General features: G+C 59.3%; 54 protein-coding genes and 1 pseudogene. 28 read left to right on the top strand and 27 right to left on the bottom strand.

The window, feature by feature from the left end:
• Positions 1–192: 192 nt before the first annotated feature.
• Positions 193–1,101 carry a LysR family transcriptional regulator gene (locus GHO25_RS15100; RefSeq protein ID WP_048387423.1) on the bottom strand — a complete coding sequence of 303 codons (909 nt, stop codon included), beginning with the start codon at positions 1,099–1,101 and terminating at the stop codon, positions 193–195.
• A 395-nt stretch (positions 1,102–1,496) separates the two neighbouring features.
• Between GHO25_RS15100 and GHO25_RS15095 the strand changes: the two genes are divergently transcribed.
• Entirely contained in the window at positions 1,497–2,282 is a 786-nt protein-coding gene (locus GHO25_RS15095; RefSeq protein WP_153391130.1) for an SDR family NAD(P)-dependent oxidoreductase, read from the top strand.
• Positions 2,283–2,337: 55 nt separating this feature from the next.
• Here the strand turns inward: GHO25_RS15095 and GHO25_RS15090 are convergent, their stop codons facing one another.
• Together GHO25_RS15090 and GHO25_RS15085 are read right to left on the bottom strand one after the other, a co-directional pair.
• Positions 2,338–3,372 (bottom strand): ABC transporter substrate-binding protein, encoded by a 1,035-nt coding sequence (locus GHO25_RS15090; protein WP_153326460.1) that lies wholly within the window; start codon positions 3,370–3,372, stop codon positions 2,338–2,340.
• Between the two features lie 143 nt (positions 3,373–3,515).
• Complete coding sequence (locus tag GHO25_RS15085) at positions 3,516–4,289, bottom strand: class II aldolase/adducin family protein (protein WP_153391129.1); 774 nt, start codon at positions 4,287–4,289, stop codon at positions 3,516–3,518.
• Between the two features lie 153 nt (positions 4,290–4,442).
• On the opposite strand from GHO25_RS15085, the gene GHO25_RS15080 reads away from it, so the two are divergent.
• Both GHO25_RS15080 and GHO25_RS15075 read left to right on the top strand, forming a co-directional pair.
• Positions 4,443–5,855 carry a PLP-dependent aminotransferase family protein gene (locus tag GHO25_RS15080; protein WP_153391128.1) on the top strand — a complete coding sequence of 471 codons (1,413 nt, stop codon included), beginning with the start codon at positions 4,443–4,445 and terminating at the stop codon, positions 5,853–5,855.
• Between the two features lie 212 nt (positions 5,856–6,067).
• The gene (locus GHO25_RS15075; protein ID WP_153391127.1) at positions 6,068–7,411 is read left to right on the top strand and encodes an MFS transporter; all 1,344 of its coding nucleotides are present in this window, start codon (positions 6,068–6,070) and stop codon (positions 7,409–7,411) included.
• Between the two features lie 4 nt (positions 7,412–7,415).
• Here GHO25_RS15075 and GHO25_RS15070 read toward each other — a convergent pair whose 3' ends face one another.
• The gene (locus GHO25_RS15070; RefSeq protein WP_153391126.1) at positions 7,416–8,369 is read right to left on the bottom strand and encodes a LysR substrate-binding domain-containing protein; all 954 of its coding nucleotides are present in this window, start codon (positions 8,367–8,369) and stop codon (positions 7,416–7,418) included.
• A gap of 35 nt (positions 8,370–8,404) precedes the next feature.
• The gene (locus tag GHO25_RS15065; RefSeq protein WP_048369201.1) at positions 8,405–9,808 is read right to left on the bottom strand and encodes an FAD-binding oxidoreductase; all 1,404 of its coding nucleotides are present in this window, start codon (positions 9,806–9,808) and stop codon (positions 8,405–8,407) included.
• Positions 9,809–10,560: 752 nt separating this feature from the next.
• On the opposite strand from GHO25_RS15065, the gene GHO25_RS15060 reads away from it, so the two are divergent.
• The 11 genes and pseudogenes from GHO25_RS15060 (at position 10,561) to kch (GHO25_RS15010) (ending at position 21,071) form a co-directional block, all read left to right on the top strand.
• Complete coding sequence (locus GHO25_RS15060) at positions 10,561–10,863, top strand: urease subunit gamma (RefSeq protein WP_048369202.1); 303 nt, start codon at positions 10,561–10,563, stop codon at positions 10,861–10,863.
• A 171-nt stretch (positions 10,864–11,034) separates the two neighbouring features.
• A pseudogene (locus tag GHO25_RS26935) lies at positions 11,035–11,325 on the top strand (urease subunit beta); the annotation flags it as partial.
• A 191-nt stretch (positions 11,326–11,516) separates the two neighbouring features.
• Positions 11,517–13,235 (top strand): urease subunit alpha, encoded by a 1,719-nt coding sequence (locus GHO25_RS15050; protein WP_153326474.1) that lies wholly within the window; start codon positions 11,517–11,519, stop codon positions 13,233–13,235.
• Positions 13,236–13,337: 102 nt separating this feature from the next.
• Entirely contained in the window at positions 13,338–14,015 is a 678-nt protein-coding gene (gene ureE, locus GHO25_RS15045) for an urease accessory protein UreE (protein ID WP_178110100.1), read from the top strand.
• A gap of 21 nt (positions 14,016–14,036) precedes the next feature.
• Positions 14,037–14,723 (top strand): urease accessory protein UreF, encoded by a 687-nt coding sequence (locus GHO25_RS15040; protein ID WP_048387409.1) that lies wholly within the window; start codon positions 14,037–14,039, stop codon positions 14,721–14,723.
• 28 nt (positions 14,724–14,751) lie between these two features.
• Entirely contained in the window at positions 14,752–15,408 is a 657-nt protein-coding gene (ureG, locus tag GHO25_RS15035; RefSeq protein WP_178110099.1) for an urease accessory protein UreG, read from the top strand.
• Positions 15,405–16,367, top strand: coding sequence for an urease accessory protein UreD (locus GHO25_RS15030; RefSeq protein ID WP_048369206.1), 963 nt, complete (start codon positions 15,405–15,407; stop codon positions 16,365–16,367). Before ureG ends, GHO25_RS15030 begins: the two co-directional genes overlap by 4 nt.
• Positions 16,368–16,427: 60 nt before the next feature.
• Positions 16,428–17,411 carry an urea transporter gene (gene yut / locus GHO25_RS15025; RefSeq protein ID WP_088500380.1) on the top strand — a complete coding sequence of 328 codons (984 nt, stop codon included), beginning with the start codon at positions 16,428–16,430 and terminating at the stop codon, positions 17,409–17,411.
• 23 nt (positions 17,412–17,434) lie between these two features.
• Entirely contained in the window at positions 17,435–18,493 is a 1,059-nt protein-coding gene (locus tag GHO25_RS15020) for a HoxN/HupN/NixA family nickel/cobalt transporter (protein ID WP_153391124.1), read from the top strand.
• A 93-nt stretch (positions 18,494–18,586) separates the two neighbouring features.
• On the top strand, positions 18,587–19,759 hold the full coding sequence (gene kch / locus GHO25_RS15015; protein WP_048369209.1) for a voltage-gated potassium channel protein: 1,173 nt from the start codon (positions 18,587–18,589) through the stop codon (positions 19,757–19,759).
• A 136-nt stretch (positions 19,760–19,895) separates the two neighbouring features.
• Positions 19,896–21,071, top strand: a complete 1,176-nt coding sequence (gene kch / locus GHO25_RS15010) for a voltage-gated potassium channel protein (RefSeq protein WP_048369210.1) — start codon at positions 19,896–19,898, stop codon at positions 21,069–21,071.
• Between the two features lie 66 nt (positions 21,072–21,137).
• On the opposite strand, the gene GHO25_RS15005 is transcribed toward kch (GHO25_RS15010), so the two are convergent.
• The 3 genes from GHO25_RS15005 to GHO25_RS14995 all read right to left on the bottom strand — a co-directional run bounded on the left by GHO25_RS15005 (position 21,138) and on the right by GHO25_RS14995 (position 23,344).
• The gene (locus GHO25_RS15005; protein WP_048369211.1) at positions 21,138–21,767 is read right to left on the bottom strand and encodes a hypothetical protein; all 630 of its coding nucleotides are present in this window, start codon (positions 21,765–21,767) and stop codon (positions 21,138–21,140) included.
• Between the two features lie 96 nt (positions 21,768–21,863).
• The gene (locus GHO25_RS15000; protein ID WP_048369212.1) at positions 21,864–22,244 is read right to left on the bottom strand and encodes a RidA family protein; all 381 of its coding nucleotides are present in this window, start codon (positions 22,242–22,244) and stop codon (positions 21,864–21,866) included.
• A gap of 32 nt (positions 22,245–22,276) precedes the next feature.
• A complete protein-coding gene (locus GHO25_RS14995; RefSeq protein WP_153391123.1) occupies positions 22,277–23,344 on the bottom strand; it encodes a Fic family protein in 1,068 nt (355 codons plus the stop codon).
• Positions 23,345–23,744: 400 nt separating this feature from the next.
• Between GHO25_RS14995 and GHO25_RS14990 the strand changes: the two genes are divergently transcribed.
• Positions 23,745–24,665, top strand: a complete 921-nt coding sequence (locus GHO25_RS14990) for a DHH family phosphoesterase (protein WP_153326486.1) — start codon at positions 23,745–23,747, stop codon at positions 24,663–24,665.
• A gap of 282 nt (positions 24,666–24,947) precedes the next feature.
• Here GHO25_RS14990 and GHO25_RS14985 read toward each other — a convergent pair whose 3' ends face one another.
• The gene (locus tag GHO25_RS14985; RefSeq protein WP_153391122.1) at positions 24,948–25,394 is read right to left on the bottom strand and encodes a transposase; all 447 of its coding nucleotides are present in this window, start codon (positions 25,392–25,394) and stop codon (positions 24,948–24,950) included.
• Between the two features lie 234 nt (positions 25,395–25,628).
• Between GHO25_RS14985 and GHO25_RS14980 the strand changes: the two genes are divergently transcribed.
• Positions 25,629–26,417, top strand: a complete 789-nt coding sequence (locus GHO25_RS14980) for an IclR family transcriptional regulator (protein ID WP_153326491.1) — start codon at positions 25,629–25,631, stop codon at positions 26,415–26,417.
• A gap of 12 nt (positions 26,418–26,429) precedes the next feature.
• On the opposite strand, the gene GHO25_RS14975 is transcribed toward GHO25_RS14980, so the two are convergent.
• Both GHO25_RS14975 and GHO25_RS14970 read right to left on the bottom strand, forming a co-directional pair.
• The gene (locus tag GHO25_RS14975; protein WP_153391121.1) at positions 26,430–27,908 is read right to left on the bottom strand and encodes a class I adenylate-forming enzyme family protein; all 1,479 of its coding nucleotides are present in this window, start codon (positions 27,906–27,908) and stop codon (positions 26,430–26,432) included.
• A 2-nt stretch (positions 27,909–27,910) separates the two neighbouring features.
• Complete coding sequence (locus tag GHO25_RS14970) at positions 27,911–28,936, bottom strand: alcohol dehydrogenase catalytic domain-containing protein (RefSeq protein ID WP_153391120.1); 1,026 nt, start codon at positions 28,934–28,936, stop codon at positions 27,911–27,913.
• 146 nt (positions 28,937–29,082) lie between these two features.
• Here GHO25_RS14970 and GHO25_RS14965 point away from each other — a divergent pair, with 146 nt between their 5' ends.
• The 4 genes from GHO25_RS14965 to GHO25_RS14950 all read left to right on the top strand — a co-directional run bounded on the left by GHO25_RS14965 (position 29,083) and on the right by GHO25_RS14950 (position 34,929).
• Positions 29,083–29,784, top strand: a complete 702-nt coding sequence (locus tag GHO25_RS14965; protein WP_153391119.1) for an enoyl-CoA hydratase/isomerase family protein — start codon at positions 29,083–29,085, stop codon at positions 29,782–29,784.
• A 92-nt stretch (positions 29,785–29,876) separates the two neighbouring features.
• Complete coding sequence (locus tag GHO25_RS14960; RefSeq protein ID WP_153391118.1) at positions 29,877–32,381, top strand: TonB-dependent siderophore receptor; 2,505 nt, start codon at positions 29,877–29,879, stop codon at positions 32,379–32,381.
• 6 nt (positions 32,382–32,387) lie between these two features.
• The gene (locus GHO25_RS14955) at positions 32,388–33,752 is read left to right on the top strand and encodes an MFS transporter (protein ID WP_153391117.1); all 1,365 of its coding nucleotides are present in this window, start codon (positions 32,388–32,390) and stop codon (positions 33,750–33,752) included.
• Complete coding sequence (locus GHO25_RS14950; protein WP_153391116.1) at positions 33,745–34,929, top strand: acyl-CoA dehydrogenase family protein; 1,185 nt, start codon at positions 33,745–33,747, stop codon at positions 34,927–34,929. The genes GHO25_RS14955 and GHO25_RS14950 overlap by 8 nt, the downstream gene beginning before the upstream one ends.
• A 96-nt stretch (positions 34,930–35,025) precedes the next feature.
• Here the strand turns inward: GHO25_RS14950 and GHO25_RS14945 are convergent, their stop codons facing one another.
• Both GHO25_RS14945 and GHO25_RS14940 read right to left on the bottom strand, forming a co-directional pair.
• Entirely contained in the window at positions 35,026–35,685 is a 660-nt protein-coding gene (locus tag GHO25_RS14945; RefSeq protein WP_178110098.1) for a M24 family metallopeptidase, read from the bottom strand.
• Between the two features lie 94 nt (positions 35,686–35,779).
• A complete protein-coding gene (locus GHO25_RS14940; RefSeq protein WP_153391115.1) occupies positions 35,780–36,553 on the bottom strand; it encodes a helix-turn-helix domain-containing protein in 774 nt (257 codons plus the stop codon).
• 124 nt (positions 36,554–36,677) lie between these two features.
• Here GHO25_RS14940 and GHO25_RS14935 point away from each other — a divergent pair, with 124 nt between their 5' ends.
• Complete coding sequence (locus GHO25_RS14935) at positions 36,678–37,916, top strand: MFS transporter (protein WP_153391114.1); 1,239 nt, start codon at positions 36,678–36,680, stop codon at positions 37,914–37,916.
• Between the two features lie 77 nt (positions 37,917–37,993).
• On the opposite strand, the gene GHO25_RS14930 is transcribed toward GHO25_RS14935, so the two are convergent.
• Positions 37,994–38,884, bottom strand: coding sequence for a LysR family transcriptional regulator (locus GHO25_RS14930; RefSeq protein WP_153331772.1), 891 nt, complete (start codon positions 38,882–38,884; stop codon positions 37,994–37,996).
• A 135-nt stretch (positions 38,885–39,019) separates the two neighbouring features.
• On the opposite strand from GHO25_RS14930, the gene GHO25_RS14925 reads away from it, so the two are divergent.
• From GHO25_RS14925 to GHO25_RS14915, 3 genes are read left to right on the top strand one after another with little or no spacing between them, the layout of a single operon-like run.
• A complete protein-coding gene (locus GHO25_RS14925) occupies positions 39,020–39,718 on the top strand; it encodes a CoA transferase subunit A (protein ID WP_153391113.1) in 699 nt (232 codons plus the stop codon).
• A gap of 49 nt (positions 39,719–39,767) precedes the next feature.
• Positions 39,768–40,427, top strand: coding sequence for a CoA transferase subunit B (locus tag GHO25_RS14920; RefSeq protein ID WP_048369231.1), 660 nt, complete (start codon positions 39,768–39,770; stop codon positions 40,425–40,427).
• A 26-nt stretch (positions 40,428–40,453) separates the two neighbouring features.
• The gene (locus GHO25_RS14915) at positions 40,454–41,635 is read left to right on the top strand and encodes an acetyl-CoA C-acetyltransferase (protein WP_153391112.1); all 1,182 of its coding nucleotides are present in this window, start codon (positions 40,454–40,456) and stop codon (positions 41,633–41,635) included.
• Between the two features lie 173 nt (positions 41,636–41,808).
• Here GHO25_RS14915 and GHO25_RS14910 read toward each other — a convergent pair whose 3' ends face one another.
• The 7 genes from GHO25_RS14910 to GHO25_RS14880 form a co-directional block, all read right to left on the bottom strand.
• Positions 41,809–42,558 carry a DNA-binding domain-containing protein gene (locus tag GHO25_RS14910; RefSeq protein WP_153391111.1) on the bottom strand — a complete coding sequence of 250 codons (750 nt, stop codon included), beginning with the start codon at positions 42,556–42,558 and terminating at the stop codon, positions 41,809–41,811.
• On the bottom strand, positions 42,555–43,406 hold the full coding sequence (locus GHO25_RS14905; protein ID WP_153326505.1) for a DUF692 domain-containing protein: 852 nt from the start codon (positions 43,404–43,406) through the stop codon (positions 42,555–42,557). The genes GHO25_RS14910 and GHO25_RS14905 overlap by 4 nt, the downstream gene beginning before the upstream one ends.
• A gap of 295 nt (positions 43,407–43,701) precedes the next feature.
• On the bottom strand, positions 43,702–43,974 hold the full coding sequence (locus tag GHO25_RS14900) for a hypothetical protein (RefSeq protein WP_048369237.1): 273 nt from the start codon (positions 43,972–43,974) through the stop codon (positions 43,702–43,704).
• A 35-nt stretch (positions 43,975–44,009) separates the two neighbouring features.
• Complete coding sequence (locus GHO25_RS14895; protein ID WP_153326507.1) at positions 44,010–44,777, bottom strand: alpha/beta fold hydrolase; 768 nt, start codon at positions 44,775–44,777, stop codon at positions 44,010–44,012.
• Positions 44,778–44,809: 32 nt separating this feature from the next.
• Positions 44,810–45,181, bottom strand: coding sequence for a DoxX family protein (locus GHO25_RS14890; protein ID WP_153326543.1), 372 nt, complete (start codon positions 45,179–45,181; stop codon positions 44,810–44,812).
• Positions 45,182–45,234: 53 nt separating this feature from the next.
• Positions 45,235–45,507 (bottom strand): DUF2282 domain-containing protein, encoded by a 273-nt coding sequence (locus tag GHO25_RS14885; protein ID WP_048369240.1) that lies wholly within the window; start codon positions 45,505–45,507, stop codon positions 45,235–45,237.
• 195 nt (positions 45,508–45,702) lie between these two features.
• A complete protein-coding gene (locus tag GHO25_RS14880) occupies positions 45,703–46,107 on the bottom strand; it encodes a COG3650 family protein (RefSeq protein WP_153391110.1) in 405 nt (134 codons plus the stop codon).
• Between the two features lie 116 nt (positions 46,108–46,223).
• Here GHO25_RS14880 and GHO25_RS14875 point away from each other — a divergent pair, with 116 nt between their 5' ends.
• On the top strand, positions 46,224–46,679 hold the full coding sequence (locus GHO25_RS14875) for a hypothetical protein (RefSeq protein WP_153391109.1): 456 nt from the start codon (positions 46,224–46,226) through the stop codon (positions 46,677–46,679).
• 50 nt (positions 46,680–46,729) lie between these two features.
• On the opposite strand, the gene GHO25_RS14870 is transcribed toward GHO25_RS14875, so the two are convergent.
• Positions 46,730–47,221: a DUF1543 domain-containing protein gene (locus tag GHO25_RS14870; RefSeq protein WP_123752089.1), complete on the bottom strand. Its 492-nt coding sequence runs from the start codon at positions 47,219–47,221 to the stop codon at positions 46,730–46,732.
• Positions 47,222–47,327: 106 nt separating this feature from the next.
• Positions 47,328–47,948, bottom strand: coding sequence for a helix-turn-helix domain-containing protein (locus GHO25_RS14865; protein ID WP_048369244.1), 621 nt, complete (start codon positions 47,946–47,948; stop codon positions 47,328–47,330).
• 169 nt (positions 47,949–48,117) lie between these two features.
• Here GHO25_RS14865 and GHO25_RS14860 point away from each other — a divergent pair, with 169 nt between their 5' ends.
• From GHO25_RS14860 to GHO25_RS14850, 3 genes are all read left to right on the top strand, one after another.
• Complete coding sequence (locus tag GHO25_RS14860; protein ID WP_048369245.1) at positions 48,118–49,254, top strand: FAD-binding oxidoreductase; 1,137 nt, start codon at positions 48,118–48,120, stop codon at positions 49,252–49,254.
• Between the two features lie 24 nt (positions 49,255–49,278).
• The gene (locus GHO25_RS14855) at positions 49,279–49,656 is read left to right on the top strand and encodes a RidA family protein (RefSeq protein ID WP_153391108.1); all 378 of its coding nucleotides are present in this window, start codon (positions 49,279–49,281) and stop codon (positions 49,654–49,656) included.
• Positions 49,657–49,745: 89 nt separating this feature from the next.
• Positions 49,746–50,801 carry a membrane protein gene (locus tag GHO25_RS14850; RefSeq protein WP_048369247.1) on the top strand — a complete coding sequence of 352 codons (1,056 nt, stop codon included), beginning with the start codon at positions 49,746–49,748 and terminating at the stop codon, positions 50,799–50,801.
• 31 nt (positions 50,802–50,832) lie between these two features.
• On the opposite strand, the gene GHO25_RS14845 is transcribed toward GHO25_RS14850, so the two are convergent.
• The 4 genes from GHO25_RS14845 to GHO25_RS14830 all read right to left on the bottom strand — a co-directional run.
• Entirely contained in the window at positions 50,833–51,000 is a 168-nt protein-coding gene (locus GHO25_RS14845; RefSeq protein WP_153326517.1) for a hypothetical protein, read from the bottom strand.
• A 716-nt stretch (positions 51,001–51,716) separates the two neighbouring features.
• Complete coding sequence (locus tag GHO25_RS14840) at positions 51,717–53,180, bottom strand: aldehyde dehydrogenase family protein (protein WP_153391107.1); 1,464 nt, start codon at positions 53,178–53,180, stop codon at positions 51,717–51,719.
• A 12-nt stretch (positions 53,181–53,192) separates the two neighbouring features.
• Positions 53,193–54,521: an aromatic acid/H+ symport family MFS transporter gene (locus GHO25_RS14835; RefSeq protein WP_153391106.1), complete on the bottom strand. Its 1,329-nt coding sequence runs from the start codon at positions 54,519–54,521 to the stop codon at positions 53,193–53,195.
• Between the two features lie 80 nt (positions 54,522–54,601).
• Positions 54,602–55,637 (bottom strand): thiamine pyrophosphate-dependent enzyme (locus tag GHO25_RS14830; RefSeq protein WP_153391105.1); only part of this gene is annotated, 1,036 nt, incomplete at its 5' end.

The following is a 55,637-nucleotide window of genomic DNA, read 5'->3' as shown; positions in this document are numbered from 1 at the left end:
GCGCGACGCTGACCGAGCCTGCGGCCAGCGAGGTCACCGCCAGGCTCCCGGCGCCCAATCACGCCCACGCTTAAAACGCCAATACATGGCTAACTCCGTCTTCTAACTAGATGACAAAAAGTTTAACCAAGCGGCAATGCTATAAAAATTGATAAATAGCTAACTGTGGAGTGCGCCAGACGCAATCCACAATCAGACAGTGGCGTTATCGCAGAAGGTTTTGAGGGTGCGACGCAACCAGCGATGGGCGTGGTCATTGTCCAGACGCGGGTGCCAGGCCTGGCTGATTTCGACAGGCTGCAGGGTGATGGGCAGCTCAAACTGGCGCAGCTTCAAGCCCATGGGTTCAAGGGTTTTAACCAGCATTTTCGGCATGAGCGGCAAAATCAGGTCGGAAGCTGCGAGGGCAAAGATCGCTGAATAAAAAGTCGGAGTGGTAAAGGACACGCGCCTCTCCAGGCCCATCTCGGCCAGCATCGAATCGATCGGCCCCCGAGGAACACCTCGGCGGGACACACTGATGTGGTCAAACTCGGTAAAGCGTTGCACGGTGAGCGGCTGGTCAAAAATGGGGTGACCTTCCCGGGCCAGCCCCACAAAAGGACAGGTAAACAGGCGCTGGACCTTGATGTCCGCAGAAAACTTGTTGGTGGCGCAGATGGTCAGGTCGATACGCCCCTCGTTCAGCGCCTGATCGTCGGTAAATCCCTCGGGCACAACCCGCAAGGTCGCCTTGGGCATTTCCTGGGCCATGCGCTGGCGCAACGCTTCGCCGTACACACCGAAAAACACATCGTTGGAGCGGATGCTGAACGTGCGCTCCAGCGTGCGCAAATCGCTGTCCTGGCTTTGGGTGAACACCCCGTGCGCCAGCTCCACCACGCCGCGTACCTGCTCGCGCAACTCCAGCGCTCTGGGGGTTGGCACCAGCCCGCGCCCGGAACGCACCAGAATCGGGTCATTTAACACTTCGCGGATACGCGTCAGGGTGCGGCTCATGGCCGGAGCGCTGAGGTTCATGCGTCGGGCAGCGCCCGCTACCGAGCCCTCTTCGAGCAAGATATTGAGGGCAACCAGCAGATTCAAGTCAGGTATTTGCATGGCCGCAAGGTTAGCGTTTAAGGCCCGCAGAGGCCAGATGCATCAAACAACATCGCCCATTAGAGAAGGCAAACGGCGCACCATTATTGCGCAGGAGGTAAAACTGTATCCCAGCTCCTTAGCTAGCTAACTAAACCCCGGACAGGTAAATTGCCCGCCGTCAGGTTGATGCCTGACGCTCTCTTTGGTTGAGAATCTTGGCCATTACCGGATCCCCATGAGGGTAATGGCCCTTTTTTCTCGCTGCTTGACACCCTCGCCTTGTCTGCGACAACACAGCTGTAGGAGCGAGCTTGCCTCGCGATCTCTTGACCTTGATCTGGCCAACAGCTGCTGCGTACCCATCATCAGGTCTATGATGCTCACTCGTTTAACCCACTGACAGGAACCCTGGCATGAATCTCAATCTGCGTGGAAAACTTGTGGTCATTACCGGCGGCAGCAAGGGCATCGGCCTGGCCTGCGCTCGCGCATTCGGCCAGGAACAGGCCCGTGTGGTGATCGTGTCGCGAACCCTTGAGAACATCGAAGCTGCGCTCACAACCCTGGAGCAGGACGGGATCAAGGCAAGCGGTTTTGCCGCTCACCTGTCGGTCTACGAAAATGCAGTGCAGGTGATCGCCGATATCGAAGCGCAGCATGGCCCTGTCGACATCCTGATCAACAGCGCCGGAGCGGCCAAACGCTATGACCCGCAAGACCTCGACGGCCAGGCGCTGCGCGCGGGCATGGAGAACAAATACTATCCGGTGATCAATAGCCAGCAAGCCGTACTGGTGGGCATGCGCGCCCGCGGTCAGGGCGTGATCGTCAATATCATCGGCTCGGGTGGCAAGGTGCCGACCAGCACTCACCTGTCCGGCGGGGCTGCCAACGCCGCATTAATGCTGGCCACCGTCGGCGCCGCCGAACACTACGCGGCGCAGGGCATCCGGATCAATGCGATCAACCCCGGCTATACCCTCACCGGCCGGGTCGAACAATCGGTGGCCGTGGAAGCCAAGCGCTTGAATATTTCCCCCGAAGAAGCGTTGGCGCGTGGCGTGGCCAGCGTGCCGCTGGGGCGTTACGGGAAACCTGAGGAAGTGGCCGACGCGGCGCTGTTTCTCGCCAGCGACCGGGCCAGTTACATCGTCGGCGCGATCCTGCCGGTGAACGGCGGGCGCAATCCGGTTATCTGAACCTCTGCGCCAAACGCAATGCGGCCTGCTGACAGGCCGCATTTATTCGCCGCGATTACTTGGTTTTGGCGACCCATGAATTGAAGCGCTGCTCCAGTTCTTCGCCATGGTTGACCCAGAACTCGTTATTGATCGGCATGGCCTGGGACAGGTTATCCGGCGCGGTATTGAGCCGTGCTGCCAGGGCCGGGTCCAACAACGCTGCGGTGTTCAGGTTGACCGAGCCGTAGCCCAACTCTTTGGTATGGATCTTTTGGTTTTCCGGCTTGAGGGTGAAGGCAATAAAGTCTTCGGCCACTTCCTTGTTTTTGCTGCCAGTCGGGATCGCCCATGAGTCGATGGCGTAGATGCTGCCATTCCAGACCACCTTGAGGTTGGCCCCGGATTGTTGAGCGGCGAATACCCGGCCATTAAAGGCGGTAGTCATGACCACGTCACCGCTGGCCAAAAACTGCATCGGTTGCGCACCGGCTTCCCACCACTGGATATCGGACTTGATCTCATCAAGCTTGCGGAATGCGCGATCCACGCCTTCCTTGGTAGACAGCTGTTTATAGATGTCGGCATACGGTACGCCGTCGGCCATCAACGCGACTTCGAGTGAGTACTTGGCGCCTTTGCGCAGGCTGCGCTTGCCTGGGAATTTGCGGGTGTCCCAAAAATCGGCCCAGCCGGTCGGCGCGCTGCTGACTTTGTCACCGTTGTAGGCCATGGCCATCGACCACACCAGCACACCGGCGCCGCACTCGGACAGCGTGCCCGGCACGTAGTCCGCCGGGTTGCCCAGCTTGCTCTGGTCGAGGGGTTCAAACAGGCCTTCTTCGCAACCGCGAATCAGCTCCGGCGCTTCGACCTGCACGACGTCCCAGTTGACACTCTTGGTGTCGACCATGGCTTTGATCCGGCCCATCTCGCCGTTGTACTCGCCTGCGATTACTTTGTTGCCGCTGGCGCTGGCGAAGGGTTTGTAGAACGCGTCGGTCTGCACGTCCTTGCTGGCACCACCAAACGAAATCACGGTAATTTCGTTAGCCATCGCATTGGCCGAAATAGCCGCGATAAGCAAGGCTCCGATTGCTGTCTTTTTCATATCTACCTCTAGGATTAATTGTTATGGCAGAGTTGAATCACGCTTGGCAGCGCTCACTGAGCGAGCGCCCAGCTTCGCACATCTGGCTCTGGGGCCAGTCGAGTGTTGAGTCAGGCCGGTAACGACCTGACCGCTGCTGTCCCTCAGCTTTGGTAATCTCCTTGATCTTTGGAAATCAAACGCAGCACAGACGACCAGGCCAGTTGATGCAGGTTGTGCTCAATCTCGTCATCGGACTGTTGAGCGGTCAACTCACACACGGCCTCGGAGGGGAATCGCAAAACCGCCCCGCCCGCCTGCGCTTGAACCTGGGCCTGACAGGCGTGCTCCAGGAAGTAAATCTGATTGAACGCCTCGGCAATCGAGCGGCCAGTGGCGAGCAAACCGTGGTTACGCAAAATCATCACCATGTGCGGGCCCAGGTCGCGCACCAGGCGTTGGCGCTCATCCGGATTGAGAGCGATGCCCTCGTAGTCGTGGTAACCCAGACGCCGGTAGAACTTCAGCGCGTGCTGGCTGATCGGCAACAAGCCGTCTTCTTGCGCGGACACCGCGATGCCTGCCGAGGTGTGGGTATGCACGATGCAACTGATGTCATGCCGTGCAGCATGAATCGCTGAATGGATGTTGAAACCCGCACGGTTGACGCTGTCAGGGCCGTGATGGGCATCGACGGTATTGCCGTCGTAGTCGATCTTGACCAGATCGGACGCGCGCATTTCATGGAACAAAACCCCGTAGCGGTTGATCAGGAAGTGCCCTTCCTCACCCGGCACCCGCGCAGAAATGTGTGTGTCGATCAGATCGGTCATTCGAAAATGCGCCACCAGCCGGTACAGTGCTGCCAGGTCGCAACGGGTTTTCCACTCGTCATCGGAAATCAGGCTGCGGTCGAATTGAAAAGGCGTGTCGTGCATCGCGGGTCCTTGTTCGATTGAGGTGGCAATGGCATAAGCTTGCCCCCGCACGCCACCGGCGACCATGCACAGAAAACCTGCTACCGGCGCATTACTGTTATGGTCTTTTTACCGGTACACACACCGCAGCCCTTCGAGCCTGGACGGATGTTTATGATGTTTTTGGATCCCGACTCCGAGGAGTCACTGGTCAACCAGATCGTTTCGGGGATCAGCCTGGCGATCAAAGAACACCGGCTGAAATCCGGCAGCAAACTGCCTTCGATCCGCAAATTCGCGCAGACCCACAAGGTCAGCCACTTTACCGCTGTCGAAGCTTACGACCGCCTGGTGGCGCTCGGGCACCTGACGCCGGTGCGCAACGCCGGTTTCTATGTGCGCAGCAGCCCCGGCAACCCGCGCCCCGACCCTGTACCGGAGCCCCACGAGGAAGACACTGAGTTCGACTTTGACGCGCACCTGTTGCTGCAAAAAGTCTTCCAGCCCATGGGCATGGAATTACGCCCGGGCATCGGCCTGCTGCCCGAGCAGTGGACAGACCACGACGGCCTGCAACGCGGCCTGCGCACCTTGGCGCGCAACAAGCCCGGCAGTTTTTCCGGTTACGGGCAGGCCAAAGGTTCGCCGCGGCTGCGCGCTAAACTTGCCGAAAAACTGGCAGACACGCGTATCTCTGCGCACCCTGAACAGATCATGCTGACCAGCGGCGGCAGCCATGCGCTGGACCTGGTCACGCGTTATCTGGTGCAACGCGGTGACAGCGTGCTGGTGGACGAACCGGGCTATCACAACCTGTTCCTCAACTTGCGTTTGCAAGGGGCCAAACTGCTGGGTGTGCCGCGCACCCTCGATGGCTTCGACCTTGAGGTGCTTGAAGCGCTGATTATCCAGCATCGGCCCAAGGTGTTTTTCACCAACACTCGCCTGCACTGCCCGACCGGCACCAGCCTGTCGCTGGCGGTGGCACACCGGGTGCTGCAACTGGCTGAAAAGTACGACTTCCTGATTGTCGAAAATGACATTTACGCCGACCTCGACACCACCGGCCAGCAAGCGCTGGCGGGCATGGATCAGCTGTCGCGGGTGATCTACATCGGCAGCTTTTCGAAAACCATTGCCCCGGCATTGCGGGTCGGGTTTGTAGCGGCGCACCAGGAACTGATCGACGAATTGGTGCCGCTCAAGCTGGTCAGCGGCCTCACCACCTCGGAGCTGACCGAAGAACTTGCCCTGACGGTATTGCTACAGGGCCGCCACCGCAAACACGTCAAACAGTTGCAGAGCAATCTCGCCGACGCCCACGAAACCGTCGCGCGGTTACTGGAAGGCGTGGGCATGGAGCTGTTCGTAAAACCCCACGCCGGGATGTTTCTGTGGGCTCGTCATCCCTTGATCGAAGACTCGACCGCGCTGGCAACCAAAGCCCGCGACGAGAAAATCCTGCTCGCCCCCGGTCAGTTATTCATGCCCAACGCGCAGATCGTTCCGTGGATGCGATTCAATGTGGCGCATTCCCTGGATGAGCGCATTTACCGGCTGTTGGAGCGGGAGATAGAGCGCCTCTAAGATCAAAAGATCGCGAGACAAGCTCGCTCCTACAGGGTATCCGGGTGTTTTTGTCCTACAAAAGACGTCGCAACGATTGTGCGAATCGTCCATCGACTCTAGAGTCTGGGTTGCCCTGCTGGCGTTTACGTAAACGTTATGTTCTGCACGGCCTAAAAAGGATGCCTGGCCACGCCCGTGTTCAGGCGCGCTATAACAAAAAAGGGCTTCTCATGACTCATTCATCTTCGCCTCACCCCGAGCGCATTGATCAGCATCTGGATTCGGCTTATCGCAGAACGGCCTGGCGTGTCATGCCGCTGTTGATGGTGTGTTTTCTGGTCGCGTACCTGGACCGGGTCAATGTGGGCTTTGCCAAGTTGCAGATGCTCGATGACCTTAAATTCAGTGAAGCGGTGTACGGCTTGGGCGCCGGGATTTTCTTCATCGGTTACCTGATGTTTGAAGTCCCGAGCAACATCGCCCTGCACCGTTACGGCGCGCGCCGCTGGATCGCACGGATCATGGTCACCTGGGGATTGCTCTCGGCGGCAATGATGTTTGTGCAAACACCGTGGAGCTTCTACACCCTGCGTTTTCTGATCGGCGTGGCTGAAGCCGGGTTCTTCCCGGGGATTATTTTTTACCTCACCACCTGGTTCCCAGGCCATCGCCGGGGCGTAATGGTGGCGTTGTTTATCTCGGCCTTGCCGATTTCCAACATGCTGGGCTCACTGATTTCCGGTTTCATCATGCAGTACATGCATGGCGTCGCAGGTTTCGCAGGCTGGCAGTGGCTGTTTGTGATCGAAGGCTTGCCGGCGGTGGCGCTGGGCATAGCGGTGTTTTATCTGTTGCATGACCGCATCGCCGATGCCAAGTGGCTGACGGCAGAGGAAAAACAAGGCATGCAGGCCGCCATCGAGCGCGACAACCAAGGCAAGCAAGGGCACTCGATACGCGAAGGGTTGCTCAACCCGAAAATATGGCTGTTGGGCGGCGTGTATTTTTGCCTGGTCATGGGCCAGTACATCATCAGCTTCTGGATGCCGACCATTATCCGCAACAGCGGCATCGAGCAACCGTGGGTGATCGGCATGCTTTCGGCGATTCCGTTCACCGCAGCGGCGGTGGTCATGGTGCTGGTGGGGCGCAGCTCAGACCGCCATCGTGAGTACCGCTGGCACCTGGCAATTTGCGCCACCCTGGGCGCCGCCGGGGTGCTGTTTGGCACAGTGTTCGGCGGCAATCTGCTGCTCGGCATGATCGGCTTGACCATTGGTACCGCGGCCATGGTCAGCAGCCTGCCGGTGTTCTGGAGCATGCCCACCGCAGTGGTCGGCGGGGCTGCCGCAGCGGCAGGTATCGCGCTGATCAACTCCATGGGCAACGTCGCAGGCTTCTTTGCCACCATCGTGGTCGGCTGGATCACCCAAGTCACCGGCAGCACCCAAGCCTCGATGTACATGATGGCGGCGGTGCTGGTGCTGGGAGGCGTATTGGGTCTGTGTGTGCCCAAGGTCAAAGCCGGTATCAGCGGGCTGGCCCCGGCCAACCCGCTGCCACAACAACCCTGACCGCTCAGGCAGGCCCGGCGGTCAGTATATGGCTGCCGGGCCATTGATCCTGCAGGCACATGTCGCTGACCACCTGACGTATCAGGTCAGCCACAGCCTGCCGCGCCGGGGTCGATGGCATGCGCGTCGACACGCACAACCCCACTCGCCGATACAGCCCGGGGCAGTCTATGCGTCGCGCAATCAGACGCCCCTCGTCGACTTCGCGGCGGGCCAGGTTGAGCGGCATGATGGTCGGCCCGATCCCCGCTTCCACGGCGCTTTTAAGAATGTGCACCGAGTTGACCTCAAGGGCCACCGACTCAACGAACGCACCCTGTTTGGCCAGCGCAGCCTCAACCAGCGCCCGCGTGCAATGCCCGTGGGCCAGCCCCGGCCACACCAGCGGGCGCGCCAGTGCCTGCTCAAGCGTGAGGGCGCCGGTGCCCGGAGGCTGTGGATCGGTCGCCGCGCTGAGCCAGTAAAAGTCCTCTTGCAGCAGCGGACTGAAGGCGATTTCGGCAGGCAAGCCGACATCGGTAAACAACGCCAGGTCAATGCGCCCGTACAGCAGCTGCTCAAACAGATTGCCGGTCAGTTCTTCATTGAGGTTCAGGCTGATATGCGGATAACGCGCCGCCACCGCACGCAGCAATGGCAAGGCCAGCGGGCTGGCGACGCTCTGCGGCAAGGCCACCACCACCGAACCGCTGAGGGTTTGCGCCGAGTCAAGGACCGCCACGCGGGCGTCCTGCAAATGCTTGAGAATGCCTTGGGCGTACTCGTAGAAGACTTTGCCCGGATCCGTCGCGCTGACGCCATTGCGGCTGCGGTGCAACAACTGCACCCCGAGTTCTTTTTCGAGTTCCAGGACCTGTTTACTCAGGGCCGATTGGGCCACAAAGACTTCGCGGGCAGCCCCCGAGAGGCTGCCGCAGTCGATAATCGCCACAAAATATTTGAGCTGTCGAATTTCCATGCCGGCGATTCTACAGCCCTTGAGGCGCCCAGGCGTCAGCCAAAAATCTTGCCGGGGTTCATCAAGCCTTTGGGGTCTAGCGCGTGCTTGATTGAACGCATGACATCCACCGCATTCTGGCCATGCTCAACCGCCATGTAGTCCCGCTTGGTCAAGCCAATGCCGTGCTCGCCGGTGCAACTGCCTTCGTAGGCAATCGCCCGCTCGGCCAGGCGGTGCGCCACCGCTTCAGCGCGGGCCACTTCGTCGGCATTGTCGGGGTCGACGAGGATCAAGGCGTGGAAATTGCCGTCGCCCACATGGCCAAAAATCGGCGCTAGCAGGCCATTTTCTTCAAGGTCTGCGGCGGTCGCTTCAATGCACTCGGCCAGGCGCGAGATGGGCACCACCGAGTCGGTGGTCAATGATCGGCAGCCAGGACGCAACGCCACCGAAGCAAAGTAGGCATCGTGCCGCGCTTGCCACAGCCGGGTGCGGTCTTCAGGGTTGACCGCCCATTCAAAGTCCTGGCCGCCGTGTTCATCGGCCACCAGGCGCACGGTTTCAATCTGCTCTTTAACCCCGGACTCCGAGCCATGCAATTCAAAAAACAAGGACGGCGCTTCACGCAGTGAGGTCTTGCTGTAAGCGTTGATCGCCCGCACGGTCAGCGCATCGATCAGCTCGATGCGGGCAATCGGCACGCCCAACTGAATGGTCTGGATCACCGCCTGCACGGCTTGATCCACTGAAGGGAACGTGCAAATGGCCGCCGACACGGCTTCAGGCAAGGGGTGCAATTTAACCGTCAACTCGGCGAAGGTCGCCAACGTACCGCCCGAACCCACCAGCAAGTGCGTCAGGTCATACCCGGCAGAAGACTTGCGGGCCCGGCCGCCGGTCTGGATCACTCGACCGTCTGCCAGCACCGCGGTCATGCCCAGCACGTTCTCGCGCATGGTGCCGTAACGCACAGCGTTGGTGCCCGACGCCCGGGTCGAGGCCATGCCGCCCAACGACGCATCGGCCCCCGGATCAATCGGAAAAAACAGGCCGGTGCCGTGCAAGGCCGCGTTCAATTGTTTGCGCGTGACACCCGGCTGCACCGTCACGTCCATGTCGTCCGGGCGGATCTGGATAATCTGGTTCATGCCCGACACATCGATGCACACCCCGCCCTGCACCGCCTGCAGCCAACCCTCAAGCGAGGTGCCGCTGCCGTAAGGAATCATCGGTACATCGTGGGCATGGCACAGGCTGGAGACGCTGATGATCTCCTCAAGGCTCTCGACAAACGCAACCGCATCCGGCGGAACCGGGCCCAACGACGAAATATCGCTGCCGTGGTGCTCGCGCACACTGGCCGACGTCGACAGCCGCGTGCCCAAAAGTTGCCCCAGTGCGAGCAATAAAGACTCGGGCAAGGGCTTGCGGTTCAGCAGCGTTGGAATTGCGTTCATCAGGCCATCCTCGATTATTTTTTTGGCACCACGTGGGCATCTTAAACGCAGCCGGCGCCCTCCTCGCCATTCCAAATACAGAGGGTGCTATCTGCTTAAAGCATGGCGCATGGTCAATCGCACCAGCCTGAACTCGCTGGCTGCCCGATCCTTCGCCGTCGTGGGGCTCTCTATGCAATTGGGTAAAGCAACGTAATGGCGGGACGGTATACATGCCGCGCTCTATCGAGAACACGTAGCTGCTCATCGACGTTGAGCGCAAAAAAATAAAGATAATTCCTACTTATTAGGTAGGAATTACCCTACTTAAAACTAAGATTCTTTACCGTCTTGTGGTTTTTTATAACAACGCGAATTCACGATGAACGCTCTGAAAAATTCACGAACAAATAACTAACTGATTGTTTTAAATCATAAAAAATCATAAACAAAAACACTCCCTGCCAACACGCTCTGGCAACCCCTGTGCCCAAATAATTGCTCTTGCGCTCACCCCTCAAAAAATATGGTCTAGGCTCAGATCGCCCCCACCGCAATGGATTTGAACGGTCGAGCCGATGAAACACACCTGCATCGGGTATTACGTGCCTGCGGCCCGTCAATCGGGGTGGGCAGCCCCTGTAAAACCCTCATTTATTGTCACCACGCCTGAACGGCTCAGCCCGTTACCGGCCTTTTCGCGTGGGCGCAGGTTCAAGCCGTGCCCCACACGTCGAACACTCATTTTTACCGCACTGTAGACAGGAGGGCTTATGCAGCTCACCCCCAGAGAGATCGACAAACTCATGGTGTACACCCTCTCGGACGTGGCGCTGCGCCGCAAGGCGCGCGGCTTGAAGCTGAACTACCCGGAGGCCGTTTCAATTATCACCGTCACGGCCCTGGAAGGCGCCCGGGACGGCAAGTCGGTTGAAGACGTCATGACAGAAGCCAGCAAAGTGCTGACCAAAGACGACGTGATGGAAGGCGTCAGCGAGCTGATTCCGAACGTTCAGGTTGAGGCGATTTTTACCGACGGTAGCCGTCTGGTGACCGTTCACGACCCGATCAAATAACGGCCTGGCTTGATCGCTCAACGCACACAACCCTGTTTTGAGGAGCCCGTCATGACCCGCAAAAAAACTGCCGAACCCGCCAGCCCGCACCAGGACACGCATCCTGAGCACAGCATCCCCAACGCCAAAGACCCCGGCGGCGTGCCCAAAAGCCAAGAAGACGATGTACCGCTGGGCGGCATTGTCTACGCCAGCACACCGATCACCTTCAACGAAGACCGCCCGGTGACCCAGATCAAAGTGCGCAACACCGGCGACCGCCCGATTCAGATCGGCTCGCATTACCACTTTTTTGAAGTGAACCGCGCACTGGAATTCGACCGGGCTGCCGCCTTTGGCAAACGTCTGAATATCACTTCGACCACGGCGATCCGTTTTGAGCCGGGCGATGAAATTGAAGTGTCGCTGATCCCTTACGGTGGCAAACAGACTGTGTACGGCTTCAACAATCTGGTCGACGGCTGGGCGCCAGACAACACCATCGCCCTGCATGAGCGCGCGGAAAAACTGCAAGCCATACAACTTGCCACCGAGCTGGGTTTCAAGTTTTCCAAGACCGATCCGTAGCCCGCACAGCCCCTCATGCACTCACTTTTTTTGCACCTGCGCAGTGACGCCTTCAGCGCCAGCGCGGCATTAGCAAGGAGCCACCGATGCCCACCATTTCACGCAAAGAATACGCAGGCCTGTTTGGCCCCACCACCGGCGACAAAATCCGCCTGGGCGATACCAACCTGTTCGTCGAAATCGAAAAGGACCTGCGCGGTTACGGCGAAGAATCGGTCTACGGAGGGGGTAAATCCCTGCGCGACGGCATGGGTCACAACAACCACCTGACCCGCGACAACGGCGTGCTGGACCTGGTGATCACCAACGTCACCATCATTGACCCGATTCAGGGCGTGATCAAAGCCGACGTCGGTATTCGTGACGGCAAGATTTGCGGCATCGGCAAAAGCGGCAACCCGGACGTGATGTCCGGCATCAGCACTGACATGGTGGTCGGCGTCAGCACCGATGCCATCTCGGGCGAGCACTTGATCCTCACCGCTGCCGGAATCGACACCCATATTCACCTGATCTCGCCACAACAGGCCTACCACGGCCTGTCCAATGGCATTACCACCTTCTTCGGCGGCGGCATTGGCCCCACAGATGGCACCAACGGCACCACCGTAACCCCGGGCCCGTGGAACATCCGCAAGATGCTGCGGGCCATTGAGGGCCTGCCGATCAACGTCGGTTTGCTGGGCAAAGGCAACTCTTATGCCCACGCCCCGCTAGCCGAGCAAATCATTGCCGGGGTCGCGGGCCTCAAGGTCCATGAAGACTGGGGTGCCACCTCCAACGCCCTGCGCCACTCGCTGCGCATTGCCGATGAAATGGACGTGCAGGTCTCGGTCCACACCGACAGCCTGAACGAAGGCGGCTACGTCGAAGACACCATTGATGCCTTTGAAGGCCGCACCATTCACACCTTCCACACCGAAGGTGCAGGTGGCGGCCACGCCCCGGACATTATCCGCGTGGCGAGCCAGCTCAACGTGCTGCCGAGTTCGACCAACCCGACCCTGCCCTATGGCGTCAACAGCCAGGCAGAGCTGTTCGACATGATCATGGTGTGCCACAACCTCAACCCCAACGTGCCCGCCGACGTGTCGTTTGCAGAAAGCCGGGTGCGCCCGGAAACCATCGCTGCCGAAAACGTGCTGCAGGACATGGGCGTGATCTCGATGTTTTCCAGCGACTCCCAGGCCATGGGCCGGGTCGGGGAAAACTGGCTGCGGGTGATGCAAACCGCCCACGCGATGAAAGCCTCTCGCGGCAAACTGCCGGAAGACAGCCCGGATAACGACAACTTCCGGGTGCTGCGCTACGTCGCGAAAATCACCATCAACCCGGCCATCGCCCAAGGTGTGAGCCATGTTCTGGGCTCGGTCGAAGTCGGCAAAATGGCCGATCTGGTGCTCTGGGACCCACGGTTCTTCGGGGCCAAGCCAAAAATGGTGATCAAGGGCGGGATGATCAACTGGGCCGCCATGGGCGACCCCAACGCCTCCCTGCCCACGCCGCAACCTGTGTATTACCGCCCCATGTTCGGCGCCTTCGGCAAAACCCTGCAGGACACCTGCGTGACCTTTGTGTCGCAAGCCGCGCTGGAGGACGGGGTCAAGGAAAAAGCCGGGCTGGATCGCCAGGTCATGGCCATTCGCAACTGCCGCACCATCTCCAAAAAAGACCTGGTGCGTAATGACCAGACGCCAAAAATTGAAGTGAACCCGGAAACCTTCGAGGTCAAGGTCGACGGCGTACACGCCACGTGCAAACCCATCGACGTGGCCGCCATGAACCAGCGCTACTTCTTCGGCTAAGCCAAACAAATCTGTAGGAGCGAGCTTGTCTCGCGATCTTTTAAACGATCGAAAGATCGCGAGGCAAGCTCGCTCCTACGGGTTCAATAAGGAGTTTTTGACGTGATTTTGATTGAACACATTCTGGGCAATGCCAAGAAAGACCTGGCCTGGAAGCAAAAACTGCAAGGCGCCAACATTGATGTGCTGATCCTCGATCAGCGTGAAGCGCAAAAAAGCCGCTGCCGCCGCACCAGCGTCGGCGGGCTTGACCTCGGGATCTCGCTGGACCGCAACGTAGTGCTGGCTGACGGCGACGTACTGATGTGGGATGAGCCCACCCGGCATGCCGTGGTGGTGCAGCTCAACCTGCGCGACGTGATGGTCATTGACTTGAGAGAACTCAAGCAGCAACCCCTGGACGTGCTGATCAAGACTAGCTTCGAACTCGGGCATGCCCTGGGCAACCAGCACTGGAAAGCGGTGACCAAAAACAACGAGGTGTACATCCCGCTCACGGTGGAAACCAAGATGATGGATTCGGTGATGCGCACCCACGGCTTTGAGCACCTGCCCTACGCCTTTGTCAGCGGTGCCGCCGTGCTGCCCAACCTTACCCCTTCTGAAGCGCGCCTGTTGTTTGGTGGCGCCGAAGAAACCGCCACCCACGTTCATGTGGCCAGCCCCCAGGACAAACTGGAAGCCGCCGCCCTGCAGATCAAAGGCCAATACCTGCATGACCCGCACAGCCATAGCCATGACAACGGCCTGACGTTTCACAGCCATGACGCTAAGCACTAAACCCGGCATAAGGCGCTTTGGATGAACGCATCAGACCTGATTCGCATCATGCAGTTTGGCGACTCGGTATTGCCCGTCGGCGCCTTTTCGTTCTCGAACGGCGTGGAATCGGCCATTCAGACCGGCATCGTGCACGATGTCGACAGCCTCAAGGGGTTTGTCCTCACCGCCCTCAAACAGGCCGCCAGTTGTGACGGCATGGGCGTGGTCGCGGCGCACCGGGCCGCCGTGGCCGATGACCGTGACGCGATCCTGCGCGCCGACTGGGCGGTGAACAACCGCAAGCTCAACGAAGAAAGCCGGTTAATGGCCACCCGCATGGGCAAAAAACTCGCCGAAATGTCGATCCATGTGGTGGAAAAACCACTGGTGCGCTGGTGGCTCGAACAAATCAAAGCCGGCCATGCCGCCGGCACCTACCCCGTCACCCAGGCCGTGGTCATGTCGACCCAAGGCATCGGTGCCCGAGAAGTGGTGGTGATGCACCAGTACGGTGTGGCCATGACCATCCTCAGCGCGGCCATGCGCCTGATGCGGGTCACCCACCTCGACACCCAGCGCATTTTGTTTGAACTGAACCATGACATCGAAACCTTCTGCGACATCGCAGAAATCGGCGACATCGAGCAAATGTCGTCGTATGTCCCCATCGTCGACGTGCTGGCGGCGGTCCACGTCAAAGCCCATGTGCGTTTGTTCATGAACTGAATCCGTTGCACTTTCCAAGGAAGAGCCTGTGAAAAAGATTACCCGTATTGGTATTGGCGGCCCGGTCGGCTCCGGTAAAACTGCTGTCATTGAAGTGATCACCCCGATCCTGATCCAGCGTGGGTACAAACCGCTGATCATCACCAACGACATCGTTACCACCGAAGATGCCAAACAGGTCAAGCGCACGCTCAAGGGCATCCTCGACGAAGACAAGATCCTCGGCGTTGAAACCGGCGCCTGCCCGCACACGGCGGTGCGTGAAGACCCGAGCATGAACATCGCCGCGGTCGAAGAGATGGAAGAGAAGTTCCCGGACAGCGACCTGATCATGATCGAGAGCGGCGGCGACAATCTGACCCTGACCTTCAGCCCCGCCCTGGCCGACTTTTATATCTACGTGATCGACGTCGCCGAAGGCGAGAAAATCCCCCGCAAAAATGGCCCCGGCCTGGTCCAGGCGGACATTCTGATCATCAACAAGATCGACCTGGCGCCTTACGTGGGCGCGAGCCTGGAGGTCATGGAAAGCGACACCCAAGTGGTGCGCAGTGGCCGCCCTTACATCCTCACCAACTGCAAAACCGGGCATGGCATTGAAGCGCTGGTGGACATGATCGAACACATGTTCCTGTTCGCCCACAAACCCTCTGCCCCGGCGACCAAGGCTGGGGTTACGGCATGACCGCGCAGAGCCAGATCGTGAACAACCCTTCACGGCTTCGTGCTCATTCACTCGGCAACGACGCCCCGGAACTCGCGCAGTACCAGGACGAACCCGCGCAGATGCACAGCGGCGCCGTCGGCAAAAGCGGCTACCTGCGCCTGGGTTTTGAACAACGCGGCAAGCGCAGCGTACTGGCAGACATGGAGCGGCGCGTGCCGTCATTGGTGCAACGGGCCTTGTACTGGGACGAAGCACTGCCGCAACTGCCCTGTGTGACCATGATCTCGACCTCGGGTTGCGTGCTCCAGGGCGACCGTCTGGCCACGGATGTGAACGTGGGCGTGGGCGCCTGCGGGCATGTCACCACCCAGTCGGCGACCAAAGTGCACTCCATGAACGCCAACTACGCCACGCAGGTTCAGCACCTGCGAATCGAAGAAAACGGCTACCTGGAGTTTATGCCCGACCCGCTGATCCCTCATCGCGATGCGCGGTTTATCACTGACACGCGCATCAGTATCCACCCGACGGCAACGGCCCTTTACTGCGAGACCCTGATGTCGGGGCGCAAGTATCACCATGTCGATGAGCGTTTCGGCTTTGATGTGTATTCCTCCCGGGTGTCCGCCGAAACCCTCGAGGGCAAGGAGCTGTTTGTCGAGAAATACGTGCTGGAGCCGAAAAAGCAAAGCCTGGACGCCGTCGGCGTCATGCAAACCTTTGACGTGTTCGCCAACGTGGTGTTGCTCACGCCCCAGGAACATCACGACCGCATTGTCGAGCGCATCCCGGCCGTATTTGACAGGCAGGCGGGACTGGCCAGCGGTGTCACACGTTTGCCCAATCAGTGCGGCTTAATCTTCAAAGTACTGGGCAATGACAGCGGCACCGTGAAAGCGCAAATCCGCGCGTTCTGGGCCGTCGCCCGTGAAGAGATCTTGGGCGTGACCTTGCCACCGCCCTTTTTGTGGAAATAAACGCCGCTGACGGGAGCAGGTGAACACGGCTCCCAGCGGGGTTCGATGGAGACAGTCACTATGCACGCGGCGTTATCCAAGTGGTCGCAACTGGCAAACAGCAACGCACTGCTGGGGTTTATTGACGTCACCCTGCGCGGCTGCGCGCAGGTGATGTTCCAGAACAACCCGCTGACCGGCTTGCTGTTTTTTGCCGCGATATTTGTCGGAGCCTTTGCCGAAGGCAATCCGGCGGTCGCATTTGGCAGCGTGCTGGGCACCGTCGCAGCCACGTTTACCGGCATGCACCTCAAGGACCAGACGTCATGGAAAGCCGGTCTGTTCGGCTACAACGGCTGCCTGGTGGGTGTTGGCTTGCCGACGTTTCTGGAGGTCACGCCCATCGTCTGGCTGTGCATCATCCTCGGCGGCGTGGTCTCGGTGATCGTCACCATCTGCATTGCCGACATTCTGAAAACCTGGAAAGTCGCGGCCCTGACGGCGCCCTTCGTTCTGGTGACCTGGACCATGCTGTTGGCCAGCTATGCCTTTGGCGGCCTGAACAGCCACGCACTGCCCCTGCCCAACCTGCCCCACGATCTGGTCGCGCATACACCAGACCTGCTCGACGGCATCGACGTGTTCCATGCCACGTTCTACGGCATCTCCGAAGTGTTTTTGATGAGCACCGTGGTCGGCAGTTTATTATTTTTGGCCGGTCTGGCAGTGTCTTCGTTGTGGGCAGCGCTGTTTGGGCTGGTGGGTTCATTACTGGCGGTGCTGGTGGCAAGCCTGTTGCAGGGCGAGCAGTCGGCCATCAACAACGGCTTGTATGCGTTCAGTGCCGTACTGACCGCCATCGCGCTGGGCTCAACCTTCAACAAGCCGCGCTTGCGGGTACTGATCTACACGCTGATCGGTGTAATTTTCACTGTATTTGTGCAGGGTGCTTTGAATACTGTGTTGGCCCCTGTGGGCATCCCGACCCTGACCATGCCTTTTGTGCTCGCGTCGTGGTTATTTCTGGTGCCGAACAAGGACGTTATGCCCTCTCATCGTCAATAAGTGCAGTGTTTTGAGGAACAACAATGACCCCTGTCGCTCACCCTTCCAGCCTTTCTGACACCAGCGCTACCACTAGGCGGGCCATTTATTTACTGGTAGGCCTGGTGGTCGCCAACCTGCTCGCGTGGGCCTGGGCGTTTATCGAGTTCGGCAGCAACCCGGTACTGATGGGCACCGCGTTGCTGGCCTACGGCTTCGGGTTGCGCCATGCGGTGGATGCTGACCACATCGCGGCCATTGATAACGTCACGCGCAAATTGATGCAGCAAGGCAAGCGACCGATTGCCGTCGGTACGTGGTTCTCCCTCGGACACTCAACCATTGTGGTCCTCGCCTCTTTTGCCATCGCCGCCACCGCCATGGCCTTCAAGAACGACATGGAGTGGTTCCATGAAACCGGCGGTTTGATCGGCACCCTGGTGTCCTCGGTGTTCCTGCTGCTGTTCGGCGTGCTTAACCTGGTGATCCTGCTGTCGGTGTACAAAAAGTTCAAACAGGTCAAGGCGGGCCACACCTTGCCCGCCGAAGAACTGGACCTATTGGTGGCCAACAAGGGCGGGCTGATGGCGCGCATCTTTGGCCGCCTGTTTAACCTGGTCAATAAAAGCTGGCACATGTACCCGGTGGGGTTTCTGTTCGGCCTTGGCTTTGACACCGCCACCGAAGTCGGGCTGCTGGGTATCAGCGCCACCAGCGCCTCACAAGGCATCAACCTGTGGTCAATCATGGTGTTCCCGGTGCTGTTTGCCGCCGGTATGGCGCTGATCGACTCGCTCGATAACTTCGTGATGATCGGCGCCTATGGCTGGGCCTTCTCCAAGCCCGTGCGCAAGCTCTACTACAACATCACCATCACCGCCGCGTCGGTGTTTGTCGCGTTGTTTATCGGCGGCGTCGAAGCGCTGGGCCTGATCGCTGACAAGCTGGACCTGAGCGGCGGAATATGGGCGCCGATTGCGGCGCTTAACGACAACTTTGGAGAAATTGGCTACTGGATCATCGCCCTGTTCGTGCTCTGCTGGCTGATCTCGGGGCTCAACTACTACTTGCGAGGCTATGACCGACTGGGTGCCAGCGTCTAAGGGCACTTGTTAAACTGCGCGAAGCCAGAAAGGTCAGGTGTATTAACCTGACCTACACTCTTGAAACCGCTAAATAGACACGTCGTAGGAATTATGACTTTATTACAGGAAGTTAAATCGCGACTCTCGTTTGCGTATGGGGTAGCCCTGGTGGCTGCCATCAATGGGATGGCCCTGATTCTGCCGGTGCTGCAACGCGGCATCGCCCACTCCGATGCGGCGGGCGGTGTCTTTAACTCGTGGAAGGACGCCTTAAGCTTTTTAGCCTTGCTGGAAATCCCCGGATTTGTCGTCGGGTTTTTGCTGGTGCTGATGTCGATCGGTCTGTTGCTCAAGTCACGCATCAGTTGGTTTTTTTCGCTGCTGTTATTGATCGCCACGGTCTGCGTCGATTTTTTCATCGTGAAAAATCCCAACGGCGTGGCCTACTACTCGTTGTTCACCATCGCCCTGCTGATTTTTTACTGGCGCCGCTTTGATCACCACAGCCTGGCCACCGGCAGCTTCTTTGCGATCGTCAGTATCGCCTCGCTGATTGTCTACAGCACACTGGGCACGCTGTACCTGGGCGATCAGTTCACCCCCGAGGTCAACGACCTGCCTTCGGCGTTCTATTTCTCCATTGTGGTGATGTCGACCGTCGGCTTTGGCGACATCGTGCCGCACAGCACCGATGCCCGGCTCTTCACCGTCACGGTGATTATTCTGGGGATCACCATCTTCGCGGTGTCGGTGGCGTCGATTGCCGGACCTCTGATCAGCAACAACATTCAACGCATTGTCAAAGGCAGGATTACCCACATGGCCCGTAAAAATCATTACATCCTGGTCGGCACTGGCTCACTGGCGCAAAACGTCTATACCGGCCTGATTGATCGTGGCGAGCACGTCACCGTCATCAATGTTCCTGGCACCCAGCACGAACTGCCGGAAACCGCCGACATTATCGAGGGTGATCCGTCTTCAACCGCGACCCTCAAACTGGCCGGTGCCGACGAGGCCAAATACATCGTCACCTTGCGTGAAAACGATGCAGAGAATGTGTTCACCATTCTCGCTGCCAAGGAAGTGGCCGGCGACACCACCAAAATCATCGCGCTGGTCAACGAAACCGACAACATCCCCAAGGTCAAACGCGTGGCTCCGAACATGGTGTTGTCCCTGCCGTTGCTGGGCAGTGAACTGCTGGTGCGCACCCTGCAGGGCGACCAGATCGATAACAACCTGATCACCGAAATCTTCTTCGGCAAGCGCACGTCGCTGTAACCAAACGCCCTTTCGTTTTGCCCCGCAATGGTCTGGAACAAGGCCATTGCGGAGCCCCTCGCCCTGCCAGCGTAAAACATAAAACCTGTCCTACACTCCCCCGAACCTCATAACGGACATGTGGTAGGTGGGAACCATGGCTTTATTACAGGAAGTTAAATCGCGACTCAGTTTTGCCTATGGCGTCGCGCTGCTGGTGGCAATCAATGGCTGTGCAATGGTCCTGCCCGTGTGGCTACGCTGGCTCGCGCAGGCCGAAGCTGCGGGCAACTCGTTTCACTCATGGAAAGAAGCCCTGGGCTTTTTCGCCTTGCTGGAAATCCCCGTGGTCATCACAGGCTTTGTGCTTGTACTGATGTCATTCGGGCTGCTGATCAAGTCACGGATCAGTTGGTTCTTTGCTCTGCTGTTACTGCTGGCGGCGGTCTGCATCGACTTTTTCATCGAGAAAAAGCCCAGCTACGTCACTTACCTTTCGTTAGTCAGCATCGCCGTGCTTTTTTATGACTGGCGACGTTTTGACCACTACAGCCTGGCCACCGGCAGCTTTTTTGCAATCGTCAGCCTGGCCTCGCTGACCGTCTACAGCACGCTGGGCACGTTGTACCTGGGGGAGCAGTTCGCACCGCCGGTCACCGACCTGACCACGGCGTTCTATTTCGCGCTCGAGGTCATGACCACCGTTGCCTTTGGCGACATCCTCCCGCACTCCACCGTGTCCCGGTACTTTTGCCTGACGGTGATTGTGCTGGGCATCACTCTGTTTGCCATTTCCCTGGCGTCCATTGTCGGGCCGCTGATCAGCAACAATATCCAGCGCATCATTAAAGGCCGGATGACCCACATGGCGCGCAAAAAACACTACATCCTGGTGGGCGCCAGTTCATTGGCCCACAACGTCTACAAAGGCCTGACAGCACGTGGCGAGCATGTCACGGTGATCTGCGCTCCGGGCAGCCAGCACGATCTGCCAGACAAGGCCGACATCATCGAGGGGGACCCGTCGGCCACCGCGACCCTCAAATTGGCGGACGCCGGTGCAGCCAAGTACATCGTCACCCTGTCGGACAGCGATGCACAAAACGTATTCACCATTTTGGCGGCCAAGGAAGTGGCCGGGGAAAACACCAAGATCATTGCGCTGGTCAACGACACTCAGAACATCTCCAAGGTCAAACGCGTGAACCCGACCCTGCTGTTGTCACTGCCGCTGCTGGGCAGTGAATTGCTGATACGCACCCTGCAAGGCGACACCATCAACAACGATCTGATCACTGAAATGTTTTTCGGCAAGCGCACGTCACTGGCGTAAAACGTGTGTTCGCTGAAGAGTAAAGCGAGGCTATGACACCCGTCACAGCCTCGCCCTGCAAGCGGATTAAAGCTTCTTCAGGGTTTCCTGAGTAATGGCCTCAAGACCCTCTTCGGTGATGTTCTTCCAGACCGAGTCGGTCACCACCTTAGCGTTTTCGGTGACCAGGGTTTTCACGCTGTACTCAGGCGCGCCTGCGGGTTTGATCTGCAACAGCGACTGATTGCGTACGCCCTTGTCCAGCACCCCGTCGACACCTGACCATGACCAGAACTCAATAATGCGCACCTGCACCTTGTGCACATTACTGCCCGTTGGCGTGCTCACGACCTCATAACCGGCCTGACGGTAAGCACTGGCCACCGCATCACTCACCAACCCGGCCACCGTGCGGCCTTTGGGCAGCAGCACATCGCCAATGGCCCAATTGAAGTTGTTGCGTTTGCGCGCAATCGCCCGTTCGGTAATCGACTTGTCGTCAATATCGTCGTACTTCAGGGAAGGGATATCGAAACTGTCTGGTTTGATCTGAAAAACTCGCTCATCAACGGCACTGACAAACACCTTCTTGCCATTGCTCGGGGCAGACGTTTGCGTATTGCCCGGCGGCAAGACATCCACATCCACTTCTGCCCGATTGGTGGCGCAACCGGCCAGCAATACCAACGCTACAACGCCCAAAAATCTGCGAACCATCTTCATTGCTCCCTTTCTTAGTGTGCCTTCATTGGCACGGCCAAAAACTGGCCAAAAGGGAGTGTAGAAGACCGAACGCAGTTGGGCGTTATTGACTCAGGCCTTGGCCGCCATGGCGGTCACTTCTACACGCATGCCTTCTACCGCCAGAGCTGCCACGCCAACAGCGGCACGCACCGGCCACGGCTTGGCGAAAAAGCGCTTGTAGACTTCGTTGAACGCCGCGCGGTCGGCCATGTCCGTCAGGTAAATCGTCAGGTGCAACACCCGGTCCATCGAACTGCCGGCCTTTTCCAGGGCAACCTTGAGCGCCTGCAACGTGCACTCGCTCTGCTCAGTAATCCCCCCCAGCTCCAGACTGCCGTCAGCACGGGTCGGGATCTGTGTGGAGACCAGAATCCCGGCAAAACCGGCAACATCCGAAGATATGGAATCGGCGTCTGGATCAGGGGTGAAGGTAATGTCTTGGTGGGCCATATGAGTCTCTGGTTCAGGGTGAATAAAAATCTTCAGGTCTTGCTCATGCCCAGGCAATTCAGGCCTTGGGCAGTCAGTCGGTATTTCTGTACCGGGCTGCGCGGCGAAAGCGGATCCGTCATTTCAACGAGCCCGGCGGTCAACGCAGGTGACAAGTAGTTGCTGCGAAAGGTTGCCCGATGAGTCAGCCGCAACAGAGGCATCAGCTCAGCCGTTTTCAACCCCGTGCTGCCTTTTAATGCTTCAAGCAAGCGGATTACATGACTGCTTACTTGATCGGTTACTTGATCGGTTACTTGGTCGGTTACTTGGTCGGTTACTTGGTCGGTTACTTGGTCGGTCTGTTCTGCATTCAACAAGGCCTGCTGCAAGGCTTGCAGCATAAACTCCACAAAGGGCGTGGCCTGCGCTTGTTGATCGGCAGCCAGTAGCGCGGCGTAATAAGCCTCTTGCTGTTCGCAAATCACGCTTTCCACCGGTAGCCAGGCCAACACCGGGCGCCATTGACTGAGGATCAGTGTTTGCCATAAACGGCCCATACGACCGTTGCCATCAGCGAACGGATGAATAAATTCAAACTCGTAATGAAAGACGCAACTGGCAATCAAGGGGTGAAGCTCCGTCACCTCAAGCCAGGCCAGCAGATCATCAATGAGTGTTGCCACCCGACTCGGCGGCGGCGCCATGTGTACCAGCTTGTCACCGCGGTAAATTCCAACGCCACCTCGACGAAATTGGCCTGCGTCGTCAATCAACCCCAGCATCAACAACCGATGAGCCGCCAGCACATCAGCACGCGATGACGGACGCCAATCAGGCATGGCTTCATAGGCCGCAAACGCATTGCGGACCTCCTGAATTTCACGGGGCAAACCCAACACGCGTTTACCTTCCAGTACGGCCGTGACTTGCTCGACACTCAGGGTGTTGTTTTCAATCGCCAACGAAGCCTGGATGGTGCGGATCCGGTTACCCCGTCGCAACTGCGGTGTCAGGGTCGCAGCGTGCAACGCCGACAACCGGCCAATCTGCTCGCTGATCTCGGCCACCAGCCCGAGCATCGGCAGAGTCAGCGACAGGGGTGGCTGGTAGCGGCTCATTGTTGATCCATCATGGGAGTATTCCGGTGGGCAATGCGTGGCCTCATTAAAAACTAAAAGCCCGCCTCACGCCTGGCTAACTTAACCAACCGCCGCGCTGGCTTCTTCTGCGGCGAGGGTGAGTTTAACACTGGGACGCGCTGCAGGCGGCAGTCGACGGGCCGGGCAGAATGCGGCCAGAGCAAGATCTGCACACGCAATAAAACCGTAGGAGCGAGCTTGCCTCGCGATCTTTTGATCTTAATCGCAGCCTTACGGCTGCTGCGCTGCCGATCGCAGCCTTCGTTCCTCGTCAGCGACTACAGGCTGTGGGAGATCACAAAAGCTGAAACACCGCTGACATCTCTTTGAGCTAAGTTGGCGGGCCTCTATCTTGCCGCTCCCGGACTTGCCCTCGCCCATGATTGTTGTTACCAGCGGCTCTGCCTACCTCGATATCGATGCTTACGCGGGATGTATTGCTTTCGCCCAGTTGCTTAACCTGCAAGGCCTTGAAGCCAAGGCGATCAGCAGTGCCCCACTCAATCAGAGCATCAGCCAGACCCTTCGCGAGTGGCCCGTTGCCCTAGATGCGCACCCTGTCACTGAGCACGATCACTTCGTGATGATCGACATCAGTGACCCCAGCCATTTCGACACCTGTGTCGATGCACAGCGTGTGGTTGAAGTGATCGACCATCACCCTGGCTTTGAGTCGTATTGGCAAGAGCGGCTGGGCCCCCGGGCCGCCATCGAAGCTGTCGGCGCCGCCTGCACACAGGTGTATGAACGCTGGGGCGAAGCCGGTCTGTTCCACGCAATGAATTCAAGCACCGCCGCCTTGCTGGCCACTGCGATTCTCGATAACACCCTGAACCTCAAGGGTCAGATCACCACTGCCCGCGATCAGCAGGCCTACGCAGCCCTGGCCGCCAAGGCAGGATTGGCTCAGGACTGGCCAGCCCGTTACTTCAGTGAATGCCAGACCGCGATCGAGCATGACCTGCCTGCGGCGATCAACAAAGATCTCAAGCGCATGGATGCTCAATTGCCGCTGCCACGGGTGATCGGGCAGCTCACAGTATGGAATGCGCAGCACCTGTTGCAGACACAGCGGGCAACGCTGGTATCGCCCCTGCAAGCCCATGACCCGGACTGGCTGCTCAACCTGATCAGCATCGAAGAACACTGCAGCTACCTGTTGGTCGGCAGCCCGGCCAGCGCCGCGCACCTCGCTGAGTTGCTCGACGTTACCTTTGTCGAGCAACTGGCCAAGGTGCCCGGCGCACTGCTGCGCAAGCAAATCCTGCGCGCGGCGTTGAATTCGCAGACAAGCCATTGAGCAAGTGATCGACGATCAGCAGAAAATGATTTACTCCTTAAAACAATAACTACGCGTTTCGACAGCTGAATAAGGGTATAGGGAAAGACCTCGGCCTGGAGCTGCCGAAGGCTGCGATCTTTTGATGTGGCGTCAAACCCCACTGTTCCCCCCAAAAGCGTGATCACCGTACTTCGGTGTTTAATCACAAAGGTCAGAATCGGGATATTTCAATTGCCAAGATCAAAAGATCGCAGCCTTCGGCAGCTCCTACGCGAATGGGGGCGATCTTTTGACCTGACGTTAAATCCAGATGGCATCCCACAATGGGTAATCACCCACCTTTTGCACCAGACCGGCACGAATCGGGTTCATAACGATGTATCGAGCAATCATTTTCAAATCTTCTTCGCGGCGCACAGCGCGATCATGGTAACCCCGCTGCCAGATCGCTCCGTCACCATTAATGGCCTTGCTGCAGCGTGATTTTACCCGGCACATCAGCTCTGCAAGGCTGCCCTGTTGCAGCTGTATCAACCAGTGAAAATGATCCGGCATGACCACCCAGGCAAGGGAAGCAACAAGCCCCGCATTCTCGGCTTCACGAAATTGATTAACCAACAGACGCCCAATGCGCCAATCCTTGAACACAACCCTGCGCTGTTTGACCACCGAGGTCAGCACGTAAATCTGACCAGGCTGCGAAAAACGTCCTTTGCGTAATCGGCAGTTGCTTGCTTGTGTCGGCATTCCTTTGCCTTTGAATTCCAAGAGTGCTTTGAAGCTTAGTACTGTGACTGTCTTCAGAATGGCTTGATGCGTTGCTGCATATATCCAAGATCGCAGCCTTCGGCGGCTCCTACTCATTACCTGTTAGTCCCTACCCTCTATTTTTCATCACCCACGCATTCCCCCCTTTCTCTCCCACCGCGTTCACCGCTACCCTTACCCGCTCGCAATGGCTCGGACACGCACAGGATTTTAATGGACACTTCTTCACTCCCACTCGCAGCACAGGCCAGCCAGGATAAAGCCGGCAACTGCGGACGCGTTCAGGTGATTGACCGTTCGATTGTCTTGCTCAGGACGCTGGCCCGGCTCAAGCAGGGCGCGTCGGCGCTGGAGCTGGCCAAGCTGACGGGGATTGATCGCACCACGATCCATCGTCTGCTCAAGACGCTCAATCACTGGAATCTGATCGAGTCGCACGCCGGTACGTACCGGATCGGCGCCGAGTCATTGATTTATTCGTCGGCTTATCTCAATCGCCTTAACCTGCGTAAGATCGCCCTGCCGTTCACCATTGAGTTGCAGCGTGTGATCGGTGACTTGCAGGCCATTGTCTCGCTGTCGATTCCGGTGGGTGATGAGGTGGTGTTGATTGAGCGGATGTGGACGCCGTCGACGCCGCTGAATGTGATTGTCGATCTGGCGGATCAATTCCCTATCGACGGCAGCCCCAGCGGACGGGCGATTCTGGCCACTTACAGCGCCGAGCAGGCGCACGGTTTGCTCGGTGAAGAGCGTTGGCAACGGATCGATCCAGCCTTGCAAAAAATCCGCAGCGAGCAGGACTTTGCCTTCGGCCACGAAGAGTTCAAACCGGGCTTGCACTCGATTGCCTACCCGATTCGCCCCGCCAACGGCCATGCCGTCGGGGCGCTGGTCATCGCCGGGCTGGCCATGGAAGAACAAACCCACCCCGGCTCTGAGCTTGCCAGCCATCTGCGCCGTACCTGTCAGGGCATTGCTGCGCAAATGGCGCCCAACTAATTCTGCGCAAGCTCAGCCCAGTTGCTCAAGCAAGCGGTTGAGCTGGATCTTGCCGTAGTGCGAACGCGGCAAGGTCTCCACGAAATACACGTGGCGCGGCACTTTGAAACGCGACAACACTTGCTGGCAATGGCTTTGCAGTTGCTCACTGGAAGGCGCAGCACCGGGTTTAAGCACGACTGCGGCGCATACCCGCTCGCCCCACTCCAGATCAGCCTGGCCAAACACATGGGCATCCGCCACCTGCGGATGGTTCAGCAGGCACTCGATGACTTCACCCGGCTGGATGCTTTTACCGCCACTGCGGATGATTTCCTTGCTGCGGCCCATGACCTGCAAATAACCATCAGCGCGGATCCGGCCCAGGTCGCCGCTGCGCAGCCAGCCCTCTTCCAGCACCTGCGCAGTCAATTCGGGCTGCTGCCAGTAACCCGCCATTAACTGCGGACCCGCCAGCATGATTTCGCCCATGCCCTGGTCATCGGGCCGGTCGATTCGCAACCCCGCAGCAAACACCGGACGTCCGACCAGCCCTTCGGCGCTCTCACCGTCGCGGCGCAACTGGCCCATTTGTGCGGCCGACAAATAGCAGGTCCAGGGGGCTTCGGTCATGCCGTACAACACACTCAAGCGCGGCCCGAACAACTCACAGGCGTCGTCCAGAACCGAGGGCGCGATGGCGGCCGCGCCGATGTCGATGCTCTTCAACACGCTCAGGTCCGGATAAGCCAAGCGCGGCTCACGCAGCACCCGCAACAACTGGGTCGGCACCAACGAACTGAAGGCCGCACGGTGCTGCTGCAACTGGGCAACAAAGGTAGAGGCATCAAATCGCTCAGCCAGCACCAACTGCCCACCACTGAGCACATGGGCCAGCAATGCCACCGCCGCAATCGGCCACAGCGGCCGCACGTTCAGCAGTACATCACCGGGCAACGCCGCGCGGGCCATGACGATGTTCTGCAACACCGCACACAGGCTGGCGTGGGTGTGCATGACCGCCTTCGGCGCGCCGGTGGTGCCGCCGGTGTAGTTCAACGACGCCAGCTCCGTGCGTGCCTGGGCAACCCGCAGCGGTGCTGCTGCCATGCCAGGAACACTCACTGCATCCAGCGGCAGGCAGACCACGCCCTGCTCCACCAGTGCAGCCGCCACGTGAGCATGGCCTTTGCCGAACAGCAGCAAACGCGCGCCGGCATCCTTGATCTGCGCCAGTAATTCGCCCGATGCCAGCGAGGGGTCCAGCGGCACGCGGACCCGGCCGTGGGCCATGCAGCCGTAATCGGCCAGCAGATAATCCAGGCTGGTATCAGCCAACAGGGCAACCCGCTCGCCCGTACCGACGCCCAACTCAACCAGCCCGGCCGCGAAGTCATCAAGGGCCTGATCGAGCTCGGCAAAGGTCAGTTCACGGGCGCTGTGCAGGTCTTTGATCGCCAGCGCCTGCGGCCATTTGCGGGCAGCCTGGGTAAACAGTGTGCTGATGTCCATGCTCACCACCCACTGAGGACGATGCGGCCATTGACCTGCCGATTTTCGAGCAAGGCGTGGGCCTGAGCCACTTCGGTAAACGGCAGCACCCGGTCGATCAAAGGCCGGACCTGACCGGCTGCAATCATTGCCAGCGCAGTGCGCAAATCCTCCAGCGTTGCGCTGCCGGAGCCAAGCAGGCTCAGGCGTCGGCCAATCAACAGCCCCGGCGACACCGGCACCGTGCCCGGCTGCACATTGCCCAGCACCACCACGCGCCCGCCCATCGCCATGCTGCGCAAGGTGTCGTGCAAGGTGTGTCCGACGTTCTCCATGGCCACGTCGACCCCCTGGCGCTCGGTCAGTTGCCAGACGGCGGCGCTGTAGCCTTCGCTGCCCGCCACCACTACGTCATGGGCACCCAAGGCACGCAAAAAGTCCACTTTGTCAGCGCTGCCAGTCACTGCAATCACCCGCGCGCCCAGCGAGCGCGCCAGTTGTAATTGATGCGCACCCAACCCGCCGCTGGCGCCGTTGATCAATACGGTTTCACCCGGTTTGAGCTGCGCTTGCGACACCAGCGCACGCACGCTGGTGGCGATCGGGCAGCACGCCAGGGCGGCATCGGCATAGCCAATGCTGTCCGGCAATTGCACTGCTGAAGCCGCAGGTACGCGCAGGTATTGGGCATATGCGCCTTCGGTGTCGACAGAGGGCAAACCTAAAGCGCGGCACAAGTCCTGACGCCCACGCAGGCAGTCACGGCACTGCCCGCAAAAACGTCGCTGGTACACCACCACGCGGCTGCCGACTTTCAAGTGATGCACCTGGGCACCCACTTCAACCACCTCGCCCGACACTTCATGACCGAGCACCACACCGGTATGCGCCCCCGGCAACTTGCCGGCGCGGTGCATCAAATCGTGATGACACACACCAGCGGCTTCAATGCGCACCAGCACTTCATGGGCGTCTGGCTGTGGCGTCGGCACCGTCTCAAGCTGCAACTGCTCGGGGCCACCGAAATCTTTTAGAACGATTGCTTTCATCTTTTATAACCATATGGAAGTACATAAGAATATGTTCATATAACAAACACATTGTTTGTATTGTGCACATGATTTAAGTTTTGCTCACTTTGACGCAGAGCTCAAGTGGCAATGCGTTTTCCTTAAAACGACACTGAATCGAAGCCATGACTGTCGAGTACGAAATAGTTGAAGACGGCGTTTTACTGGTCACGCTCAATCGCCCGGAGCGCTTGAATGCCTTGAACGGTGCTGCCAAATTGGCCCTCGCGCAGGTCTGGCAGCGTGCGCAAGACGACTGCGCAGTGCGCGCCATCGTGCTGCGCGGTGCCGGTGAACGGGCCTTTTGCGCCGGTTCCGATCTCAAGGAAATTGCCGCCACGGGTGAGACTGTCAGCACACAGGTACTGGCCAATTCGCTGCCCGGCGTGGGCACCCCGTTGACCAAGCCAGTGATCGCCGCGTTGCAGGGCCATACACTGGGCCTGGGCATCAGCCTGGCGATTCACTGCGATTTTCGCATTGCCCGGCACGACACCCGCTTCAGCTTTCCCGAAGTCGGTCATGGCATGCTCTCTGGTTTCAGCACCGTCACCCTGCCCAGCCTGATCGGCGAAGCGGCGGCGCTGGATATCATGCTCAGCGCACGCCCGTTCGATGCCGCACAAGCACTTGAACTGGGGCTGGTCAATGCTGTGGTCGACGACTCCATCGCCGCCGCACTGGACCTCGCCCGGCGTCTGGCAGCCCATGACTCACGCGCCATGCAATGGACCAAACGCTTGCTGTTGGCCAATCGCAACAACCGCCTGCAACAGCATCTGGCCTTGATCGACGAGGCCCGAACCGACGTAATGCAACCTCACTGACAGCCCATAACACTTACTCGCCACCACGACCTGTCAGGAACACCCACCACCAGGAATGGAAAGCGGGCGCCAATCATTTTTGGAGCCTCACCATGTTTCGCCCACGTAAAAATTTCCGCCCCAAGCTGAGCCTGCTGACCGTCGGGATTCTCGGTCTGTACGCCAGCCAGCCTGCGCTCGCCGAAGAATCGAGCACGCCTTCACTGCAAACCGTGGTGGTGACCGGTGCCCGTGACGGCGGCCGCACCGTGGCCAAGAGCCTTGCGCCGATTGACGTAATCAGCGCCGACGATTTGATGCGTTCGGGCAAACAAAACCTGCGCGACGCGTTGGCCGCTGCGGTGCCGTCGTACACCAATGCCGCCGGATTTACCGGCGGCACCGGCTTGTCAGTGAAGTCCGCCACGCTGCGCGGACTGGGCGGCAACCATGTGTTGGTGCTGGTGAACGGCAAACGCCGCCATACCACCTCGCTGATCTTCGTCCAGACGGCGGCCACGGCCAGCGGCCAGTCGCCCACCGACCTGGACCTGATCCCGATTTCGGCGGTCGATCACATCGAAGTGCTGCGTGACGGCGCGGCAGCGCAATACGGCTCGGATGCGATTGCCGGGGTGATCAACATCATCCTCAAAAGCAACAGCTCGGGCGGCAGCGGCAGCGCCCTGTACGGCCAGTTCAAAGATCGCGTGGGCGGCAAAGGCAACTTCGGCGCACGCGGTCAGGCGTCGGTGAACCAGGGCTTTGAACTGCCCAACGATGGCTTTTTCAGCCTGAGTGCCGACCTCGGCATTCAAGACAACTCCAACGTGGCCGGTGCCGTACCAGCGCGCACCCGCATCTATTTCCCGGTCAACGGCCAGCCTGACCCACGGGAAAACGGCGAGAGCCGCTACCGCCAGATCATGGGCCAGCCGCGCTCGCAAACCTATAACCTGGCCTACAACATGGAGTTGCCGCTCAACGCGGACTACACGCTGTACTCGTTCTCCACTGCCAGCCATCGCAACTCCGAGAGCTGGGGCACCTACCGCACCGCCAGCTCACCGCAGAACATCGTCTCGGTGTACCCGGACGGTTTCTCGCCGCGTTTTGTGGTTGAAGAGGATGACTTCCAGACCGTGGTGGGCCTGCGCAACGACAACCTGTTCGGCTGGAAGTGGGACCTGAGCACCAGCTTCGGCCAGGACAACGCCAACATCCGCAATGAAAAGTCGATCAACCCGTCTTTTGGGCCCGACAGCCCGCGCAACATGGACGGCGGCAACCTGATTGCCAACCAGTGGACCAACAACCTCGACCTGTCCCGCGCCTTTGATACCGGCCTGTTCGAGAAACCGTTGAACGTCTCGACCGGCCTTGAGTTCCGTCGCGAAGGCTTCGAGATCCAGTCCGGCGAACTGGCTTCTTATGGCGACGGCGGCTACGTGTTCCCGGTCGGCAGCCCGTTGGCAGGCCAGCGCCCCAACCCCGGTGCACCGGGCCTGACCGGCTTTACCCCGGCGGATGCGCATAACTATTCGCGCACCAACACCGCAGGCTACGTCGACTTCAGCCAGAGCCTGACCGACAAATGGGATGCCAGCGTGGCCGGGCGTTTTGAGCATTACAGCGACTTTGGCGACACCGCCAGCGGCAAGCTCTCGACCCGCTATGCCTTCACCCCGCAATTTGCGATGCGCGGCACGGTGAGCAACGGTTTCCGGGCGCCGTCCTTGCAGCAAGAATACTACTCGTCGTCGCTGACAGCCTGGCGCGCCAACACCCTCACCGGGCAACTTGAACAGAACGTGACGCGCTACGTCACCGTCGATGATGCGGCCGGTCAGGCCTTGGGCGCCAAAGCCCTGAAGCCGGAAAAATCGATGAACTACAGCGTCGGCTTTGTCGCCACGCCAACCTCCAACCTGGACATTACCGTCGACCTGTACCAGATCGACATCAACAACCGCATCCTGCAAACCAGCAACCTGCAAGGCACGGCCGTGTCCAACCTGCTGGCAAACAAAGGCCTGGACCCGAACCAGATCGTCTCGTATTTCGGCAACCTGGCCGACACCCGCACCCGCGGGATCGATCTGGTGGCCGACTACCGCTACGACTTCGGCCAGTACGGCAAGGTCAAGTGGACCCTGCTCAGCAACCAGAGCTTGCAGACCGTGCGCAAAGTCAAGGAACCCGCCGCACTGGCCGGCACCGGCGTGACCGCCGTGGGCCGCGACAAAATCGGCAACCTGACCAGCGCCTACCCGAAAAACGTCACCTCGCTGAACACCGCGTGGCAACTGGGCGACTTCGACGTCAACCTCAAAGAAACCCACTACACCGGCGTCACCGGCCTGAACCAGGTGTCGCCAACCCGCGACGAAAAAATCGACCCGGCGTTTATCACCGACCTGAGCGTGGGCTACTGGCTGAGTGACGCGGTGAAGCTGACCGTGGGCGGCGAAAACATCTTCAACCGTCGCCCGCAACAGCTTAACGACGAAGCCAAGAAGTACTACTTCGCCCCCACCGACAACCCGACTTATAGCTGGTACTCACCCTATGGTCTGGACGGCGCGTACTACTTCGCCAAAGTCGACGTGAGCTGGTAATTGCCCATGAATCCGCCCATTGCCTCGCCCGTCACTCACTCCTCGTCGCATGCAGCCGAGGGTTTTGATCAGGCCCTGTACCGCAAGCTTGCCTGGCGGATCATGCCCTTTTTGTTTCTGTGTTTTGTGCTCAATTGGCTGGACCGGGTCAATATTGGCTTTGCCCACCTGCGCTTCAAAACCGACCTGAACATCAGTGATGCCACCTTCGGCATCATTGTCGGGGTGTTCTCCATCGGCTATTTGCTGTTCGAAATTCCCAGCAACTTGCTGCTGGAAAAGATCGGCGCCAAAAAGACCATGACCCGCATCATGATCCTGTGGGGGCTGGTGACCGTGGCGACGGCTTTTGCCCAGACACCCGCGCAATTCTATGTGCTACGCGTGCTGCTGGGCGCGGCCGAGGCGGGGTTTTTCCCGGGGGTGATCCTGTACCTGACGTACTGGTTTCCGGCCAGTCACCGGGCGCGGATCACCTCAAGGTTCATCATGGCGATTGCCGTGTGCGGGATTATCGGCGGCCCGCTGTCGACGTCGATCATGAGCCACTTCGACACCGTGGCCGGGTTCCACGGCTGGCAATGGCTGTTCGTGTTGACCGGCTTGCCGCCGATTCTGGCCGGGCTGTTCGCCTGGTATTGGCTGGACAACCGCCCGGCCGACGCACGCTGGCTCAGCCAGGATGAAAAACGGCGCATCGAGCAAGCGTTGGCCGAGGAACGCGGACGCCGCCAACCGGGCGGCCATCAGCATTTTCTGGGTGCGCTTAAAGACCGCAAAGTCTGGTTTATCGTCCTCGCCTACTGCCTGACCATCATGAGTACCGGCAACGTAACCAACATCTGGGCACCGTCGATCATCCGTGACTCGGGCATTACCAGCCTCAGCCAATTGGGCCTGCTCTCAGCCCTGCCCTACGTCATCGCCGTGGGGGTGATGTTGCTGGTATGTCGCCACTCAGACCAGCAGCAGGAACGGCGCTGGCACTTCACCGTGCCCGGTCTGCTGGCGGCTCTGGCCATGTTGATCTTGCCGCAATGCCTGAGCAGTCCGACCGCGACCGTGGCGACGATGATCCTGATGACCACCGGCTACCTGAGCGCCACGGCGGTGTTCTGGACCATCCCCACGTACTACCTGTCGGACCGGGCAAAAGCGGCGGGTCTGGCCATGGTCAATTGCTGCGGGCAAATCAGCAGCCTGCTGACCCCGATCATGATCGGCCAGATCAAAACCGCCACCGGCGACATTCGCCTGGCCCTCTATATCGTGGCGGCCATGGTCGCCAGCGGCGCCTTGATCCTGTTCTTCGGCGTACCGCGCAAAGCCTTGCGCGACGCCCCTTCAACCCTGGAAAAAACACATGACTGACTACGTCGCCCTGGCCACACAACTGGCAGCGCAGATCCAGCCCGGCGCTGCGCAACGCGATGCCGAGCGCACCCTGCCCCACGAACAAATCGAGTTGATCCGCCAGTCAGGGCTGGGTGCCGCGCGGGTGCCCGCCGAACTGGGCGGTGGTGACATCAGCCAAGTCGATGTGGCGCGTATTTTCATTACCCTGGCCAAGGCTGACCCGTGTGTGGCTCAGGCTATTTTTCCGCACTTCGCTACCGTCGAGCACCTGCGCCTGATCGCCAACCCGGAGCAACAGGCCCGTTACCTGGGGGCTTTCGTAGACCACCAGCTGTCATCGGGTGCCATTGCCGAGCGCAGCGGCACTTTTCGCGGCGAGATCCACACCCGTCTCGAACGTCGTGGCGAGCAACTGATCCTCAACGGCAGCAAGTTCTACAGCACCGGCTGCCTGTTTGCCGACCTGCTGAAAATCCAGGCCGTGGACGAGACCGGCGCCGCTCTGTACGTCATGCTCCCGGCCAATACACCGGGCATCACCCTGCTCGATGACTGGGACGGCATGGGCCAGCGCACCACGGCCAGCGGCAGCACTCTGCTGGAAAACGTGCAGGTAGCGCCCGAACAGGTAATCCCCTTGAGCCAGTGGTATCAACGGCGTAATTACATTGGCGCCAGCGCGCAACTGATCCATTGCTCTATCGACATCGGCATTGGCCTGGCAGCGCTGGACGATGCGGTGTCATGGGCGCGCAACGGCTCACGCCCGGTGCGTGAAAGCGGTGTGCAGCGGGCCAGCGATGATCCGTACATTTTGCACACCATTGGCGACCTTGCCGCCTCCGTCCACGGCGCCGAAGCGCTGGTAGAAAAAGCCGCAGCGGCAGTCGACTTCGCCGCCCGCAGCCAGTTACAGGGCCTGCTGCAAGGCGATGAACTGGAAGCGGTCCTGGCGAAGGCTTCCATCGACGTGGCCGAAGCAAAAATCGCTTCCACCCGTGCGGCGCTGCATGTGTGCGAGCGTTTGTATGAAGTCGGCGGCGCAGCCACCACGCAAAGCCTGCACAACTTCGATCGCCATTGGCGCAACGCCCGTACCCACACCACCCATGATTCGCTGGCTTACAAATACAAGGCGATTGGCGAGTTCCTGCTCAACGGCCGCCACCCACCGATCGCGTTTACGTATTAAGCCCTGATTGGCCCCTGTAGGAGCGAGCTTGCCTCGCGATCTTTAAACGATCAAAAGATCGCGAGACGAGCTCGCTCCTACACAGGGATGAGTCAATCAGGCCAGCAGATCTTCGTAGAAGGCACCGTAGGCTTTGCTCGGGTGGGCGATCTGGATTTCCAGAATCCACAGCCCTTTATTCGGGTAATGATCAAAGTCACCCAAGTCACCGCCCCGGTGGATGGCGTGAGGGAAGTCGCTGACACGGTGGCCCTTGATATCAAGGTTCAGCACCCAGCCCATGTCCTTGGCCTGCTCTTGGGCGTAGCGGTACAACTCAAGCCCCGCCACCTGTTCGTTCTTCCACTTGGCCTGCACCCGCTCAAACAACGTTTTGGCTGCTTCAGCGCAGGCTTTCATTTCAGGGTCGTTGCCGGTCACGAAGGTTTCACCAGCGTCACCTTCGTGCCCTTCCCAGACCGCGCCCATGTCGATAAAGAAAATATCGTTTTCACCCAGCACCGGGTCGCCTTCGGAGCGCTGTTCTAAGGTTTTCAGGGTGTTGGCACCAAAGCGCACCAACAACGGGTGCCAGATGCGCTGCATGTCCAGATCCGCCAGTACCTGCTTGCCCAGCGCCACGGCTTCGGTTTCGTGCATGCCGGGTTTGATCAGCGCCGACAGCGTTTCGATGGCCTTCCAGGTATTCGCCTGGGCGCGACGCATGGCGTCAATGTTATAGATTGGGCCTACGGCCTCTTTGGGTTGTGCACTCACGGTCAGGTCCTGTCTGTGCGGAAAGAATTCGCTGTAGCTCGAACTATATAGCGATCTCTTGAACGAGCAAAAGGTCGCACCTGCAGCACCGTAGTTATTTGAAGAAATTGCTCGGGGTTTTGCCGAATTGTTTTTTGAACATGGTGGTGAATGCACTGGGGCTGTCGTAGCCCAATGACCCGGCGACATCGATGATTTTCTCGCCGACGGCAATTCGTTCCAACGCCAGTAGCAACCGCGATTGCTGGCGCCATTGACCATAGGTCATGCCGGTTTCCTTGTGAAACAGCCGCTGGATGGTTTTTTCATCCAACGCCAGCCGGGCACTCCAGTCGGCCAGGGTCGAGCCGTCGCCAGGGTCACGCTGCAACACGCTGCAAATACTCTGGATGCGCGGGTCGAGCGGCTGCGGCAGGTGCAGCGGCAGCACCGGTAAAATCGCCAGTTCATCCAGAATCAGCTTCATGATCCGGTCTTCTCGCGAGTCGGCCTCGTAAGGCGCACGGATGTCGACCGAGGCCTTGATCAGTTCACTCAACAGCGCCGAAATACTCACAGCACGGGTTTCAGTCGGCAGTTGCGCCACCACCTCGGGCCGCACATACACGCTGCGCATTTTCAGCGGGCCAACGCATCGCACCGAGTGCACCTGACCACTGGGCATCCAGATGCCGCGACTGGGCGGCACCGTCCACTGGCTCAACGCCGAGTGCACCACCATTACCCCTTCAATGGCATACAGCAGTTGATGCTTGGCGTGGGAATGCGGCGCGATAATCCAGTCGGCCGGGTAATCGGTAGCGCTGCAGCTCACTGTCCAGTGCGCTTCATCGACCTCAAGCAGAAATTCTTTCAGCGGTTTGATCATGATTCCCTTTTTGCGACAGTGAGCGCCCGAATTGCGCGAGACAGGCAAATTCGCGAAACCTAGGATAGCCGCTGGTTTGCCTGCGTGCATCCAGTGTCCTTACTCCCTGCCCGGATGATCTTCGATGTCTATAACAAGTACGACCCCGGCGGCTACCAGCAGCCCCAGCAGCAGTCCCAGTGCCTCAGTCAGCAGCCAGTCCAGCCCGTTGGTCATGCGCGTGATCGCCGCATGTGCGCTTGCCCACCTGATCAACGACCTGATTCAGGCCGTGCTGCCGTCGATTTACCCGATGCTTAAGGCCAACTACGACCTGAGCTTTACCCAAATCGGCCTGATTACCCTGACCTTCCAGCTCACCGCTTCGCTGCTGCAACCGGGCGTCGGCTATTACACCGACCGCCACCCCAAGCCGTGGCTACTGCCCGCGGGCATGGTGTGCACCTTGATCGGCATTTTGATGCTGGCGTTTGTTGGCTCGTTCACCGCCATTCTGGTGGCATCGGCGCTGATCGGCATTGGCTCCTCGACCTTTCACCCCGAGACTTCGCGGGTTGCGCGGCTGGCTTCGGGCGGGCGTTATGGCCTGGCACAATCCACCTTCCAGGTCGGCGGTAACGCGGGCAGCGCCTTCGGCCCGTTGCTGGCAGCGGCCATCGTCATCCCTTACGGTCAGGGCAACGTCGCGTGGTTCGGCCTGTTCGCGGCCTTTGCCATCTTGATTCTGTTCGGCTTGAGCCGCTGGTACCGCCACCACCTCAACCTGTTCAAGCTCAAGCAAGGCAGCGTGGCCACCCACGGCCTGTCGAAAAAACACGTGACCGGTGCCCTGGTGGTACTGGCGTTGCTGGTGTTCTCCAAGTACTTCTACATGTCCAGCTTCACCAGCTACTTCACCTTTTTCCTGATCAAAAAATTTGACCTGTCGGTAGCCAGCTCCCAGCTGTATCTGTTCCTGTTCCTCGGCGCAGTGGCAGCGGGTACCTTCTTTGGCGGCCCGATTGGCGACAAGATCGGGCGCAAGGCGGTGATCTGGTTCTCGATTCTCGGCGCTGCGCCGTTCAGTCTCGCGTTGCCTTATGTCGACCTGTTCTGGACCGGCATCCTGAGCATGATCATCGGCTTTATCCTGGCCTCCGCGTTCTCGGCCATCGTGGTGTATGCGCAAGAACTGGTGCCGGGCAATGTCGGCATGATTGCCGGGGTGTTCTTCGGCCTGATGTTCGGTTTTGGCGGCATCGGCGCGGCCCTGCTCGGCCATTTGGCGGACATTCACGGCATTGAGTACGTGTATTCACTGTGTTCGTACCTGCCGTTGCTGGGCATTTTGACCATTTTGTTGCCGTCAACGAAAAAGGTTTAAGGCTTATATAAACCCCTGTAGGAGCGAGCTTGCTCGCGATCTTTTCAAGATCAAAAGATCGCGAGACAAGCTCGCTCCTACAGGGCAGATTTCCACTCATCCTGCAGGCTGTCGAACAGTGCCTGCGCGGCCGCTGACAGTTCATGCCCCGGCTTGGTCAGCACACCCATCGCCCGCTCGACGATAGGCTCATGCAAGGTGATGCAACGCGCGCCCAACTCGCGCATTTGCTCGACGCACAGGGCCGGAACAGCGCTCACGCCCAACCCGCTGGCGACCATGCGCCCGACGGTAGCCAGTTGATGGCTTTCGAACTCCACCGGCAATTTCATCTGCCGCGCCTGCAAATGTTCCTCCAGCAGCACCCGCACCGCCGACGGCCGTTGCAGGGTGATAAATGGCTGCTCCAGCAAGGTTTTCCAGTCAATCACCGTGGCATTCGCCAGCGGGCTGTCACTGGGCACCACCGCCACAAAACGGTCGATGTACAACGGGGTGAATGTCAGTGATGACCCCGGCGCCGGCTCAAACGCGACCCCCAGTTCAACCTGGCGATCACGGACCATTTCCAGCACCTGCTCGTTGATGACGTCGTTGACCGTGACATTGAGCTTGGGATAGCGCAGGCGAAAATGCTTGAGGATGGGCGGCAGCAGGTTGCAGGCAAACGACGGAATCGCCGCCAACGTCACCCGTCCACGTTGCAAGGTGAACAGTTGGCGCATTTCGTCTTCTGCGTTGTCCCAGTCCGCCACCAGCTTTCGCGCCCGCGGCAACAGCGCCTGACCTTCGGGGGTCAGGGCCACGTTGCGCGTGGTGCGGCTGAACAGGCGGCCGCCCAGCCCTTCTTCCAGCGCCTTGATGGTCAGGCTCAAGGCCGATTGCGATAAATGCAGGCGCTCGCAGGCCACGGCAAAGCTCAGGCTTTGCGCCACGGCAAGGAAGGCGCGGATCTGTTTCACCGTCATGGGCGTGCTCTCGTGTTTGATTATTTCGATTTATCTATCAATCAACCGCAAAAATCAATTTAACAAATCAATCCAGTGGAGTAACACTCGTACCATTCGACACACCATCACCCATCAATAATAAAAGAGGTGCATATGGCAGGTTTTGATAAGCGCGTAGCGTCCTACGAGGAAGCGCTGGCCGGGCTCGAAGATGGCATGACCGTGATTTCAGGCGGTTTTGGTCTGTGCGGCATCCCCGAGAACCTGATCAACGAGATCAAACGCAAAGGCACCCGTGATCTGACCGTGGTGTCCAACAACTGTGGCGTCGACGGTTTCGGCCTTGGCATCCTCCTTGAAGACCGCCAGATCAGCAAAGTGATCGCCTCCTACGTGGGTGAAAACGCGCTGTTCGAGAAGCAACTGCTCAGCGGCGAAATCGAAGTCGAACTGACCCCCCAAGGCACCCTCGCAGAAAAAATGCGCGCAGGCGGTGCGGGCATCCCGGCGTTTTTCACTGCCACAGGCGTAGGCACTCCGGTCGCGGAAGGCAAGGAAACCCGCCAATTCAAAGGCCGCGACTACCTGATGGAAGAGTCCATCACCGGCGACTTTGCCATTGTCAAAGGCTGGAAAGCCGACCATTTCGGTAACGTGATCTACCGCCACACCGCGCAAAACTTCAACCCGCTGGCCGCTACGGCAGGCAAGATCACCGTGGTTGAAGTCGAAGAAATTGTTGAACCCGGCGAGCTGGACCCGGCGCAGATCCACACCCCTGGCATCTACGTCGACCGGATCATTTGCGGCACGTTTGAAAAACGTATCGAACAGCTCACTGAGCGCTCTTGATCCCCTGCCCCCAGCCTTAAGCTCTGGATTCAGAGCACGGAGAATAATAATGGCCCTTACCCGCGAACAAATGGCTCAGCGCGTCGCCCGCGAAATGCAGGACGGCTTCTACGTGAACCTCGGCATCGGCATCCCGACCCTGGTTGCCAACTACATCCCCGACGGCATGGAAGTCATGCTGCAATCGGAAAACGGCCTGCTTGGCATGGGCGCCTTCCCGCGCAAGGGTGAAGCCGATGCCGACATGATCAACGCCGGCAAACAAACCGTCACCGCCCGCACCGGCGCGTCGATTTTCTCGTCTGCCGAGTCGTTCGCGATGATACGCGGCGGCCACATTGACCTCACGGTGCTGGGCGCCTTTGAGGTCGACGTGCACGGCAACATCGCCTCGTGGATGATCCCCGGCAAGCTGGTCAAGGGCATGGGCGGCGCGATGGACCTGGTGGCCGGTGCCGACAACATCATCGTCACCATGACCCACGCCTCCAAAGACGGCGAATCCAAACTGCTGTCGCGCTGCAGCCTGCCGCTGACCGGTGCCGGGTGCATCAAGCGGGTGCTGACTGACCTGGCCTACCTGGAAATCGAAGACGGCGCCTTCATCCTCAAAGAGCGGGCGCCCGGCGTCAGCGTTGAAGAAATCGTCAGCAAAACAGCCGGTAAATTGATCGTCCCGGACCACGTCCCGGAAATGCAGTTCGCCTGATCCGCCACAATTTAAGGAGAGAAGTCATGCAAGAAGTCGTCATTGTTGCCGCCACCCGCACGGCCATTGGCAGTTTTCAGGGCGCGCTGGCCAACATTCCGGCTGCCGAACTCGGCGCTGCCGTCATTCGTCAACTGCTGGAAACCACCGGTCTCAAAGGCGAGCAGGTTGACGAAGTGATCCTCGGCCAGGTGCTCACTGCGGGCTGCGGCCAGAACCCGGCGCGTCAGGCGTCGATCCTCGCCGGTCTGCCCCATGCCGTACCGGCACTGACCCTGAACAAACTTTGCGGTTCGGGCCTCAAGGCGCTGCATCTGGCCACCCAGGCAATTCGCTGCGGCGATGCCGAAGTCATCATCGCCGGAGGCATGGAAAGCATGAGCCTGGCGCCGTACGTACTGCCGGCCGCACGCACCGGCCTGCGCATGGGCCACGCCAAAATGCTCGACAGCATGCTGCAAGACGGCCTGATGGACGCGTTCAACGATTACCACATGGGCATCACCGCCGAGAACCTGGTGGACAAATACCATCTGACCCGCGAGCAACAGGACGCCTTCGCCGCCGCATCGCAACAAAAAGCCATTGCGGCCATCGAGTCCGGGCGCTTTGCCGACGAGATCACCCCCATCCAGATTCCTCAGCGCAAAGGCGAGCCGATTTCGTTCAAGGTCGATGAACAACCGCGCGACGGCATCACCGCCGAGGCCTTGAGCAAACTCAAGCCTGCGTTCAAAAAAGACGGCAGCGTCACCGCTGGCAACTCCTCGACCATCAACGACGGCGCTGCCGCCGTGGTGCTGATGAGCGCCGATAAGGCCAAAGCCCTGGGCCTGCCTGTGCTGGCCCGGATCGCCGGTTACGCCAACGCCGGTGTCGACCCGGCCATCATGGGCATCGGCCCGGTGTCGGCAACCCGCACCTGCTTGAAAAAAGCCGGCTGGAGCCTCGACCAACTGGACCTGATCGAAGCCAACGAAGCCTTCGCCGCGCAAGCCCTGGCGGTGAGCAAAGAGCTGGAATGGGACATGGACAAGGTCAACGTCAATGGCGGCGCCATTGCCCTGGGCCACCCGATTGGCGCATCAGGCTGCCGCGTGCTGGTGTCGTTGCTGCACGAAATGATCAAGCGTGACGCCAAAAAAGGCCTCGCGACCTTGTGCATCGGCGGCGGTCAGGGCGTGGCCCTGGCCATCGAGCGCAGCTAACCGCAGGAGTGGCCGCCCCGTCTTCAACGCCGCGCTGTCGCGCAGCAAACAGGACAGCGAATATCTTCAGCATCCCCCAATCGGTTCCCTCTCCTTCGGGAGAGGGCTAGGGTGAGGGGGGCTCTTAGATCAAGATCAAAAGATCGTGAGCGCAACTCGCTCCGACGCCGTTATTAGTCGCTGATCACCCCGACGATTAATTCACTGCCAATCCAGCCAGCCAATAGCTCACCGGCCCGGCCTATCCCCTCATCTTCGCCCAGACGTTCAACCAAGAAATCGCACAACCCGGCAAAACTCCCGTCGTGTTGCAGGTGCTGCAGTGCGTGCAGTTCCAGCGCGTCGACCTGGCGCAGACGTGAGGTGTATTGACGACGCCACACCAGCAACCCGCCTGCCTCGGCCAGCATCGTGGCTTCGGGCGGCGGGGTTTGCTGCCACAAGGCCGACCAGATGGCTTCAGCATTGGTGGTCAAGGCATGGCTGCTCAGCGACGGCGCCAGTTGCAGGCGCGCGGTGTCCCAGTCCACCGAGGCCAGCGCCTCCATCCGCAAGGGCGCAGCGTCGGCGGCGACAAACGCTTCGCTCAGTGACCATTCGATCCACGCCAGTTCGTGTACGTCCGGGTTGTCGGGGAAGACTTCATACAAGGTTTTTTGCAACCCTGCAGGGTACACATCAAGGGTCCAGGCATGCGGCGGATGGCGGTCGATATGGGTGATGCACGCGGCCAAAAAGGCCTCATCCCCCAGCCATTGGCGCAGGTTGGGAAACGCCCCTTCCAGGCAACCTACCAATTGCGCCCGGTAGTTGTTCTGGTACACCGCCAGACCGGCAACATGATTGCCCAGAAGCGCGGCGGATTCATCCGAAGCGTTCACCAGCCAGTTCTGGAATTCCTGCTGCAAACGGGCCAGGTTCATGCTCGCACCTGCGCACGCTGTTTGGCCGCGCTGGCGCCCAATGCCCGGGCGATGGCGAGTTCATCGAGCAGTTCGGACAAAGGTGGAATCTCATCATCACGCTCGATCATGGTGGCCACCGGGCCCAGCCGCTCAATGGCCTTGGCGTACAAGTGCCAGACGCCGCTGCACACCGGGCTGTCATGGCTGTCAATCAACAGGCTGGGGCCCTGGCTGTGGCCCGCGAGGTGCACCTGACGCACGCGCTCGGCCGGTATGCCGTCGAGAAACGCCAGTGCATCAAAGCCGTGGTTGCTGGCGCTGACAAACACATTATTGACGTCCAGCAGCAGCTCGCAGCCGGTACGCCTGGACATCTCGGCAATGAATTCCCACTCGCTCATGGACGCGCCTGCAAAGGCCAGATAGCTGGACGGATTTTCAAACAGCATAGTGCGGCCCAAGGCCTCCTGTGCCTGATGGATATTGGCGCAGACCAGGTTCAGTGCCTCTTCGGTGTAAGGCAGCGGCAGTAAATCGTGGGAGTTGAAGCCGCCGGTGCGCGACCAACTCAAATGGTCGGACACAAACAGCGGTTCAATGGCGTCTACCAGCGACTTGAGGCGCTTGAGGTAATCAGGGTCCAGCCCTTCGGCGGTGCCGATGGACATGGACACGCCGTGCAGCGCCACCGGGTGCCGCTCACGGATCTGGCGCAGGATGTGCAGTGGCTGGCCGCCTGCAACCATAAAATTCTCGGAGATCACTTCGACGAAATCCACGGCGACCGAGGTTTCAAGAAAGTCGCTGTAATGCTCCTTGCGCAACCCCAGGCCATAGCCCGAGAAACGTGGATTGGATGTCGCCATGTGATGTGCTCCAGTGCATCGATAGGTCGTTGAACGCATCCCCTACAGGAACGCAATGCTGTTCACTTAAGCGATATCGGCCTCTGTGGGAGCGGGCTTGCTCGCGATGGTCGTTAACGATGACGCGTTTTTGCCGAATAAATGAGGCGCTCTGAAAAGCATCGCGAGCAAGCCCGCTCCCACCCTTGGGTAGCATTGCTCTTAAGTGAACTGCATTGCCGCAGGAGCAAGCTTGTCTCGCGATCTTTTGATCTTTAAAAAAACGCGCGACAAACTCGCTCCTACACCGGGCAGGTTACTTGGCTTCGGTGGTGGTGCCGCCCAGTTTCAGGCACTCGGACGGGGTTTTCACCACAACGCCCTGGCCTTTGCAGCTATTGAGGCCTTTACAATCGTTTTTCGACGTGGCGCACTGGCTTTCGCCTTTACAGCTGTTGACGCCGTAGCAGCGGCCAGGTTTCTCCTGCTGGTCGGCAGCGCTGGCGGCCGTAGCAAAAGATGCGGATGCCATAGCGATCAGGGCAGCAGCAGTGGCAAGGCTGACGCGGGATTTCAAAGAAGTGCTCATGGGGGTGTCTCCAGGGTGTTTTTTGGTGTTTTGGGTTAGTTAATAACTGATGCAGCGTCTTCGATCACTTTGGCCACCGCTTCGGGCTGGGAAATGTACACGGAGTGGCTGCCTTTTAGTTCAGTGACTTTGGAACCGGCGCGCTTGTACATCCAGCGCTGCAAATCGGGGCTCAAGGCCCGGTCTTCGGTAGAGAGCACCGCGTAGGTCGGCTTCTTGTGCCAGGCGGCGTCCCACACGGTGCCGCCGAACAATGCGGTGGTGGCCGGGACTTGCGAGGCCGCCATAAAGTCGGTGCGATTGGTGGTCAGGTCAGCGGCAAAATCATCATGGAACTTGCTGCGGTCCACAAACAGATGGCCGTCGCGGCTCTGCTTGATGTCATTGCTTGGCGCAGGCATGGAGTTCAACAACTGGGACATGTTCTCGCCCACTTCCGGCTGCAAGGCCGAAACGTAGACCAACGCCCTGACCTTGCCCCGGTCCCCGGCAATCGAGATCACCCCGCCGCCGGAACTGTGACCTACCAGCACCACCGGGCCGACCTGTTGCTCCAGCACTTCACGGGCTTCGGCTACGTCTGCCGCGAGGCTTTCATGGCCCTGGTGCACCACGGTGACCTTGTAGCCCTGGTGGGACAGGATGTCGTGCACCACTCGCCAGCCGGAGCCGTCGACAAACGAGCCAGGCACAATCACCACGTTTTTGCCGGTGCCGGGCAACGTCTGCGGCTTTTCAGCCGCCGAAGCCAGCATGGGCGCCGTCAGCGCCATGGCGATGACCAGAGAAGACAGAACACGCATAAAGACACTCCACAACATTATTGTTAAAGGGTTCACACACGCCGACGGCGCAACACGTTGTCCAGCGACCAGGCCCCGCCACCGCAGGCCAACAGCGGTAACAACAACCCCGCCCAGGTCAGGTGCGTCGGCCAGGCGTCGGGGTAGACAAACACCTCAATCACCAGGGTCATGCCCAACAGTGCAGCAGCAGACAGGCGGGTCATCAGGCCCAGCACCAGCAACAGCGGGAACGCATGCTCGGCGTATGCCGCCAGGTGCGCCGCCCATTCCGGGGGGATCACAGGCAAGGCGTATTCCGAGCGAAACAAGGTGTAAGTCGACTGTTTGAGTTCCAGAAAACCGGTGACTTTGGTACGGCCCGAGATGAAGAACACCGAGGCGATACCGACACGGGCCACCATCAACAGCAATGCCTCAGGCAATAACCGCTTGAGCACCGCCGGGGCCGCGGCAATCACGGTTTTTCCGTCAGGCTGCCGTAGCCTTTAGGGGTTTTGATCTGGGTGCAGGTGCCTTTGTCCACCAGGATCCAGGCGTTGCCCTGATAGTCAGCTGTGGCAGTACCGGCGCACGAGGTGCCTTTACCCGCGGCACAATCATTGGCACCGGCCAGCGACACGCCGAAGCATTTCTCTTGGGGTTTGGCATCATCAGCGTGGGCAGCACCGGCAAAGGCACCGAGGGACAGAGCGAGGGTGGCGGCGAGAGCGGCGTAATGGCGCTTCATTGTTATATCTCCTGGCTTGACTGAATGTGTCCGTAGCGCAAGTTCAGGTGAGTGATCACTTGCGCTATCGGGTAGACAGATTTAAAGCCAGGCGTGTATCTGGTCTGTGTCGCGTTCGACCGTTAACAACCTGCGGGTGTATCAGCGTGGGGTTGGTACACAGTGTGATACACAGCGAGTGCGTTCCCCCCTGAATCAGTTGCCTTCGCCAGCACAACCGCTGTTGCGTTCTCCGGCATAAATCCAGGTAGACGTGTGGGTGAACGTCTCACCCGACATCGAGTCGGTGCAGGGTTTTGGCTCGATCACCAGGCTGAACGCCTTGCCCTGATCGGTGCCGGTGTAGGTCGTGCGATCCCCCGACACCACCTTGTCGGCATGCAATTGCCGACCCTCTAAATGATCCGGGGTAATCCAGGCCAGGATGTCGCCATTGACCTTGAGGGTCCAGAACGGCTCGTTGCCTCGGGCGACAAACTGCCGGGCTGCGCCCGTTGCTTCAGGGGCCGAGGTGCTGACCGAGGGCACATGCTGGCTGCATGCGCTCAAAAGCAACGGCAACACAAGCGCCACGAGGGGCGTCATCACTTCCTTTTTCATCACGTCATTCCTTAAATGAGTCCGTTGGTCACCCTAGCAAATCAGCATGCAAGACGCATTGCGGCGGCTGAAAAAACCCTGTTACATACGCGCATCCCTCGCCATGGACTGCCCGGATGTTTAACTCGACCTCGTCATTAAAAACCTTGAGCGTCAGCTTTTTATTGATGGCCAGTGCCGCACACGCCGACCCCCATGTCGCGCCGGGTGCTGACTGGGCCAAGGTGGTGCAGGCCGTGCTGTCGGTGAGTAGTTGCCAGAACCGGCTGGTAGAGGCCGACCGCGCCAAATGCTACAAAAACAACAGCGCGCAGGCTTGCCGCGACATACCCGAGGGCGTCCAGAAAGAAAACTGCATCATCGAGTACTCATACAATCGCGTACCGCAAAAAACCGGCATGCCTTCCCACCCGCCCCTCGTCATCTCCCCCTTCAAATCAGACGGCCAGGCGCTGAACAACACCGCCTCGGTGAAAGCGACGCCACTGCCGGCAGAAAGCGCGCCGGACGAACTCGACTCAAAAATAAAGTTTTTGTTGCATGACCAAGGGCAAGCGCGTGCTGTGCAGTAAGCGGTGATAGAACAATTGCCTGCAGAAGCTGCGGCTGTTGCTGATACACGCTAAATAACGATGTAGTCGTTGTGCTGAATCACACCCCGGTGCTCGCCCTCAACCAGATGAATGTAGCGCCCGCTCACCTGATCAATCGGCAAGCAATCATCCACATCCAGCAGCGCGTCGGTGTGGGCCTGTTGCCAGTGTTTGAGCATGTGCTGTCTGGCCCTGGATTTCGCCTGGTTCTTGTCCTGGGCAACCACCAGCAGGTAATGATGGGCTTCACCAAAGGTATTCGCCTCGTAGCCACCCAGGTTGATGAAATACAAACGCGGCGAACCTGGCAGCGGTGCCAGCGGGCTCAGCTCAACCTTCCAGCCTTCAACGCCGTCAACGCGCATCCAGGCGTCGATGTGCAAACCTGCCGGGTTGCCAAACCAGCCCTGACGCAGTTGCGGGTAGGTTGCTTCCAGGCTGTCGGCGATGGCAAAAACCACGTCATGAACTTCGATTTTGGCTCGGGGATGCTTGCCCCCGAGCATAACAACAAACAGCATTTCAGCTCTCCAGAAGATCACGACCCGGGCGCCATAGTACGCGGCGTGCGTTGCGCTTTGTGTGATCCGTTTAACGGTGCCATCGCAAGCTCTGGCTTCGCAATTGCTACTCGGACATCACCACCATCACTTGCGCATCTGCCTCGTCTTCACTTTCAGACAGGTAGATATGCCCAACCCCGCTATTGAAATAGGCTGTTTCACGGACACCGATGCTGATCGACTCGCCCGTTTCGAACTGGATGCGCACCCTTCCGGCAAGGACTAAAGCAAACTCTTGACCGGCATGGCGAATGTAATCGTCAAACTGGCTCAATTCGCGGGCAAATACCCTGACGTACATGGGCTCCATGCGGCGCCCCGGAAAGTCCCCCGCCATCGGGTGGTAATCGTAATTGCCGGTGCTGTACCCCGCCGTGTTATCGAGAGGTGAGCTGACCACGGTGGGTTGCAACAGGTCATTGTGCTCTCGGGGCAGGCTGAACAATTGGGCGATGTCCGTGCTCAGCGCCCGCGCAGCAGCCGCCAATTTTTCATAACTCACCGACACTTGCGCCAATTCCATTTTCGACAAGGTCGAGAGTGCGACGCCGGAACGCTCGGAGAGTTGTTTAAGGGTCAATTTTTGATTTTTGCGAATCGCCCGCAGACGTGCACCCACCTGGGTACGGTCAATCAGGGAATGGGCTGTGGCGCTCGAGGAGGAAGGGTCTCGATCGGAACTCATGCAGGCTCTCTGTCGGGCAAATGAAGGCGTCTGGGACTGGTTCCAGGCGCGAGTCTGGATATTACCTCACCCAGAAGGCTTGACTGCTAAATTCTCATATCCTACATTTCTCTTATATGAGAATTTAGAACCCTGCATCACAGGGCACTTTCAAACAGGAGATCCAGGCATGCACGACAACGAATGTTTTGACTACGTCATCATCGGCGGCGGCATAGCCGGAGCCTCGCTAGCCTGGCGATTGTCTGCACATGCCAGTGTTGCAGTGCTTGAGCGCGAACCCCAACCCGGATACCACTCGACCGGTCGCTCGGCGGCGATGTTTATGGAGGCCTACGGCACTCCACAAATCCAGGCATTGACCCGTGCCAGCCGGGCTTTTTACGAGCAACCACCGACAGGCTTCACCGAGCATGCGCTGCTGGAACCACGGGGCTGTTTGTACGTCGCGAATCATGAACAGCGGGCATTGCTCAAGCAGACATTCGAAGCGAGTCGAGCCCACTCTGACAATGTGTCATTGATCGATGCCGAACGTGCGCTGGCACTGGTGCCTTGCCTGCACCCGCGGGTCACTGCAGGCGCCATGCTTGAAACAGCGGCACGTGATCTGGATGTAAACGCTCTACATCAAGGCTTTCTGCGGGCCATGCGCCAGGCCGGAGGGGTGTTGCAGTGTGACGCTGAGCTAAGCACTGCAAGCCGTCAGGGTGCTGTCTGGCATCTGCTGTTGAAGGACGGCCGCGCGTTACGCGCACACAATCTGGTGAACGCTGCAGGCGCCTGGGCCGATCAGGTAGCTCAACAATGCGCCGTAGCGCCCATTGGGTTACAACCCTGTCGGCGCACTGCCTTCACATTCGACGGCCCCAAAGGCATGGATTTCTCGCAATGGCCCGCCGTCATCGGTATTGACGAAAGTTTCTACTTCAAACCGGATGCTGGCCAGTTACTGGGCTCACCTGCCAACGCCGACCCCGTTGCCGCACACGATGTGATGCCGGAAGAACTGGACATTGCCACCGGCATTTACCACATCGAAAACGCCACCACGCTGAGTATTCGCCGCCCACGTCACAGCTGGGCAGGCCTGCGTTCGTTCGTCAGTGATGGAGACCTCGTCGTCGGCTGGGACAACCACCGGGACGGTTTCTATTGGCTGGCGGCTCAGGGCGGTTATGGCATTCAGTCGGCAGCCGGGGTTTCACAACTGGCCTGCGCCCAACTGCTCCATCAAGCCCTGCCCGAAGAATTGCGCAGCCAAGGTGTCGATCCACAACGCCTGGCCCCCGCACGTTTGCGTTAATCCCCCTGACCCAGAGGTCCTCTTATGTCTGACACGATCAAGCGCTACCCCAGCCATCTGCCCTTCCCTTTCTCCAGGGCGATACGCGTGGGTGACTTCCTGTTTCTGTCCGGGCAAGTGTCCATGAATGCGCAGGGTGAAGTAGTACGCGGTGATATCAGCGTACAAACCGAAGCGGTGATGACCCGCATCAGCGAGACACTGGCCGAGTGCGGCGTGGGCTTTGATCAGGTCGTAAAGGCCACGGTGTGGCTATCGGACATGCAGCACTTCACCGGTTTCAATGAGGTCTACAAGCGTCATTTCCCTAACGGCTTCCCGGTGCGCTCCACCGTCGGCGCCCAGCTTGCGCTGGGGGTCGATGTCGAGGTCGAAGTTCAGGCCTGGCTAGGCGCCAGTTAATCCAGGGCATCGACTGTCAATGCGCTATCCCGCAGGTCAGTACCACCGCCTGCTACCAGCATAAAAACAATAAATCGAGGGAAGTCGTCATGAAAGAAAGTCTAAAAATCGCCGGAGCGTTTGTAGGCGTGATAGTCGGTGCTGGATTTGCTTCAGGCCGGGAGCTGATGTTGATGTTCGTCAGCTTCGGCGTCTGGGGACTGGTGGGCGCAGTGATCAGCGCCGCGTTCTTTACGTTTCTCGGGATGGCACTTGCCGGCATGGGCAGCCGATTACAGGCCACGTCGCACAAAGACGTGGTCTATAACCTGTGCGGGCGCTTTCTTGGGACTTTTGTCGACCTGATGATTACCTTTTTCATGTTTGCGGTGACTGTGGTGATGCTGGCGGGCGGTGGCGCGCTGTTGGAGCAGCAGTTCGACATACCGGCGATTCTGGGCAGCATTATCGTGACCGTAATCGTCGTGGCCGTTGTGTGCCTGGATGTGCACAAAGTCATTGGCGTCATTAGTGCAGCAACTCCTTTTCTGATTCTTACCGCAGTAGGAGTAGCACTGTACGGAGTCGCCACTCGCGACCTGAGTTTCCCGGAGCTCAACCAGTTGGCCAGCGAGCAGGAGGCCGGAGCGAATCATTGGTTACTGGGCGCCTTGCTGTACGTGTCCTACAACATTGTTGCCGGAGTGCCCATTTTGGCGATCATGGGTGGCGCCGCAAAAACCGAGAAGCAGGCCATGATGGGCGGCATCATCGGCGGTGCATTGTTGGGTTTGCTGATGCTGGTCATGAGTCTGGGGCTGCTTTCACGCCTGGACAGCGTGGCGGACTTGCCGATGCCGATGCTCTCGATTGCGACTGAAGCCTCGCCTATTCTGGGGCTGCTCATGGCCGTGATCATTTTTTGCATGATCCTCAACACGGCCGTAGGCACGCTGTATTCCTTTTGCGCGCGCGTGCTGCCGGTCGGCACCCACAAGTTCCGCCTCGGCTCCGTCGCCGCCGGCGCAATTGCCTTTGTCGGTAGTCTGGTCGGGTTTATCAGCCTGGTAGGTCAGGTGTACCCGCTGTTCGGCTACCTGGGTTTCCTGCTGATCGGTGCCGTACTGATTGGCTGGTTCCGCGCACGTCGACTGGTCACGGCCTGATCTTGAGCGCCTACTGCAGCGGGCAAAAAACCTATTTTTTGCCCGCTGTCCTGAACAGAGGCAGTGCCAGAAACAGCAGCCCGCCGCCCAGAAGCGTGGTGCCGAAACTGGCATGACCGGCCACTATCATTCCCAGCCCCGCGACGATCCCTGCCAGGCCGACAATTCGAATATTTTTGTCCGGTGATTTCAGTTCCATGCTGTCTGTACTCCCTTTGCGATTACCACACAGACTAGCAAAACTTGAGGCGAGCTTGCCAGACTGCGGTTTTACGCCTGTTTTATGAGGTAACCGACGATTGGTATGACGTTTGTCATGGCAAGGGAACTTGAGTTCTAAACTGAGTCCAATGAGGTTCTTATCGACTCAGGATTGCCAAGATGAACGCCACTTCCTCACACGGCTGGGTCTGGGCTTACCGAAAAGTCCGCAGTTTGCAATGCTCACGCCTGTCGTCTGCCTACAGGGCCACTTTGTATGTTTTACGGGGAGATACCGGCACGTTTCACAGTGACTTCAGTTGGCAGAAGAATCGTATCCGGCGATGAAGCCCTGAATACCCCCATTCCCACTGTAGGAGGGACCGCCCCGTCTACGACGCCGCGCTGTCGCGCAGCAAACAGGCCACCGAATATCTTCAGCATCCCCGAATCGGTTCCCTCTCCTTCGGGAGAGGGCTAGGGTGAGGGGGGCTCTTAGATCAAGATCAAAAGATCGCGAGCAAGCTCGCTCCTACAAAGCCTTTAAAATCAATCACTTATTTTATGTTTGATAGGAGCGAGCTTGACCTTGGGATTTATCGCAGCCTTCGTGCCTCGGCAGCGACTACGGGTTCTGTAGGAGCGAGCTTGCCTCGCGATCTCTTGACCTTAAAAGATCGCGAGGCAAGCTCGCTCCTACAAGGACCCCGGCGTTTAAAACGGGTAGTGCCGTGGCGTGTGTTGCACGCTGATCCAGTGGTCACGGGTGAATTCGTCAATCGCCCAGTCACCATTGAAACGGCCAAGCCCTGAGTTCTTTTCACCGCCAAAAGGTGCGTTGGCTTCGTCGTTGACCGGGATGTCGTTGACGTGGGTCATGCCTGCTCTCACTTTGCGGGCAAAGGTGACGGCGCGTTCCAGGTTGGTACTGAAGACTGCACTGGAAAGGCCGAATTCGGTGGCGTTGGCCAATTCCAGGGCATGGGCTTCGTCGCGGGCACGGATCAGCCCCACCAGCGGGCCGAAAATTTCATTGCGGGCAAGGTCCATGTCGACGGTAACTTCGCCGTAGACATGCGGCGCCATCAAGTTTCCATTACTGCCGCCTTCAAACAGCGGACGGGCCCCTTCAGCGCGGGCCAGTTCGATCTTTTCATGCAGGCCCTGCAGCTGTTTGGCGTTGATGACCGGGCCGATCACGGTGTCTTGCAGGTTAGGGTCGCCCACCTTGAGCCCTTTGACCCGCTCTACAAAACGCTCGGCAAAGGCCGAATACAAACGCTCGTCGATAATGATGCGGTTGATCGCCATGCAGATCTGCCCCTGGTGCAGGAATTTACCAAACACCGCAGCATTTACCGCCTGCTCCAGGTCAGCGTCTTCCAGCACGACAAACGGGCTGTTGCCGCCCAACTCCAACGCGACGTGCTTGAGGTGTTCGCCGCCGCTGGCGATTGCGCCAATACCGCGACCGACCGGGGTCGAGCCGGTAAAGGTGATGAGCGACGGCACCGGGTGCTCGACAAACGCATCGCCAATTTCACTGCCCGCACCCACCACCACACTCAATACGCCAGCCGGCAATCCGGCCTCTTCAAAGATGCGCGCCAGCAGCAAACCGCCACACACCGGGGTGTCGCTGGCCGGTTTGATGACCACAGCGTTGCCCAGCGCCAGCGCCGGGGCAATGGAGCGCTGGGTCAAGTGCAGCGGGAAGTTCCATGGACTGATAACGCCGACCACGCCAAGCGCGCTGCGATACACCCGGCTCTCTTTACCCGGCACGTTGGACTCGACGATTCGCCCGTGAACCCGCGCCGGGAAGGATGCCGACTCCAGCGCAATGGCCCGTGCCGCGCCCCATTCCAGTTGCGCCTTGAGCCGGGTGCTGCCGGACTCGCGGATGAGCCAGTCGATGATTTCGTCGCGGCGCCGGTCAAACACCGCCACCACCTCATGCAACACCGCCGCTCGCGCCGAAGGCCCAAGCGCAGCCCATTGCGGCTGCACCTCGGCAGCCTTGCGATAGGCAGCGTCGAGGTCGGCCCGGTTAGCCTGAGGGATTTCCAGCAGCAGCGAATCGTCGAACGGGTTAGTCACCCGCAGGTGTTTGCCGCCCGTGCCTTTACGCCACTCTCCGGCAATCGGTTGCAGATGAAAATCGCTGTAATGGGTCATGTCATGCTCCTTTTAAACAGATTCAGAGGCTTGGGTAACGGAAGACGTGGGGCGTACGTGAATGCACACGATGGCCAAAGCACCTACTACTCCGGGCAACGCGAACGCCAAAAAGTTCTGCTGGAAGGGCAAATCCAGCGCCAACAGGCTGCCACCGAGCATCGGCCCGGCAATGGCCCCGAGGCGGCCAATCCCGGCGGCCCAGCCCACGCCGGTAGAACGGATGTGCGCCGGATAAGAAATCGAAGCATAGGCATGAATCACCGCCAGAGTACCGATGTTGGTTGCGCCGGCAATCAGCAACAGCAGGTTAAGCAGGATCGGGCCGGGCTTGAAGCCGAGGGCGGCCAACGACAGTGCCGCCAGGACGAAAAACAACGCCAGAGTGCGCTGCACACCCAGACGGTCCGCCAGCCAGCCGCCGAACAGTGCGCCCACCGTGGCACCCACGTTGAGGGTCACCAGAAACGCGAGGCTCGAACCCAGGGGGTAACCACCGTGCGCCATAAGCTTGGGCAACCAGGTATTGAGCCCGTAGCTCATCAGCATGCACATGGCGAATGCTACCCACAGCAACAAGGTGGCCAGCGCCTGACCTTTGCTGAATAGCTGCGGCAGACGGGCAGCGCGGGTCTGTTTGTCATTGACCGGCAGGCTCAACGCAGTGCCGGGGCGATACGCCGGGTCGACTTTGACCAACAGTTGATCGAGCTCGCCACGGCGCCCCTTGAGGGCCAGAAACGCCGCCGACTCAGGCAGGTAACGCAGCATAAATGGCACCGCCAACACCGGCAGGACGGCCACGTAAAACACCGCCTGCCAGCCCCACTGCGGGATCACCGCAATCGCCAGCAAGGCCGACAGCACCGCGCCCACCGAGTAGAAGCTCGACATCACGGTAATCATGGTGCTGCGCCGCCCTTCGGGGGCGAACTCGCTGATCAGGTTGATCGCACTCGGCACCAGCGCGCCTAAGGCCAGGCCCATCACCAGACGGCAGGCGCCCAGCTCGAAAGGCGTGGTGGCGTGCCCGGTGAGAAACGCCGCCAGGCTGGCCAGCAAGGTGGTGAGGATGATCAGCTTGCGCCGTCCAAAACGGTCGGCCAAGGGCGCAATCAAGGTGCCGCCGAACAGCATGCCGAACAGCGCGCAACTGCCCAGGGTTCCGGCTTCGATCGCAGACAATTGCCAGTCCTGCATCAACTGCGGCACCACCGAGCCATAGATCACCATGTCGTAGCCATCGAACAGCATGATGAAACAGCCCCACATCAGTATCAGCAGGTGCGTGCGATTAAACGGTGCGGCGTCGATCACTTCACTGACGGAAGTTTTATTCATAACCACCTCTTTTTTTATTGTTGTTGTCGTGCGGTATCAGGCCCGTTTCCCCAGACAAGGCTCGGGCCTGACGTGGGCTGCTAAGGCTCGATGGTGAGCGTCGGCACCTCGATCAAGACCGGGCGCTGGCCCGCCAAGGCCTCAGCAAATGCCGCGGCAAACTGCTCGGCGGTGTCGGTGCGCACGGCGTGTACGCCGTACCCCTGGGCAATCGCGCAAAAGTCCAGGCCCGGCACATCCAGCCCCGGCGCATCGCTGACGCTCAATACATCGGCAAACCAGCGCAAGGCACCGTACGTACCGTTTTTAAGGATGATGAACACCACAGGGATGCCATATTGCGCCGCCGTCCACAGCGCCGTAATGCCGTAATTGGCCGAGCCGTCACCAATAATGCCGACCACCCGCCGCTCTGGCGTGGCCAGTTGCACGCCGACCGCCGCAGGCAAGCCAAAGCCCAGGCCACCGGCAGCCGGAAAGAAGTAACTGCCCGGCTCGCGCATTTCGACGCGCTGCCAGAACGCCCCAACGGTTGATGTGGACTCCTTGACGTAAATGGTGTCTTTAGGCGCCAGTTGGTCGATCAGATCAAAGACAGTTTCCGGGCGCAGCAAACCACCCTCCTCGACCACCGCTGGCGGGCGCGGCAAGGCCTGGGGCATTGCCCGCGTGCCGGGTGCAACCTCGGCCACCAGGGCTTCAAGGGTCAGAGCAATATCCGCCACCAGCGCATCGCCCATTGGCGCACGCGCCGCCTCGCCCGGATCACAGGTGATGTGCAGCAGTTGCGTGCCCGCTGGCAGGTAATCACCGGGGGCGAACTGGTGATAACGAAACACCGGCGCGCCCACCACCAGAATCACGTCATGGTCCGCCAACTGACGGCTGATCCCGGCAATCGCCGCGGGAAGCACACCGCGAAAACACGGATGACGCGTCGGGAACGGGCAGCGCGATGCCGAAGGGGCCACCCAGACGGGCATGCGCAGTTTTTCCGCCAGTTGCACGGCCAGCGCGTTGCTGCCACTGCCATCTACGTCCGGGCCGAGCACCAACACCGGGTTACGCGCGCTCGACAGGCGCTGCGCCCAGTCGTGCAACTGCGCAGGCGACGGC

The organism is Pseudomonas sp. FSL R10-1350, assembly GCF_009600525.1.
Lineage (GTDB): Bacteria > Pseudomonadota > Gammaproteobacteria > Pseudomonadales > Pseudomonadaceae > Aquipseudomonas > Aquipseudomonas helleri.
Note: the sequence above shows the minus strand (reverse complement) of the source record. Positions and strands in the feature narration are given on the sequence as shown.

What these genes read in the sequence shown, in the direction of transcription:
- GHO25_RS15100 (WP_048387423.1), bottom strand. Translation starts at nt 1,101, where the DNA reads ATGCAAATACCTGACTTGAATCTGCTGGTTGCCCTCAATATCTTGCTC.
- GHO25_RS15070 (WP_153391126.1), bottom strand. Translation starts at nt 8,369, where the DNA reads ATGGAAATTCGACAGCTCAAATATTTTGTGGCGATTATCGACTGCGGC.
- GHO25_RS14940 (WP_153391115.1), bottom strand. Translation starts at nt 36,553, where the DNA reads ATGATCAAACCGCTGAAAGAATTTCTGCTTGAGGTCGATGAAGCGCAC.
- GHO25_RS14975 (WP_153391121.1), bottom strand. Translation starts at nt 27,908, where the DNA reads ATGGACATCAGCACACTGTTTACCCAGGCTGCCCGCAAATGGCCGCAG.
- GHO25_RS14960 (WP_153391118.1), top strand. Translation starts at nt 29,877, where the DNA reads ATGTTTCGCCCACGTAAAAATTTCCGCCCCAAGCTGAGCCTGCTGACC.
- GHO25_RS14905 (WP_153326505.1), bottom strand. Translation starts at nt 43,406, where the DNA reads ATGGCGACATCCAATCCACGTTTCTCGGGCTATGGCCTGGGGTTGCGC.
- GHO25_RS14980 (WP_153326491.1), top strand. Translation starts at nt 25,629, where the DNA reads ATGGACACTTCTTCACTCCCACTCGCAGCACAGGCCAGCCAGGATAAA.
- GHO25_RS14845 (WP_153326517.1), bottom strand. Translation starts at nt 51,000, where the DNA reads ATGGAACTGAAATCACCGGACAAAAATATTCGAATTGTCGGCCTGGCA.
- GHO25_RS14950 (WP_153391116.1), top strand. Translation starts at nt 33,745, where the DNA reads ATGACTGACTACGTCGCCCTGGCCACACAACTGGCAGCGCAGATCCAG.
- GHO25_RS14835 (WP_153391106.1), bottom strand. Translation starts at nt 54,521, where the DNA reads ATGAATAAAACTTCCGTCAGTGAAGTGATCGACGCCGCACCGTTTAAT.
- GHO25_RS15090 (WP_153326460.1), bottom strand. Translation starts at nt 3,372, where the DNA reads ATGAAAAAGACAGCAATCGGAGCCTTGCTTATCGCGGCTATTTCGGCC.
- kch (WP_048369209.1), top strand. Translation starts at nt 18,587, where the DNA reads ATGACTTTATTACAGGAAGTTAAATCGCGACTCTCGTTTGCGTATGGG.
- kch (WP_048369210.1), top strand. Translation starts at nt 19,896, where the DNA reads ATGGCTTTATTACAGGAAGTTAAATCGCGACTCAGTTTTGCCTATGGC.
- GHO25_RS14955 (WP_153391117.1), top strand. Translation starts at nt 32,388, where the DNA reads ATGAATCCGCCCATTGCCTCGCCCGTCACTCACTCCTCGTCGCATGCA.
- GHO25_RS14850 (WP_048369247.1), top strand. Translation starts at nt 49,746, where the DNA reads ATGAAAGAAAGTCTAAAAATCGCCGGAGCGTTTGTAGGCGTGATAGTC.
- GHO25_RS14985 (WP_153391122.1), bottom strand. Translation starts at nt 25,394, where the DNA reads ATGCCGACACAAGCAAGCAACTGCCGATTACGCAAAGGACGTTTTTCG.
- GHO25_RS15060 (WP_048369202.1), top strand. Translation starts at nt 10,561, where the DNA reads ATGCAGCTCACCCCCAGAGAGATCGACAAACTCATGGTGTACACCCTC.
- GHO25_RS14895 (WP_153326507.1), bottom strand. Translation starts at nt 44,777, where the DNA reads ATGCGTGTTCTGTCTTCTCTGGTCATCGCCATGGCGCTGACGGCGCCC.
- GHO25_RS14870 (WP_123752089.1), bottom strand. Translation starts at nt 47,221, where the DNA reads ATGCTGTTTGTTGTTATGCTCGGGGGCAAGCATCCCCGAGCCAAAATC.
- GHO25_RS14860 (WP_048369245.1), top strand. Translation starts at nt 48,118, where the DNA reads ATGCACGACAACGAATGTTTTGACTACGTCATCATCGGCGGCGGCATA.
- GHO25_RS15050 (WP_153326474.1), top strand. Translation starts at nt 11,517, where the DNA reads ATGCCCACCATTTCACGCAAAGAATACGCAGGCCTGTTTGGCCCCACC.
- yut (WP_088500380.1), top strand. Translation starts at nt 16,428, where the DNA reads ATGCACGCGGCGTTATCCAAGTGGTCGCAACTGGCAAACAGCAACGCA.
- GHO25_RS14925 (WP_153391113.1), top strand. Translation starts at nt 39,020, where the DNA reads ATGGCAGGTTTTGATAAGCGCGTAGCGTCCTACGAGGAAGCGCTGGCC.
- GHO25_RS14865 (WP_048369244.1), bottom strand. Translation starts at nt 47,948, where the DNA reads ATGAGTTCCGATCGAGACCCTTCCTCCTCGAGCGCCACAGCCCATTCC.
- GHO25_RS14890 (WP_153326543.1), bottom strand. Translation starts at nt 45,181, where the DNA reads ATGGTGGCCCGTGTCGGTATCGCCTCGGTGTTCTTCATCTCGGGCCGT.
- GHO25_RS14990 (WP_153326486.1), top strand. Translation starts at nt 23,745, where the DNA reads ATGATTGTTGTTACCAGCGGCTCTGCCTACCTCGATATCGATGCTTAC.
- GHO25_RS14875 (WP_153391109.1), top strand. Translation starts at nt 46,224, where the DNA reads ATGTTTAACTCGACCTCGTCATTAAAAACCTTGAGCGTCAGCTTTTTA.
- GHO25_RS15075 (WP_153391127.1), top strand. Translation starts at nt 6,068, where the DNA reads ATGACTCATTCATCTTCGCCTCACCCCGAGCGCATTGATCAGCATCTG.
- GHO25_RS14885 (WP_048369240.1), bottom strand. Translation starts at nt 45,507, where the DNA reads ATGAAGCGCCATTACGCCGCTCTCGCCGCCACCCTCGCTCTGTCCCTC.
- GHO25_RS15095 (WP_153391130.1), top strand. Translation starts at nt 1,497, where the DNA reads ATGAATCTCAATCTGCGTGGAAAACTTGTGGTCATTACCGGCGGCAGC.
- GHO25_RS14935 (WP_153391114.1), top strand. Translation starts at nt 36,678, where the DNA reads ATGTCTATAACAAGTACGACCCCGGCGGCTACCAGCAGCCCCAGCAGC.
- GHO25_RS14840 (WP_153391107.1), bottom strand. Translation starts at nt 53,180, where the DNA reads ATGACCCATTACAGCGATTTTCATCTGCAACCGATTGCCGGAGAGTGG.
- GHO25_RS14855 (WP_153391108.1), top strand. Translation starts at nt 49,279, where the DNA reads ATGTCTGACACGATCAAGCGCTACCCCAGCCATCTGCCCTTCCCTTTC.
- GHO25_RS15005 (WP_048369211.1), bottom strand. Translation starts at nt 21,767, where the DNA reads ATGGTTCGCAGATTTTTGGGCGTTGTAGCGTTGGTATTGCTGGCCGGT.
- GHO25_RS15080 (WP_153391128.1), top strand. Translation starts at nt 4,443, where the DNA reads ATGATGTTTTTGGATCCCGACTCCGAGGAGTCACTGGTCAACCAGATC.
- GHO25_RS14995 (WP_153391123.1), bottom strand. Translation starts at nt 23,344, where the DNA reads ATGAGCCGCTACCAGCCACCCCTGTCGCTGACTCTGCCGATGCTCGGG.
- GHO25_RS15000 (WP_048369212.1), bottom strand. Translation starts at nt 22,244, where the DNA reads ATGGCCCACCAAGACATTACCTTCACCCCTGATCCAGACGCCGATTCC.
- GHO25_RS14910 (WP_153391111.1), bottom strand. Translation starts at nt 42,558, where the DNA reads ATGAACCTGGCCCGTTTGCAGCAGGAATTCCAGAACTGGCTGGTGAAC.
- GHO25_RS15030 (WP_048369206.1), top strand. Translation starts at nt 15,405, where the DNA reads ATGACCGCGCAGAGCCAGATCGTGAACAACCCTTCACGGCTTCGTGCT.
- GHO25_RS15065 (WP_048369201.1), bottom strand. Translation starts at nt 9,808, where the DNA reads ATGAACGCAATTCCAACGCTGCTGAACCGCAAGCCCTTGCCCGAGTCT.
- GHO25_RS14915 (WP_153391112.1), top strand. Translation starts at nt 40,454, where the DNA reads ATGCAAGAAGTCGTCATTGTTGCCGCCACCCGCACGGCCATTGGCAGT.
- GHO25_RS14900 (WP_048369237.1), bottom strand. Translation starts at nt 43,974, where the DNA reads ATGAGCACTTCTTTGAAATCCCGCGTCAGCCTTGCCACTGCTGCTGCC.
- GHO25_RS15040 (WP_048387409.1), top strand. Translation starts at nt 14,037, where the DNA reads ATGAACGCATCAGACCTGATTCGCATCATGCAGTTTGGCGACTCGGTA.
- GHO25_RS14930 (WP_153331772.1), bottom strand. Translation starts at nt 38,884, where the DNA reads ATGACGGTGAAACAGATCCGCGCCTTCCTTGCCGTGGCGCAAAGCCTG.
- GHO25_RS15085 (WP_153391129.1), bottom strand. Translation starts at nt 4,289, where the DNA reads ATGCACGACACGCCTTTTCAATTCGACCGCAGCCTGATTTCCGATGAC.
- GHO25_RS14920 (WP_048369231.1), top strand. Translation starts at nt 39,768, where the DNA reads ATGGCCCTTACCCGCGAACAAATGGCTCAGCGCGTCGCCCGCGAAATG.
- GHO25_RS14965 (WP_153391119.1), top strand. Translation starts at nt 29,083, where the DNA reads ATGACTGTCGAGTACGAAATAGTTGAAGACGGCGTTTTACTGGTCACG.
- GHO25_RS15020 (WP_153391124.1), top strand. Translation starts at nt 17,435, where the DNA reads ATGACCCCTGTCGCTCACCCTTCCAGCCTTTCTGACACCAGCGCTACC.
- GHO25_RS14880 (WP_153391110.1), bottom strand. Translation starts at nt 46,107, where the DNA reads ATGAAAAAGGAAGTGATGACGCCCCTCGTGGCGCTTGTGTTGCCGTTG.
- GHO25_RS14970 (WP_153391120.1), bottom strand. Translation starts at nt 28,936, where the DNA reads ATGAAAGCAATCGTTCTAAAAGATTTCGGTGGCCCCGAGCAGTTGCAG.